The 47,606-nt window shown below is 39.4% G+C and carries 45 protein-coding genes and 1 other RNA gene (1 of these 46 only partly in view); 22 read left to right on the top strand and 24 right to left on the bottom strand.

All coding sequences use genetic code 11. The annotated features are described in order from the left end of the window. Positions 1–520: 520 nt before the first annotated feature. On the top strand, positions 521–1,864 hold the full coding sequence (locus tag PSF28_RS16450; protein ID WP_196563494.1) for a DarT ssDNA thymidine ADP-ribosyltransferase family protein: 1,344 nt from the start codon (positions 521–523) through the stop codon (positions 1,862–1,864). Further along, complete coding sequence (locus PSF28_RS16445; protein ID WP_196563495.1) at positions 1,858–2,988, top strand: macro domain-containing protein; 1,131 nt, start codon at positions 1,858–1,860, stop codon at positions 2,986–2,988. The genes PSF28_RS16450 and PSF28_RS16445 overlap by 7 nt, the downstream gene beginning before the upstream one ends. Before the next feature lie 125 nt (positions 2,989–3,113). Here the strand turns inward: PSF28_RS16445 and PSF28_RS16440 are convergent, their stop codons facing one another. The 8 genes from PSF28_RS16440 to PSF28_RS16405 all read right to left on the bottom strand — a co-directional run bounded on the left by PSF28_RS16440 (position 3,114) and on the right by PSF28_RS16405 (position 8,085). Further along, complete coding sequence (locus PSF28_RS16440) at positions 3,114–3,572, bottom strand: IrmA family protein (protein ID WP_272685368.1); 459 nt, start codon at positions 3,570–3,572, stop codon at positions 3,114–3,116. Between the two features lie 64 nt (positions 3,573–3,636). Continuing rightward, the gene (locus tag PSF28_RS16435; protein WP_088495000.1) at positions 3,637–4,125 is read right to left on the bottom strand and encodes a hypothetical protein; all 489 of its coding nucleotides are present in this window, start codon (positions 4,123–4,125) and stop codon (positions 3,637–3,639) included. 156 nt (positions 4,126–4,281) lie between these two features. Continuing rightward, positions 4,282–4,749 (bottom strand): hypothetical protein, encoded by a 468-nt coding sequence (locus PSF28_RS16430; protein ID WP_272685367.1) that lies wholly within the window; start codon positions 4,747–4,749, stop codon positions 4,282–4,284. Between the two features lie 4 nt (positions 4,750–4,753). Beyond that, positions 4,754–4,930 (bottom strand): hypothetical protein, encoded by a 177-nt coding sequence (locus tag PSF28_RS16425; protein ID WP_272685366.1) that lies wholly within the window; start codon positions 4,928–4,930, stop codon positions 4,754–4,756. Next, entirely contained in the window at positions 4,927–5,634 is a 708-nt protein-coding gene (locus PSF28_RS16420; protein ID WP_272685365.1) for a helix-turn-helix transcriptional regulator, read from the bottom strand. The genes PSF28_RS16425 and PSF28_RS16420 overlap by 4 nt, the downstream gene beginning before the upstream one ends. Positions 5,635–5,845: 211 nt before the next feature. Continuing rightward, on the bottom strand, positions 5,846–6,682 hold the full coding sequence (locus PSF28_RS16415) for a DUF932 domain-containing protein (RefSeq protein ID WP_272685364.1): 837 nt from the start codon (positions 6,680–6,682) through the stop codon (positions 5,846–5,848). A 13-nt stretch (positions 6,683–6,695) separates the two neighbouring features. After that, a complete protein-coding gene (locus PSF28_RS16410; RefSeq protein WP_272685363.1) occupies positions 6,696–7,121 on the bottom strand; it encodes an antirestriction protein in 426 nt (141 codons plus the stop codon). A gap of 91 nt (positions 7,122–7,212) precedes the next feature. Continuing rightward, entirely contained in the window at positions 7,213–8,085 is an 873-nt protein-coding gene (locus tag PSF28_RS16405) for a GTPase family protein (protein WP_272685362.1), read from the bottom strand. 188 nt (positions 8,086–8,273) lie between these two features. Between PSF28_RS16405 and PSF28_RS16400 the strand changes: the two genes are divergently transcribed. The 3 genes from PSF28_RS16400 to PSF28_RS16390 all read left to right on the top strand — a co-directional run bounded on the left by PSF28_RS16400 (position 8,274) and on the right by PSF28_RS16390 (position 10,741). After that, on the top strand, positions 8,274–8,924 hold the full coding sequence (locus tag PSF28_RS16400) for a hypothetical protein (protein ID WP_272685361.1): 651 nt from the start codon (positions 8,274–8,276) through the stop codon (positions 8,922–8,924). Between the two features lie 185 nt (positions 8,925–9,109). Beyond that, the gene (locus tag PSF28_RS16395; RefSeq protein ID WP_272685360.1) at positions 9,110–9,625 is read left to right on the top strand and encodes a hypothetical protein; all 516 of its coding nucleotides are present in this window, start codon (positions 9,110–9,112) and stop codon (positions 9,623–9,625) included. 114 nt (positions 9,626–9,739) lie between these two features. Then, positions 9,740–10,741 (top strand): hypothetical protein, encoded by a 1,002-nt coding sequence (locus PSF28_RS16390; protein WP_272685359.1) that lies wholly within the window; start codon positions 9,740–9,742, stop codon positions 10,739–10,741. Between the two features lie 322 nt (positions 10,742–11,063). Here the strand turns inward: PSF28_RS16390 and PSF28_RS16385 are convergent, their stop codons facing one another. The 4 genes from PSF28_RS16385 to PSF28_RS16370 all read right to left on the bottom strand — a co-directional run bounded on the left by PSF28_RS16385 (position 11,064) and on the right by PSF28_RS16370 (position 13,710). Further along, positions 11,064–11,681, bottom strand: coding sequence for an inovirus Gp2 family protein (locus tag PSF28_RS16385; RefSeq protein WP_272685358.1), 618 nt, complete (start codon positions 11,679–11,681; stop codon positions 11,064–11,066). A 297-nt stretch (positions 11,682–11,978) separates the two neighbouring features. Continuing rightward, positions 11,979–12,563, bottom strand: coding sequence for a resolvase (locus PSF28_RS16380; protein WP_272685357.1), 585 nt, complete (start codon positions 12,561–12,563; stop codon positions 11,979–11,981). 39 nt (positions 12,564–12,602) lie between these two features. Further along, positions 12,603–13,340 carry a hypothetical protein gene (locus tag PSF28_RS16375; RefSeq protein ID WP_272685356.1) on the bottom strand — a complete coding sequence of 246 codons (738 nt, stop codon included), beginning with the start codon at positions 13,338–13,340 and terminating at the stop codon, positions 12,603–12,605. Positions 13,341–13,503: 163 nt separating this feature from the next. After that, a complete protein-coding gene (locus tag PSF28_RS16370; protein ID WP_049221172.1) occupies positions 13,504–13,710 on the bottom strand; it encodes a helix-turn-helix transcriptional regulator in 207 nt (68 codons plus the stop codon). 112 nt (positions 13,711–13,822) lie between these two features. Here PSF28_RS16370 and PSF28_RS16365 point away from each other — a divergent pair, with 112 nt between their 5' ends. From PSF28_RS16365 to PSF28_RS16350, 4 genes are all read left to right on the top strand, one after another. Next, positions 13,823–14,629 (top strand): hypothetical protein, encoded by an 807-nt coding sequence (locus PSF28_RS16365; protein ID WP_272685355.1) that lies wholly within the window; start codon positions 13,823–13,825, stop codon positions 14,627–14,629. 231 nt (positions 14,630–14,860) lie between these two features. Next, positions 14,861–18,718 (top strand): hypothetical protein, encoded by a 3,858-nt coding sequence (locus PSF28_RS16360; RefSeq protein ID WP_272685354.1) that lies wholly within the window; start codon positions 14,861–14,863, stop codon positions 18,716–18,718. Between the two features lie 350 nt (positions 18,719–19,068). After that, complete coding sequence (locus tag PSF28_RS16355; RefSeq protein ID WP_272685353.1) at positions 19,069–21,108, top strand: ATP-dependent nuclease; 2,040 nt, start codon at positions 19,069–19,071, stop codon at positions 21,106–21,108. Beyond that, a complete protein-coding gene (locus PSF28_RS16350; RefSeq protein WP_272685352.1) occupies positions 21,098–23,140 on the top strand; it encodes a UvrD-helicase domain-containing protein in 2,043 nt (680 codons plus the stop codon). The genes PSF28_RS16355 and PSF28_RS16350 overlap by 11 nt, the downstream gene beginning before the upstream one ends. 95 nt (positions 23,141–23,235) lie before the next feature. Here PSF28_RS16350 and PSF28_RS16345 read toward each other — a convergent pair whose 3' ends face one another. The 3 genes from PSF28_RS16345 to smpB form a co-directional block, all read right to left on the bottom strand. Further along, positions 23,236–24,477: an integrase gene (locus PSF28_RS16345; protein ID WP_272685351.1), complete on the bottom strand. Its 1,242-nt coding sequence runs from the start codon at positions 24,475–24,477 to the stop codon at positions 23,236–23,238. A 181-nt stretch (positions 24,478–24,658) separates the two neighbouring features. After that, positions 24,659–25,022: a transfer-messenger RNA gene (gene ssrA / locus PSF28_RS16340) on the bottom strand. A gap of 48 nt (positions 25,023–25,070) precedes the next feature. After that, the gene (gene smpB, locus PSF28_RS16335) at positions 25,071–25,553 is read right to left on the bottom strand and encodes an SsrA-binding protein SmpB (RefSeq protein WP_004265004.1); all 483 of its coding nucleotides are present in this window, start codon (positions 25,551–25,553) and stop codon (positions 25,071–25,073) included. A gap of 153 nt (positions 25,554–25,706) precedes the next feature. Between smpB and PSF28_RS16330 the strand changes: the two genes are divergently transcribed. Both PSF28_RS16330 and PSF28_RS16325 read left to right on the top strand, forming a co-directional pair. Further along, positions 25,707–26,141: a type II toxin-antitoxin system RatA family toxin gene (locus tag PSF28_RS16330; RefSeq protein WP_198641498.1), complete on the top strand. Its 435-nt coding sequence runs from the start codon at positions 25,707–25,709 to the stop codon at positions 26,139–26,141. Further along, the gene (locus PSF28_RS16325; protein WP_272685350.1) at positions 26,125–26,430 is read left to right on the top strand and encodes an RnfH family protein; all 306 of its coding nucleotides are present in this window, start codon (positions 26,125–26,127) and stop codon (positions 26,428–26,430) included. The genes PSF28_RS16330 and PSF28_RS16325 overlap by 17 nt, the downstream gene beginning before the upstream one ends. A gap of 173 nt (positions 26,431–26,603) precedes the next feature. Here PSF28_RS16325 and bamE read toward each other — a convergent pair whose 3' ends face one another. The 3 genes from bamE to nadK form a co-directional block, all read right to left on the bottom strand. After that, positions 26,604–26,996 (bottom strand): outer membrane protein assembly factor BamE, encoded by a 393-nt coding sequence (gene bamE, locus PSF28_RS16320; protein WP_004265001.1) that lies wholly within the window; start codon positions 26,994–26,996, stop codon positions 26,604–26,606. Between the two features lie 112 nt (positions 26,997–27,108). After that, positions 27,109–28,770, bottom strand: a complete 1,662-nt coding sequence (gene recN, locus PSF28_RS16315) for a DNA repair protein RecN (protein ID WP_272685349.1) — start codon at positions 28,768–28,770, stop codon at positions 27,109–27,111. Positions 28,771–28,856: 86 nt separating this feature from the next. Beyond that, a complete protein-coding gene (nadK, locus tag PSF28_RS16310) occupies positions 28,857–29,756 on the bottom strand; it encodes an NAD(+) kinase (protein WP_210837108.1) in 900 nt (299 codons plus the stop codon). 101 nt (positions 29,757–29,857) lie between these two features. Here nadK and grpE point away from each other — a divergent pair, with 101 nt between their 5' ends. After that, the gene (gene grpE, locus PSF28_RS16305) at positions 29,858–30,451 is read left to right on the top strand and encodes a nucleotide exchange factor GrpE (RefSeq protein WP_210837110.1); all 594 of its coding nucleotides are present in this window, start codon (positions 29,858–29,860) and stop codon (positions 30,449–30,451) included. Between the two features lie 106 nt (positions 30,452–30,557). Here the strand turns inward: grpE and ung are convergent, their stop codons facing one another. Beyond that, positions 30,558–31,253, bottom strand: coding sequence for a uracil-DNA glycosylase (gene ung / locus PSF28_RS16300; protein WP_210837112.1), 696 nt, complete (start codon positions 31,251–31,253; stop codon positions 30,558–30,560). 378 nt (positions 31,254–31,631) lie between these two features. Here ung and grcA point away from each other — a divergent pair, with 378 nt between their 5' ends. Both grcA and PSF28_RS16290 read left to right on the top strand, forming a co-directional pair. Further along, positions 31,632–32,015, top strand: coding sequence for an autonomous glycyl radical cofactor GrcA (grcA, locus tag PSF28_RS16295; RefSeq protein ID WP_004912835.1), 384 nt, complete (start codon positions 31,632–31,634; stop codon positions 32,013–32,015). A gap of 158 nt (positions 32,016–32,173) precedes the next feature. After that, on the top strand, positions 32,174–33,619 hold the full coding sequence (locus tag PSF28_RS16290; protein WP_210837114.1) for an ankyrin repeat domain-containing protein: 1,446 nt from the start codon (positions 32,174–32,176) through the stop codon (positions 33,617–33,619). 32 nt (positions 33,620–33,651) lie between these two features. On the opposite strand, the gene srmB is transcribed toward PSF28_RS16290, so the two are convergent. The 4 genes from srmB to PSF28_RS16270 all read right to left on the bottom strand — a co-directional run bounded on the left by srmB (position 33,652) and on the right by PSF28_RS16270 (position 38,426). Beyond that, positions 33,652–34,989: an ATP-dependent RNA helicase SrmB gene (srmB, locus tag PSF28_RS16285; protein ID WP_210837116.1), complete on the bottom strand. Its 1,338-nt coding sequence runs from the start codon at positions 34,987–34,989 to the stop codon at positions 33,652–33,654. A gap of 182 nt (positions 34,990–35,171) precedes the next feature. Further along, the gene (gene gltS / locus PSF28_RS16280) at positions 35,172–36,377 is read right to left on the bottom strand and encodes a sodium/glutamate symporter (protein WP_272685348.1); all 1,206 of its coding nucleotides are present in this window, start codon (positions 36,375–36,377) and stop codon (positions 35,172–35,174) included. Between the two features lie 397 nt (positions 36,378–36,774). Continuing rightward, positions 36,775–37,692, bottom strand: coding sequence for a formimidoylglutamase (hutG, locus tag PSF28_RS16275; protein WP_210837119.1), 918 nt, complete (start codon positions 37,690–37,692; stop codon positions 36,775–36,777). A gap of 2 nt (positions 37,693–37,694) precedes the next feature. Beyond that, on the bottom strand, positions 37,695–38,426 hold the full coding sequence (locus tag PSF28_RS16270; RefSeq protein ID WP_272685347.1) for an IclR family transcriptional regulator: 732 nt from the start codon (positions 38,424–38,426) through the stop codon (positions 37,695–37,697). A 158-nt stretch (positions 38,427–38,584) separates the two neighbouring features. Here PSF28_RS16270 and trmN point away from each other — a divergent pair, with 158 nt between their 5' ends. Further along, complete coding sequence (gene trmN, locus PSF28_RS16265) at positions 38,585–39,319, top strand: tRNA(1)(Val) (adenine(37)-N(6))-methyltransferase TrmN (RefSeq protein ID WP_210837122.1); 735 nt, start codon at positions 38,585–38,587, stop codon at positions 39,317–39,319. Positions 39,320–39,350: 31 nt separating this feature from the next. Here trmN and nadB read toward each other — a convergent pair whose 3' ends face one another. Next, positions 39,351–40,946, bottom strand: coding sequence for an L-aspartate oxidase (gene nadB, locus PSF28_RS16260; RefSeq protein ID WP_272685346.1), 1,596 nt, complete (start codon positions 40,944–40,946; stop codon positions 39,351–39,353). A 384-nt stretch (positions 40,947–41,330) separates the two neighbouring features. On the opposite strand from nadB, the gene rpoE reads away from it, so the two are divergent. The 7 genes from rpoE to rnc all read left to right on the top strand — a co-directional run. Further along, on the top strand, positions 41,331–41,909 hold the full coding sequence (gene rpoE, locus PSF28_RS16255) for an RNA polymerase sigma factor RpoE (protein WP_004912810.1): 579 nt from the start codon (positions 41,331–41,333) through the stop codon (positions 41,907–41,909). 58 nt (positions 41,910–41,967) lie between these two features. Beyond that, positions 41,968–42,591: an anti-sigma-E factor RseA gene (gene rseA / locus PSF28_RS16250; protein WP_004912807.1), complete on the top strand. Its 624-nt coding sequence runs from the start codon at positions 41,968–41,970 to the stop codon at positions 42,589–42,591. Further along, positions 42,591–43,541, top strand: a complete 951-nt coding sequence (gene rseB, locus PSF28_RS16245) for a sigma-E factor regulatory protein RseB (protein ID WP_004912804.1) — start codon at positions 42,591–42,593, stop codon at positions 43,539–43,541. The genes rseA and rseB overlap by 1 nt, the downstream gene beginning before the upstream one ends. A gap of 3 nt (positions 43,542–43,544) precedes the next feature. Continuing rightward, complete coding sequence (gene rseC / locus PSF28_RS16240) at positions 43,545–44,009, top strand: SoxR-reducing system protein RseC (RefSeq protein ID WP_210837125.1); 465 nt, start codon at positions 43,545–43,547, stop codon at positions 44,007–44,009. Positions 44,010–44,413: 404 nt separating this feature from the next. Next, entirely contained in the window at positions 44,414–46,207 is a 1,794-nt protein-coding gene (lepA, locus tag PSF28_RS16235) for a translation elongation factor 4 (RefSeq protein WP_210837135.1), read from the top strand. A gap of 17 nt (positions 46,208–46,224) precedes the next feature. Next, positions 46,225–47,190 carry a signal peptidase I gene (gene lepB, locus PSF28_RS16230; protein ID WP_004912796.1) on the top strand — a complete coding sequence of 322 codons (966 nt, stop codon included), beginning with the start codon at positions 46,225–46,227 and terminating at the stop codon, positions 47,188–47,190. Between the two features lie 306 nt (positions 47,191–47,496). Next, positions 47,497–47,606: the 5' end (the start) of a ribonuclease III gene (gene rnc, locus PSF28_RS16225; protein ID WP_210837126.1), read on the top strand. It continues 571 nt past the right edge of the window; the window shows 110 of its 681 coding nt (coding positions 1–110); the start codon lies at positions 47,497–47,499; its stop codon lies beyond the right edge, outside the window.

The following is a 47,606-nucleotide window of genomic DNA, read 5'->3' as shown; positions in this document are numbered from 1 at the left end:
AAGCCCACTTAAGTGGGCTTTTAGTGAACTTAATAATCCGCGTACGATTTGCGTATCATTTGTAGTCCTATTTGAGTCAGTGCGTAGTCCAACTGATTTTGCTAACTTCCTGTTTTTAAACCTGTTGTCTTATCACTGACCCACCAAATTTGGTGGGCTGGCGGAGTCTGAAATCGTCGCGTAACTAAATGATTTTATAGTGCTAATGTTCAATTCAACTTTTAATTTGGGCCTATTGTTGGGCCTAAAGTTTATTTTGCTTTTTTTGTGATGTGGGCTAAAAAAGTAGATTGCTATTCTAACATGGGGGATTTGCTAGTAAGCAATAAGATATGATGGTCTGTTTTGCGCCAGAAGTGGACGCTCGCTTTTGACAGAGGAACAACCAAATGCCAGCAGCAAGTATACTTGTTATGGGCAACTATTTGGGTTATAACAATATTTTCGCTTTCCTGTGTTAGAGGCTATTGCATTAACTTGCAGAACTGTGAGTTATTATGAATAAATTAAGGATTGACTTATGACATTTCCAGTGAACTTAAAAGGAAGATATGCATATCATTTTACTTTAATTGACAACCTTGAATCAATAATTGAAAAAGGATTGTTGTGTACAAACCTAAAAAATGAACAGGGAATATCTCATCATAATATTGCCGAGCGTGGGATACAAGGAAGAAGAAGCACTATGCTGGTACCGTGTTCTGATGGGAAATATGTTCACGATTATGTCCCTTTTTACTTCTCGAAAAAAAACTCCATGCAACTTGGAGTGATTAATAAAAAAAATGTAGATCAGCCTCTGCTTATATATTTTGCAATTCCCATCTCAATTATTGAGAAAAAAGCTGGTGTTGTATTTTCAGATGCTTCAGCAAACACAGATGTCCCGCCAAACTTCTATAATTCGGCATCATCAAACATGCTTAACTCTTTAAACTGGGATGCTATTGATAGCAAAAAATGGGCGTGCCCGTCAGATGAGTATCGTCATCAGAAGATGGCCGAGTTACTTGTTCCAGGAAGTATTCAGATTTCAGAGGTGGCTTACATAGTTGTTTGGAATGAGTGGTTTAAAGATAAAGTAAAGGAAATATTTCAAACCAAAGGATTACAACCGCCACCAATCCTATTTGATGAGGATCATTATTATATAAATTTTTACGATGGTGGTAGAGAGTCAATTGTAACTGGGCCAAGATTTTTAAAAGGCAAAATGGAATCAACAATTTCAAATATATCTGAAAGTGTTAATGGTACTAGGAAGTATGGAAGTATTCGTGCCGCACTAGATGCAATAGAAGATAACTTTTCATCCATAACAGAGCTTGATGATATAGATGGATTAAGGGCCAGCTATGGGCCACATACTGATGATGTTGGTACGCATAGTAGAAAAGTTGCAGCTACTCTCACTCAATTTTATGAATATAATGAACTATCTGATGAGGATAAAGACATTGTACTCTTGTCCGCATATCTTCACGACATAGGGAAAGGGCCAAAGTCTCGCTGGGGACAAAATGGAATGACCAAAGCTGACAATGACCATGCTGTGAAATCCTTGCCTATGTTAGAGCGAATCCTTACTGAAGATATTGGCGGGCTAAATGAAGAATCCATAAGGAAGATAGTAACATTAGTCACTTATGACGATTTGATTGGTGATATAGTTGCCAAGGGCCGTGATGAGACGCAATTAATTGATATAATTAGAAATGAAAATGATCTGAAAATGCTTATTGCTCTAGCAAAAGCAGACATGAGTGCAATTAATCCGATATGGGTAATAAACCACGTTCAATCAATAGAGGATTTGAAATCGAGAACACTTCAGGTGATTGGGAGTAATAACATATGTTAGAGTTTGTTAAAGGCAACTTCTTTGATTTTGATGCCGATATTCGAGTGAACACGGTTAATTGTGTGGGCATCATGGGGGCGGGTGTCGCACTAGCCTTCAAGAATAAATATCCTGAGATGTTCAAAGAATATGTTCGTCAATGCAAGCGTAATGAAATAGCTCCCGGAAAACCTAGTGTATGGAAACAAGGAGATATGTTTTCAAAAGGAATAGAAATTATAAATTTTCCAACTAAGGATCATTGGCGAAATCCTTCTGAGTACGAATACATTGAAAATGGCCTCATCTGGCTTTCTGACTACTTAAAGAATAAAGAAGGTTTGACGATAACATTGCCAGCTCTTGGCTGTGGGCATGGTGGATTGGATTGGAAAAAAGTTAAAAAGCTAATTATTCATTACCTTGCAGAAACGAAAAGTAATATCTTGGTCTTTGAACCAGAATCTTCAAAAAATGCAGGGAGAGAGTCATCCATTACATCTAACAAACTTGCAGACCTTGAAAATTTAGGTGTAAATGTAATAAGGAAAAATGAAAAATCTTACCCGCCAGGGTTGATTCGATACACAGAAAAAGACCTCTGGTTTTTCGGTAAAGTAATTAGAGAGTTCGATATTTCTTTGATTTCAAGTACCAACCCTAATGAGCAAGAAAGAAAGGTTATTCTAAAATTAATAGAACACTGTAAAATAAACCGCCTTAGTATATTGTTTGGCGGATCTTTTTTTGATAAGAAAATGGCCTTGCACTCTATTAAACAAGGAGTTGAAACTGGAATTTTTTTGCCGAGCGGAATTTCATACTCAGCAGAAAAAAATCGGGAAAAAGGTGCTACGGATAATATATCTATTCTTTCAATAGGTGATCCTTTTAAATCATTTGATAAAAAAGATTACATACCGTCTGTTATGAGTCGTATGTTTATCTGCAAGTCAGTTATTTTCACCACGGATAGGCTTAAATGGCTTGAAAAACACAGAGATACTATTATGAGCAACGGAGCTAATTTGTATTTTATGAAATACGAAACACTTCATGAGGACGATTATTTTGCTGCTATCGATATAAATGCAAAACCAATAAAACCGTTTGATGATGAACAAATATCTGAGATTACGTTCTAATAATGTGTTACCGCGAACTGAGAGTTAATATTCGCACCTCGCTTAAAGCCGACAAATCAAAAACACAAAAATGGCAGATCATTCAATCTGCCACTCGTTACTTTGATAGATAGCAAAAAAAACTATTATTTTTCCTCAGTCACCGACATCTTCGCCAACTCTGGATTATTGGCCTCAAAGATCGATAGTGGTAACTCAACCTTACGTCCATTCTGATCTTCCACCGCTTTAACCACTTCAAACTCAGCAACATCCTCACACGGAATTTCCAATCCTGCAAAGGTGGCACGCGTTGCGCTAGAATCGCCGAAAGGTTCAACTTCCAGTATCGTATCCCCTAATACTTTACCTTTTCCATCTTTCATTCGCAGCGTGAGTTCAAGTGCGCCAAATTCGGCGTGGTCTAGAACCATATGGTTACCTCCATTATCGAGGGTAAATGAATAACCACAGTAGCCTTGGTTAATAAAGTTTGAGCTGGTATGTGTGATGCTTGCATAACGCTGTCGCTGTTGTTCTTCAGCCAAGCTAAATGTACTGACTGCCAATAAACTCATCGCAAATAGGCTTTTTATCTTATTCATTACGTTACCTTTTGTTATCTTGTATCGTCTTCGCTACCGCAAGTAACGGTAGCGAGAATGTCATTTATTGTTGGTTGGTTTGCAATCCACCTTTAGTACGGTCTTTTTCTTTCCAGCGCGGTCGGTTCTTACCTGAGAACTCTTTTTGCATACTCCAATATCCAATGGGGTAACGGGCTACAATCGTCCCGCCAACACCAATATCGACCGAAGAGTACTGACCATTATTAATCGTCCCTTTTTGGACATAGGCGTTAGGGCTACAAGTGCCCGTATCGCGTTGTTGCCAGTTTCCGTCAGTTCTTGCCACGATATAAAAATCACCAAATGCACAACCTGACGCGGATTTATGATTCAGTACAGCAACATAATGCTTGGTTGAGCCTACAATCCTACAGCTACTATTTTGGCTCCCACACACTTGCCATAAGGTTTTACCGCCATCGCCTTTATATTCCCAAATGGTATTTTTAGGTGGCTGGCTGGTGGCAGAGGCGGGTGATGTCATCAACCACAGTGAGGCCAATACAGTTACAACTACATATCTTTTCATTATAAATTCCTATCAACATAAATAGAAACGTCAGATTGACGCTTGATGAACACCGTCTAATGGGTGCTTGGTTTTCCCTGATATGGCGTATTCGGTAGTTATCTGGTGAATGGTGAATAAGGTATCCACAACAAAAATTGCTGATCATGTTTAATGTTATGGCAGACGGTTTAGTCGCACTGAAACCCAGTGACGAATTCGTCGATGAAGATAAAAGGCAATACCAGTGGCGATAAGTAAATCAACCAGCAATATCGTGGTGGCGATTCCTTCAGTAAAACCGTATAGCCAACCGGATGACATGATAATCAGTAGGCTAGAGAGGGCTAATCCGATAATGATGGACGAGATAATGGCAACTAATTTGGGGTTGAAATGGATTTTATAATCAATCCCCTTAAAGGCACTTAAAACCCACAAGCCTAATTGCGCCAAGAGTTGTGGAATAACCAACGCCAAGAGATATAAAACGAAGTACATCAATGTGATCCCATACGGGTTCATGATGAGAGCGATAAGCTGGAAGTGTGTTAACAATACGCCAGTGATCCAAAGGCATAACAAAATACTGATAACGATAGCTATTCTCTCTAAACCTAGTTGTAAGTGTGGAACGGTGTTCATATTTTTAAGCTTCCTTATGTGATGATGAATTCACGGTGTGAGGGTGATTTTGAATAGGTATGATCCATTCGTGACCGCAATCGCGGCACATCCAGCCCGAGCCCCATGGAATGATGTCTTGCTCAGAAGAACAGTGAGGGCAATGTGTGGGATGCGATGCTGGTGGGGGTAATAGCGTCATGGTCGGCTCCTTTCTTTGTGTGATGGAAGAGCGGTAAGTACTTGTGATATCAATCTAAAATGCGGTAATGCTGCGATAAAACTGTTTTGTTGTGATAATTGCATCACAGCGTGTTTCGGTGTGAAGGGGGTATTTAGCGGCTGAACTTGTTGGATATCCTCTAACAGCAAAACATGCACTTGCTGGTGGTATTCCGCCAATAAATACCACTGGCCTTCGCGGTAAATCAGTTGATAAGGTTGTAGTGGATTAAAACGACGCTCAGGCGTGAGTAAGCTAATAGATTGCTTACTAGTAATGGCATACACCAATTGATAGAAATGGTCGGCATGCAAAGCCGAAATCTTATGGGCGTGATGCCAGATCAAACAGGGGGCATGAGGCTGCTGGGTTAAAAGTAACCCGAGCAAGCGGCTGTCTAGCCCCGGAAACAACCGAGTCATTCCAATCTGTTTCACAAAGGTCAGAATATCTTTGTCTCGATAAGCTTTTAGCGTATTGATGGGTAAACGATAACAACCTTGCCGACCTTCTACACCCAGATAAGCCAAGCGTTCACGTAAATCCCGTTGTAACGTGCGTTCAGAAACATTGAACTCTTGGGCTAAACATGAGAGCACAAGGCTTTCTCCTGCCATTAAGCGGGCAATCAGCGCAGAGAGTCGCACAGCCATGCGGTCATATTTTCGGTTGATCTGAAACATAACGTATTGCTCTCAATAACAGACGTTAGGAAATTAAGAAGTGAGGGAGTTTAACTTAGGGAATTGACAGGTTATGTCTGTTGGGAAAAATTCTCATTAGGCATTTTAATGAAAAATCACTATAAGTAATTCATTGATAAATAACGTTATGCTTTTTATTTGAACGATAAGAAAGTAAGGCATAACGACACAACCTGTCAGGGCGGGAAAATTAGTTGGGCTGGCGAGGAGCGAGTTGGTTAAATAAGGTATCCGCCATCACCCACAAGGCTTTATTGAGTTTGATATCGCCATCAATCCCATTCACCGAACGAGTTCGGGCACGTTTACCTTTTGCAGTGCGGCCAGATAATCCTCCTTTAATCAGGTTTTCTTGTAGACGTTGGTACACCGTCCAAAGGTCTTCTTTCTTATCTTCAAAGCGTCGAGGCTGTAGAATTTGCTCTCGCGTGACGGGCTGGAACTCTTCACCAAAGCGGTAGGTCAAAGCCGCTTCAGCAAAGGCTTGCTGGGCTGGTAGGGGTAACAATAACGACTGCATACTTTCGCGTTTTTCAGCCACTTGCTCAAACGTATCGAGTACCTCATATGCCCCTTCAATCACTTTCCCCACCACATCCCCTTTATGGGGGACACGCACTTCCCCTAATACATCACCACATACCAAACCATTGGAACACACGGCTCTAAAGAGTCCCGGCAACATCTGATAGCTGCTTGAACCATCATGGCTATTGAGCAAAATAATTTCAGGGACTTGTACGCCTGTAATTTGGTCATGGCGACGTAACCGCAACATGTGCTTGGTGTGTTCTCGACGGCTCGCATCGCGTACACGAGTTTGGCAAGCAAAGAATGGATAAAAGCCTTCTTTTTGCAGGCTGTCTAACAAGCTGATGGTAGGAATATAAGTATAGCGTTCACTGCGTGAATCGTGTTTTTCTTCAGAAAATACGCTCGGTACAGTACGGAATAATTCTTCAATGGTCAGTGGACGGTCACGGCGAATACTGTTGGCAGAGCCAAAACGCGAAGCTAATAAACTCATGATAGATTCCTGATTAATCAATTAAGTGGAAAATGGCAGTGGATTCGGGATGTTGTGAAGCGTAGTCACGCAACTGATAAAAGCGGTCGCACATGACTTCGCTTTCTGTTTGGAATGACCAGATGCTGTACAAGATCAGACACACAGCAATGCCTGCCGCCTCTTGGCTCACGGTGGCTTCATTGCCGTTGTGCATGTTGAATAAGGTTAAGGTGTCTGCGTTGATATCGGGGAAGATAAAGGCACCGCCATTACTTAACATCCCGTACTCCCAGTAACCGCCATGATACTCGTCGCAGAATTGACCCATCGTGGTGAAGATCACTACTTCAAAGGTGTCCCAACCTTTTACTGCACCAAAATGGTTGAACCAAAAATCAAGGCGTTGTTCATCAGGGACTAATTCCATTGTGATAGTAGATTCAATTGTGTTGCTCATAAGTTGATACTCCAATAAAAAGAAATAAAAAAGCGCCAATCCCGTTAAGGACTGGCGCTAGATGTCATCAATGTTGCGTTAATTTAATAAGCTAAAAGAACAGGCTCCACAGGGATTTAGCGACGGAGACGATGCTGTTTTTGACAGTGCTGATCGTATGTTTTATCAATGTGGGTAATGGAATAATATCGATTATGGTATCGACGATATCACTGACACATTGCCCAAAATCGTTACGTGCTGAAGTTTCTACGAATTGCGTTCGGTAAGTACTGCTCAGTTGCCTAGCTACCCCGCTACTGGCTTGCGCCGGTAACGCCTGTATTAATTGCTCTGCTAATTCAGTGAGTTGATAATTTTCGACTGCAGAAACCGCCATCACAGGGTGATGCGGCTTAAATGCTGTTATCACGGCATGTTGCTTCAATTCTAAGTTAGCAGCTTGCTCATGGGATGGTTGGTGGTACAGTTCATCCCACTGGCGGCAGGGCTCTATTTTGTCAGCTTGGTTTAGCACAAATAAAAAGCGGTTTGGTTGATAACCACATTGCTCAGTGAGAAAGTGATAACACTGTTCATCGGAAGACCATGCTCTGTCATCGGCTTTAAGCACCCAAATGATTAAATCCAGTTCTGGTAATAAGTTACGATAGAGCTGGTGGTACTCTTTATCTCGCTCAAGGCTTTCCCCCACACCGGGTAAATCTATAAAGGTAAGCGTGTGATTGTTCATCGTCATACTGAAGCGCTGAGCATGCCGTGTACAGCCGGATACATCACTCACAGGTGATAGTGAAGATTGGAACAGCGCATTGATAAGACTGGATTTTCCAACCCCTGTTTTACCCATCAGGCCGATGGTGGGGGAGTAGTTAATTAGGTGATTGAGTTGGTTGAAAAAAGAGGTCTGGAATGAATGAGGTAGAGCTGACAGGAGCGGTTTAAAGTGAGAGTGCTGAGACATATTATTCCTTGAAAGAAAAGAAAATGATAGTTATTCAAAGAGATAATATATATCTGAGATTTTTTGAAATAACCTGTTTAAAGGTGAGGTATCTCATCTTAACTATTTGTGTGATAATTTTTGTGTGATAATTTCACTGTTAAAACTTCATTGAATTTATACGTAGTCCTAATCAGGAGAGATTTAATTTGAAGAGCCATGATTTATTCTTGACTGAATGGAAAAATAATTTCGGGGGTAATTTTAATCTTGATGGGCCACTAACACCGAGCTACTTTTCATCATCGCTGAGACTTCTTTTTTTACTGAAAGAAACAAATGGAACAAAAGAAAACATCGATATCAGAGAAAGCATCTTAAACTCGTTGGATAATAAAAAGTCGAAATGGTCCCATGGGCGTTCTTCAGTTCTTCGTCGTGTTGGGTTGTGGTCACAAGGCATATTAAATTATGGTGATAACATAACCTATGAAAATGCAAAAAAGAAAAGACTTGAAAGGTTGGTGTTTGAAAAAATAGCGTACATTAACATTATGAAGTCGTCAGGGAAAAATAGAACATCTGATAAAAAGCTTAGTGAGTTTGTTAAGAGTCATAAAACTGAAATTAAACAACAAATAGAGTTACTGAAACCCAATATTGTTATATGTGGTGGGACATTTAGTGTGGTTAAAAATCACATTTTTTGCTCGATGGAGAAAATTAGTGACGAACTGTTTTGGTCGGAAGGAATATATTTTATCAAGTCTTGCCATCCCGCATACTTTGGAGAAAAAGAGCGTGTTGTTTACCAACGAATTATAAAAAATTTTGAGATATATAAGCAGTGTGTGATTTAACAAATTAAAATTAAATATTTTTTTAAATATTGAGTCCACTCAGCAGCAGTATCGTGATAGATATAATTAGTTTGATTTAAATACATAATGAATCAGTGTTTCGATGAAGGCGCATTTTTTAGCGATGCAAGGTTTACATGGAATACCAATTAAAATCATACAGTCGGGGCAACAAGAGCAAAGTAATGTCGATTTACTGGATTGCTGTTTCTGTTGTCATCTGGATAGCATTCATGTATTGGTCACTAATATTAGGCCATAGAACTGTTATGTTTGAATGGTTTCCAAAATGGACTATTGCTATTACGTTTGCTGCTATTGTAAGTGTAATCGGTGGAGTTTGGAGCATTTTACGCCGTCCGTTAAAAAGCGCATTTAAAAATTTTCTATGGTCTGGGTTCGCTGGTTTTATGTTAATCGTTCCTGTGTTTGATGTGCTGACGTATTTACTCACAAACAAAACCATTCGCTACCAAACAGAGTATGAAATCACATCACCGGGACCTAGCACTAGCCGATTTAGTCGATGTGACCACGGCATATGGATAAAAGAAACCTATGCAGAGCAGTGGAAATTACTGTGTATTAGCGATCCAAAATCAAAAACCAAGGAAAAGACTGGAACTGTATGGGTTACAACAAAAACGGGACCTATTGGTGCATACATTGTTGATTACCAGTTCTCTCCTTTGAATCTTTAACTATGATTTATCTTTATGCTAATGCGGTTCTGAACAACTGTGACTAGATGGTTTTAGCGTATATTTACCTTGCATGGAAGTGAATATTATCAACTATGGATAGCGAGAGGGATTATGCATCAACAAGATAGCCTTAAACAAGATGTTATTGCATCTGTAAAAAAATCATTAAATGTTGAACATTTTTACCACAAGATTAGACCTGATATTTCTCCATTCATTAGTGCGACCTCGAAGTTATTACTCAAAAACCTTGATGAATGGGAACGTCTAATTCGTTGGCAGATTGACGCATCTCTCCCGCAAAATAACGTCCAAGAGTCTAAAACGAATAACCCGCTAATTGGTTCTCTTCGATGGCTGGATTTATGCAATGCAGATGGTTACAAGCGAGAGCGAGCACTAAAGATACTAACGGGTGGTGCGCCAAACAGTTTTCTACTTGCTGTGGTGTTTCGAAAACTGAATGACTGGGTGCCTGAAGTCAGAATTGCTGCACGTCATGCATTGCCATTAATTGCTGAACAAACAGACCCAGAAATTATCGTTGATGTCTTATTTATCATGCTTCCCTATTGGAGCTCATGGGGAAGAATCGGGGATGATGAAAAACAAATTCTATTGAGTATTATTGCTATGAATAAAGTTGCAGAATCCCTTAAGAATCGCCTGATATTATCTACTGCTGGACCTGCTGCGACCATATTTACACAGTCTGGGCGCGTTGATGTATTAGATAACTTTTTGACTGAAATTGCTGAATTATCGGTGCAGCCTGCTTTGCGAGCTAAAGCATATCGTTGCTTATTAGAAAGCAAATTTGTTTGGGCTGAAGGATGTGAATTTAAATGGATAGACAAAAGGTATGGCATACGGCAACGAATTCCTGTTTTAAAAGAAAGAAGCATAGAGACTAAAATCCCTTTTATTGAGTTTTTAAAAATGGCGGCAATTGATCGTTCTCCTATGGTTCGCCGTATTGCTGGAGAAATGCTAATCAAGCAGTTAGAAAATATAGGAGATGATGCGTTTAAACTAGCGCAATTGCTGGCATCCGATAAAACAGCAGCAGTAGCAGAACGAGGCCTGTTTGCATTAAAAGATTTAGCTAAGTAGACATAAATATATAACCATGTTCCAGTGGCGATTTAAATCACTACCAAACCTATTCATAATTATTTCTGGCTATAGCTAATACTCCGTGAATTGCATTGTAGTGTTTTTAGCGTTCTGTTGTTAAGCAACTTAGCCTATTCATTAATGCAGTTCGGTCTAGTTCAAACGTTAATGAATTCTGATTTAAGCAATACCTACTGTTAGCTGGGAAGTGGGCTAATGAGACAGTGGCTATTTAGTATTAGCTCCACCACTTGAGTAGTCATTAATGTAGTCATTAGTATCGATATGTTGCTAGGTGCCCCTAAGGCCACCACAAATATCAATACTGACTACGCCCTAAACTACGACGCACAGGACTGTACTGCTTTGAGTATTCTTTTGCTAAATAACTTAATCGTTTCATGACTAATTGGTAATCGTCAGAAAATGATGCTGAAAGTGTATTTAAGCAATATCGACAGTTTTCTGGGTAGTGTACTAATGTGCCTGTATCAAAAGAAGGATCAAACTCGAGCTGTAATGCATTGTACCAAGCTGTGGTGATCATGGTCCGTAAACTAGGCTCGAACAAATTGTAGTCCCCTAAGTGGTAGTATGCGTCTTTATTGAAGATTAAAAATACATGGTAGTGAGGCTGTATTGCGGTTGCAATTTCTTTTACCCACATATAACGCATATTGTTTTCAAAAGTACGTTTACCTTGAAGCTTTTTACGGTGTTGATCGTGCTTAAGTTTAGCCTTTAAGGAATCAGTAAATCGGGATATAGGACTTCCTTCTAAATAAGGGAAACATGTCGGCATATCTCCATTATCGATAATAGGCGGAAAGTGAAGGTCAACTCGTATTACAGTGATACGAGAGTATTCCTTTAAAGCATAATTCAATGTATCAGCAATGCATTCTAGATAAAATTTATTATATTCATTTTTAGACATGAGTATTCCCTAGGGTAATATTAACTTACCCTTTAATATGATTAAAGTAATATAGGGATAGGGCAAAGGAGCTGTGTTATCCCTTTTTTATAATTTAGCTAGTAAGGTTTAAAATGGTTTTTTATTAAATTAGATATCTTCTCCTTGGTGGTTTTTTTATGTAATGCATTCCTGCTATATTTTTATCATTTGCTAGTTATGATAGATGGTATATATAATACCTATCCAACACGAAAACTATATTTAGAGTCGTACTGTAACTGCATTTTCTATTAATTAATTACTCTGGAGTTAGTCCTATTCGAAAATGTCTTTATTCCAGTGGCGTTTTATAGTTGAAAGACTAATGTTAAGCTTATTTGCTATCTCGCGTTGTTTATATCCCTTGTATTTCAGATCGTAAATATAATCTTTATACTTACTTCCTGCTGGTCGACCTAATGACTTATTTTGGGATAACGAAATGTAATGTCGCCTGCTTAGTTTTAGCACTTCATAGCTTTCTTCTAAATCATTTAATAGATTCAGCACGTCTAGCAAGAAAAACTTCTGTTCAAATATATTCGTGATAGACTGATTAAGGATGATAACAGCCATACCAAGTTCGTGGCATCGAGATAAAATCTGTACAGCCTGCTGAGTATTATTTCCTATATCATAGAGACTCCTTGTTATTAAAGTGTCTTCTGGTGTTAAAATATGGTCAATATGCTCCATAAGTTGTGGGGGAGGAAGTTTCACATCAAGCAATGGTTGACGCTCAATGATGATATTATTCTTAACCTCAGGGCAAAACGTGACAATTTCCTGTGTGTATTGATCAAGATTTGCTAAGGCATCACTGTCATCATGTCTCACTCGGATGTATGCATAATGGCTCATTTTATTCCCTTAGGTATCAATAAACGCATTAATGACCTGTTATAGTGGGTTTATGATTATGGTGTTTGAGCTTTTGTCTATTCTTCTGCTGGCATTGTTCCTATCAATAACCCCAATTAGAATGCACTGATGGTTTGTGTGATAAATGGGTATAAAAGCCTCATAGGTATGTTTTAACTGTACCTTACTTTTCTTTATCGCTTCTTCAATGCCAAAAAAAACAATATCATTCATCGGTATGTTAATGATCCCATTAAAGTCAAAAACGTAATTTTTATACTCAGTATTTTTAATTAAAATTGTATTTGATAATCCACCTGCTTTATGTAGCTTATAGTGAACATGCCTATCAGTGTAAATAAAGATAGCTTTCTTAATATTGGGTTCGCTAATATAGTGCTCTAGTTCTTCTTGAATGCTTATTTTTTCTTTGAGACCAACTTTAGGACTTTTAAATACATGAGGATAAGCATGTTGATCAATAATGACACCTTTTTCTATTATGTGCGTTTGCCATATATCTAAAAGATGTTCAGCTAAAGAAAATGTAGATGCTTTCCCTTGATAATTCATTGAAGATTTATCTGGGGAAAATAATTTACTTTCAAGCTCGTTAGTTAATTGAGTGTATTGGTTTATCTCTGAAAGTAATGGGCAAGCACTCTTTAATATACTAGATATTAAAGATGAACGTGAAGTTTTATGCTTACAGCAGTACTCATCTATCTGTTTTAAACTGTTTTCATTTTTTACAGTAATAGTTATCCGTTGAGACATGATAATTATCCTCTCTTAAGTTTTGTATAAATAAATTTTAACGTTATTGAATAGTCAATATTCGATAATTTAGGCCAGTTTTGGTTTTACTTCTTTAACTTCTTCACAATAATAAACATTCTCAATAAAACATTAATATCGTTAATGATAAAATGATGACTAGCTAAGTTGACTCTCGTTGAAGTAACCAATCGTTGATTTCGGATTCGATCCAACCAACAGATTGCTTCCCTAATTTTTTTTGTTTAGGAAACGTTGGGTCATACCTTGGTGATGTTGGGTTGATCCAGTCATAGATGGTGGAACGACCGATACCAATACGTTCGATTACAGTGGGTAGTCGAAGAATTATGATATTGGATTGATTCATAGTGTGATTTCCTCTACTTATTAAGTTATGTCTAAGTTTGTAATAGCTATTTTATTGCGGCTTAGGGATGAAAAATATGGTGGAAGCAAAAATAATATTGAGGGTGTTTTAAGTGGATGATTTAATTGATTTAATACGTGTCGTTTGTAAGGCCACTGAAAGTAAACAAGCACAATTTCATGATGAAATAAAAAAAAGAGGGTGGAGGGGTTTACGAGCTGATTCAACGTTAAAAGTTTTAGGTATGTTGAATGGGGAAGATGATGAAGTTAAAAAGTATGCAGCGGAGTTATATGCCAAAATATCAAATAATAAAGACCCAGTAGGTAGTTATCGCAGACGAGTTAGGAGTCTGCATCTTAAATTTAATGATAAAGATAAAGGCGTTAATGTTTATCTTTTAAACAGTGTATTTTGGTCAAGTGTTAACTTTCAATTAGCGATGAATTTTTATGAAAGAAATACCTCATTCCAGCATAAAGTTGTCGTTGTTGAGTGTTTAATGCAAAGTCTAGAGGTGCTAAGCGAGAGCTTTGGATTAGGCGTTTATAGTTATTTTAGTGAAGATTTAAATCGATTGAATAGACAACGATCTGAGGCGGCTAAAAAGGGAATCCGAACTAGGAGTGATGGCTACGCTAAAATAAGACAAAAAGCATGTGAGTTGTTGCTTGAATCGAACCCTAAGTCTTTAAAATGGAAAAACAAAACTGTTGCAGCAAAAATAATTACAGAAGATTTATGGGGGTATATTGAATTAGTAAAAAATAAATATCCACAAATAGAGATCAAATATGATGATTTAACTAACAAAATTGTCAATTGGTCTAGAGATTACGATGATGTCAGAGCTGCCATGGAGGAAGTAGCTATAACCAGAAAGTATAAAAAGAAAAATGCCAAGAAAAGATCTAAGTGAGTATGATTAAATAAATCAGTTTTGATAGTTATGTTGATATGCTATTGGTTTAGTTCTGGTTTTTCTGAACCAATAGTGTTACGACAGTTAGGCTGATCATAAATTTATTAGTCTTTACTGTGATTGTTCTACTCATTCTATACCTTATACATGCACTATTAGCTCAATTCGATATAATAGTTTCACTTTCGGCAATTTAAGTGCCAATATTTTCGTTAAAAAGTCTAAGCCATGGCAATTTTTGATATTGAAAAAGATGAATTACTTGGGCTATCTGATGTTCAGTTAGAAGAACTAATCGCTCGTCTTTCAGAGGCAGAAGTAGCAGTACATGGTCATAGCCCTGCTAGGGTAAATTGGTCTGGATCAATCAATGCTCCAGATGATGGTATTGATGTTCATGTTAATGTTCCTGTAGAGCAATTAACTACAGGATTTATTGAAAGACCGAATACAATCCTTCAATCAAAAAAACATTCAATGCCGAAGACTGCTATTACAAAAGAAATGGTTATTGATGGTGAATTATCATCAACGATTTCTTTGTTAGCCGCACAAGGGGGAAGTTACATTATTGTCAGCTTAGCTGATGATTGCTCACCTCCAATGTTAAAAGACCGTATTGAAGCCATGCAGGATGCAGCGAGCAGAGATCCTAATGGCAGTAATTTGCATTTATGCTTCTTTGACCGTTCTAAATTAACTCAGTGGGTGCGCCAACATCCGTCAGTGATGTTATGGGTAAAAAGGAAGTTGGGTCGAGGATACTCTGGCTGGCAGCCGTATGGGGCATGGAGCAATCCACCGCAAGGAGCTGAAGATACTATAATTTTCGCACAAGGTGTGAAGATCTCATTGCCATCAGGAAAAGGCCAGAATCTTAGTATTGAAGATGCAATCGGACCGATGAGAGACCTTGTACGAACGACTAATAAAGCAATTCGTATTACTGGGTTATCTGGGGTAGGAAAAACGCGTATCGTACAGGCGCTTTTTGATGAAACTGTAGATACAGTTGGAACAGATGCTCTTGATAGAACAATTGCTGTTTATGTCGATACTGGTGCTGAACCAGAGCCGTCGGCTACAGTCATGTTGGAGAGGCTTATTTCTGAAAACCGACATTCAATTATGATCCTTGATAATTGTCCATCAGACCTCCATGCAGATTTGGCTAAAAGGGTTTCTACTGCATGTGACAATGTAAAACTCATTACTATTGAGTACGATATTAGGGATGATAAGCCACAGACCACAGAGGTAATTCACATAGAGACAGTTGGACCCGAAGTCGCTGAAAAATTACTGCTCCGTCGTTTTCCTAATATAGGCCAGAATAATGCCCGTAGGATTGCAGAGTTTGCAGATGGTAATGCAAGAGTCTCTTTGGCAATAGCGGAGAGGGTGGAAGAGGGGGAAAGTTTGGCTCAACTATCCGACGCTCAATTGTTTAACCGTTTATTCGATCAGCGTAATCACCAAAACGATGATTTAAGGGAGCAAGCTGAAATATTATCTTTAGTATATTCATTTTCGATTTCTGATCCCGATGTAGGGGGAAGTGAATTAGAAGTATTGGGCTCTCTTTCTGGGTATTCTAAAAACCAATTATTCCGCACAGTCAAAAAATTAATAGATAGGCATATTGTACAAAAAAGAGCTCATTGGCGAGCTATTTTACCTCATGCTATTGCGAACAGATTAGCATCGTCAGCACTTGATAGTATCCCCATCGAACAGCTTAGGGCAACCTTTGAAGCATCGAACAATCAACGTTTATTAATGTCATTTGCTCATCGATTAGGGTTGTTACATGACCATCCTGTCGCCATCGAGATTGTTGAAGGTTGGTTACAACCTGAAGGACTGTTAGGGAAAATTCTAGAACTAGATGATTCACAAATAAGGATGTTGGAATATATCGCTCCAGTGGCACCTGATACGTTATTGAACCGAATTCAGGTAGAACTCACTAACTCTAATTTCAACGAGTTAAAACGCTATGACTCTCGTCGAATAACGACTATCAAACTACTGCAAGCATTAGCTTATGAGCCTAGAAACTTTGTGCAATGTGCTAAATTGTTAATTCGAATTGCAGATAATGAAAAAGAAAGTAATAACCACGATGATGCGGGGCAAAAGCTCACTAAATTCTTTCAGGCATATTTATCAGGCACTCATGCTTCTATAGAGCAGCGTATTGAGATTATGAATGAATGCCTTACTTCAGATATCGTTGCTCGTAGATCTTTAGGGCTTAAAATGCTTTCAACTGCTCTTGATAGTGGTTTATGGTCTGGTATTGGGTTGTATGAATTTGGAGCTAAGCCTAGAGATTTTGGATTCGAACCTGACTACGATGAACTGGTTGAGTGGCGTCATACTTTTATTAATTTTGCATTACAAATAGGGATTTCAAGTGATCTTGAGTTGAAAAACTGTGCTCGACAAATTCTGGCGAATCAGTTTAGAGGAATGTGGTTTCAAGAAGCGATGAGAGAAATACTTATCGATGTAGCTCGTAAATTGCATAATGACTCTCCTTGGGGAGAAGGTTGGATAGCCATTCGTACAGTGATCTATTTTGATTATACGGAACATCAAAATAATCAAGAAGTTGAATCATTACCAGATAATCTGGCCGCTTTAGAAAAAGAGTTAGAACCAAATGAATTAATTTCAATGATATTGATGTATGTATTCAGTAGTGGTGGTGATAATTGGGCGCTGGACGATGATTATAGACAGGATACAACTGATAAATATAGTAAATCAGAAAAACGTCTTGCTGATAAAGCACAATTATTAGGCCAAGAATTCGCTCGCTCAAGTTATATGATTGATGAGTTAGGCTCTAATTTATTTTCTGCTGACAGGATGCCATACCGGATAGCTTTTGGTACAGGATTAGCGAAAGGAGCATTCGATCAGAAAATCTATTGGCAGAATCTTGTTGATGAGTTGAAGAAACATCCCGAAATTAATAAAGATTTCTCAGTTTTTAAGGGATTTATTGACGAAGTTGATTCTGTAAATAGAGAGCTAGCGCAGGAATTTCTTGAACAGTGTGCAAAACATAATGAACTTAGAAACGTTTTAGTTGCTCTACATCCACAACGAGAATTTACAGTTAATGATCTGAATCGCTGTATGACAATTTTGGATGATCCAGATATCAGGCCAATCATGTATGGACCGATTTTGTGGAGGAAGGAATATGGAGATTTACCAAAAGAGTGCATTCTTGACCTTACTTCAAGGCTTTTAAGAAAAACAAATGGTGATGATGTAGTTTTAGATGGCCTTAGCATGAGGTTACATGACGAAGATGAAGCAATCGATACTCTTGGTGCTGAATTTAGATTACTTGGTCTGAAAGCTGGAATATCGCGACTTAAGAGGAATGATAATGACTCTGGCGGTATGAGCGATTATAACATGGAGCGTGTGATTAATGCTGCTTTACGTTTTGATGGCAACGAATCGGAAAAACTAGAGTGGTTAAATACTATTTTTGATGTAATTGACAATAGCTACGGTTGTATTTACTCATTTGCAAATGTTATTGGAAAGACCGCGTCATTGATGCCAGACGAATTTCTTTGTCGTGTTTTTGAAGGGGCTGGTAGGCAAAAACAGTCACGATTATATTTTATCCGTAGTGATGATAGGAATGGTTCTGCTCTTGAAAAAATAGATATGGATTTCCTGCTTGAGTGGTGCTGTACCAAAAATGATAGCAGCATATTTGCGGCTGTAGCGACAGGCATAAACCTTTGGGAAAAAGATGAGACTACATCAGCAACGATCTTGTCTGAGGTGGCAATCAAATTATTAGAACTAGCACCTGAGCCAAAGGTTGTTTTAGAAGCTTTTGCAGCACGTACAGCTCCATCTAGTTGGTCTGGTAGTCTGGCAAATATAATGCAATCTAGAGCAGATGCAATTAGCCAGCTGATTACCCATGAGCGTACCGACATTTCTATAGCTACAAAGTCGGTGAATGAAAACCTGATTCGCTGGATAGAGAATGAAAGAGGCCGTGAACGTAAGGATGCTGAAGGACGTGAACAGCGATTTGAATAAACAGGATATAGAAAAGTTGCTTAAGACATTTCATATACGGTTCATTGCTCAATTCAATTACTTAATTCACAGGGTATAACTGGCCCTGCTTGAGGTAAATATATTACTCAATTAATCAGGTGGATAAATATTGGCATGAGGTAATGCTAAGTAAGAGCCGTAGTCAAGAATTGGGTAAGTGATTGACTGCAATTGTATTAGCTTATATTCGAGCAGCGTAGTACATATTAAAAACTGACGGTCAATATAGAGCAAAAAGGATATAATTTTAAATTGTTTGATAGCCTGAGAAAAAATCAGCAGTCGACCCAAAGCGAACCCCTAGTAATTAACAACGAAGGACAATAATCGTGTATTTAGCTGAGTTAACCATTACCAATTTTAGATCATTTGGCCCTGACGGCATTACAGTTAAATTTCGCGAAGGGTTAACAGCGCTTGTCGGTGAAAATGATTCTGGCAAGACAACAGTAATTGATGCTCTGAGATTCCTTCTCGGAACAACTGATCAAGAATGGCTTCGATTTAGCGATGATGACTTTCACAAGTCAAGTGAAGGTAGTTCTGAATCAAGTGAAATTAAAATATCAGGCACATTTAAAAAATTAACCTCCGGCGATAAATCAGGATTCGCAGAATATTTAACCTATGGAGTTAATCAGGGAGATGAACCTATCCTACACCTTACGCTCACTGCAAAGCGCATGGGAATTAGGGCTGGTAGGCCATATATCTCCACAGACTTTCGCTCGGGTAAAAATGGTGAAGGTCCAAATCTGGATAACAACTGCCGTTTATTACTTGCAGCTACATATCTAAGGCCTCTTCGTGATGCTGAACGAGAGCTTTCCTCTGGTCGTAACTCTAGGCTTTCGATGGTGTTAAATTCGCTCGATGGAGCAGAAGTAGGCCAGTTGTTTGATGCGGCAAGTACTGACCTATCTTCATTTAGTTACGATGACATTAAAAAGCTGGGGTTACTAGGACTGGGTGACTTATTCAATAAGCTGATTGAACATCACCCGCATATTGAGAATGGGAAATCCAAAGTTAATAGTCATTTAGACGAACTGCAACTTCATGGCGACTCAATAAAAAGTTCGATATCAGTTAGTCAGAATGGCTCTGATTCTCAGAGGCTTAGGCAACTATTAGAAAAGCTAACTCTAAATGTGGATAATACACTTGGGAGAATGGGGCTAGGGTCAAATAACATCCTCTTCATTGCATGCGAATTAATACTTTTAGCCGATAATCAAGATAATTTTCCATTACTGTTAATAGAGGAGCCAGAGGCTCATGTACATGCACAGCGTCAACTTAGGTTAATACAGTATCTTCAGAAAATAGTTAATTCAAAAGAAGATAAAGAAAACAAACCACAAATAATAATCACTACACATAGCCCCAATCTAGCATCAGAGGTTGATCTTAATAATTTAGTTATTATTCGAGCTGGCAAGGCTTTTTCTACCGCTGACGGTGAAACTGAGCTTGATTCAAGTGATTATAAATTCCTTTCACGTTTTCTAGATGTAACTAAAGCAAATCTATTTTTCGCCCGTGGTGTCATAATTGTAGAGGGCGATGCGGAAAACATTTTGATGCCTACATTGGCCAAGTGCATTGGGAAAGATTTTACGGAACATGGAGTTTCTATAATCAATGTCGGAGGAGTTGGACTGCGGCGATACGCTAAAATATTTATGAGAAAAAATCCTGATCAAGATGGAATACAACCTACGCCTGTTGCTTGTGTCACCGACTTGGACGTTATGCCAAACTGTGGTCCCTATATTATTAAGATCATCAAAGACGATAGTGATTGGCCAACATTAGGGAGTGGAGAAGAGAGAAAGTGGCGTGCTAAGAGGGATTTTGAATTAACGGGATTAAATGAACATAAGGAAAAGATTAAATGCAAGGCCCATGGGCAGAATGTTAAGTCCTTTGTAGCAGATGAGTGGACACTAGAATATGACTTAGCATTTTCAAACAATAACGCTTTGGCTGAAGAGGTCTACATTGCAGCTCAACTAGCGATATGGGATGAGGGGGGGAATTACTCTGAAATTACTGATAAGGAAAAATTTGAGAAGGCTCAAACCAAATACGCAGCCTTAAAGGAAGACGCAGAGCAACTTGCTGTAGAGAAGAGTTGGGACATGAATGAAGTTTTAGCCAGTAAAGTCTATGCAATGTATGTCACAGGCTCTAAAGCTTCAAAGTCCATCGCGGCACAGTATTTGTGTGGAATTATCTTGGACAAGATAACTCGTGAAAAAACATATGATTTAAGGACTAAGCTTCCGAGCTATGTTGTTGATGCAATAGACTATGTTACATCGAATCTTCATATTGCTTCATGGGGTGAGATTCATGAAAGTTGAACTACCAAAGATTACGGATGATGATATTACTTGGGTGGTGAAAGTATTAGGCTTACCCGATGATGCCTTTTCACCAGAAAAAGATGGCGGTGCAAGAGAGCGAATACTTAAATCCCTTGGCGAAACATTGGATGTATCGGCTTGCCCCGGTAGTGGAAAAACAACTTTACTTGTTGCAAAGCTGGCGATACTTGCACGTAACTGGCCTTATCGACGTCAAGGTATGTGTATTCTATCGCATACGAATGTGGCTAAAGAAGAAATTGAAAAGCGCCTAGGAGGAACGGAAGTCGGCCGGGCGCTTTTGTCATATCCACATTACATTGGAACTATACATGGGTTTGTTAATGAATTTATGGCTCTCCCTTGGTTGAGATCAAAAGGATTTCCCATAAAAGTTATTGATTCAGAATTTGCATATAGTTGGCGTTGGAATAAATTAAAACCTTGGACTAGGGAAAACGCTGAAAAAGTTCTTGTACCTAAAGATGTGATAACGGCTACTAACAGTCAATTTTCTATTGGTCAAGTGCGTTGGGGAAAAGGCGTACTGGGTGTAGATACGAAATCATATAAGGACATGTCAGACTCTTGTCGAGAATCTATCCGAAAATTCGGTATTCATACACATGATGAAATGTTTATGTGGGCAAATGATCTTATGGATTATTCACCTTCCATGAAACAACATATCCGAGGCCGCTTCCCCCTTGTATTCCTTGATGAAGTTCAAGATAACAGTGAGGCTCAATCATCCATTCTTCACAGAGCATTTATAGAAGGTGATGGCGCGGTTTGCCGTGTACGATTCGGGGATAGTGATCAAGAAATATTCGATCATGCTGGTGAGGTTAACAGTGCAAAAACTGATAAATTTCCATCAAATGAAGTTAAGTATGACCTCCCAAATAGCCATCGCTTTGATCAATCAATAGCAAATTTAGCTTCTCCTTTATCGGTAGGCAAAATGAGTTTGACCGGTCAAGGGCCAAAGGTCGGTTCATCAAAAGATGTAGCACACGCTATATTTTTAATTGACGAAAATAGTACTGGGGCTGTTTTAAAAGCCTATGGGCTTTACCTGCTTTCAGTATTTGATGAAGAACAAGAATTGTTGGATCGATTAACCTTTACCGCTGTTGGAGCTGTTCACCGAGATAAAGATGGGTCTGAAAAAAACAAACCCCACAATTTATCTCATTACTGTATTAAATATGATCCAGATATCGCGAGTAAAGACCCAAAGCCTAAAAATTTTTTGCAATATGTCAACGCTGGCCATAGGTTGGGAGAGAGGTTAGCTACAGATGGAACTGGAGGTGAATCATTCACTACAGTTGAACGTATTTCTATGGGGATAATTAACTTTGCTAAAGAGGTATCAACCCTATTCGATCCAAAACCAAGACAAAGAAATCATCGATTCATTTTGGAGTTGCTAAAGGATGACCGTGCGAATTACGATAAATACCTCAACCTTATTGGCTATCTCGCTGTTGGCCGAAATTTCCCTTCTGAAGCTGATTGGGGTACCACATGGAAGGATATTGTAATCGATGTCGTGACTTCTATATCTGGAGTAGCTCCGCAGAGCGACCACCCTTTTCTAGGTTATCAACTATCTGAAGATTTTTCTTCAAATCATATTGGCGCTAGGAACAATATATATACTGTAGAAAATGACGGACGGAAAGTGAATATTAAGTTAGGTTCAATTCATTCTGTAAAAGGCGAAACGCATACCGCAACTTTGGTATTAGATACATTCAATAAATCGCATCATTTAAAAATGATTTTTCCATGGATAAAATGCAAACCCAAAAATAAAATTTCCGACTCTGATGCAAAGAGATTAAAGCTCCATTACGTGGCTATGACACGCCCTTCACATCTATTATGTTTGGCAATGAAAAGGAGTTATATCGAAAATAAGAGTGGAGAAATAAACCAAAAGGAAGTAGACGCGTTGAAGAAGCAAGGATGGAGTAAAATAGCTATTGTCGATCACACTGGTAGGTGTGATTGGTTGTGATGTAATAATGTGTACCTCTAGCTGTGAATTCAACTATATATGAATATAGCTCTGCACTGTAATAGTGCCAACTAAATTTAGCTGGCACACACAAATTACCCAACTAGTGATATCCCTCTTATCCCGCCTTCAATAATACTTCCCCTATCAGCCGATTCAATAAAATCAGCCCACCATTGCATCATAGGGCGTCTTTGCTCTAAGTAATCACTGCGGTTATAGGCACGTCTCACTTCATTTTTATCAACGTGGGCGAGGGCGGCTTCGATAACATCAGGTGGGAAACCTTGTTCATTGAGAGCGGTGCTAGCAATTGAGCGAAGCCCGTGTGAAACAAGTACACCACCGAATCCAGCACGTTTTAATGCAGCATTGACGGTTTGGCTGTTCATCGGTTGAGTAGGCTTGATACGGCTAGGAAAGATAAACTCACGGTTACCACTGAGTGGTTTCATTAGCTCTAAAATAGCCAAAGCAGCATCAGATAACGGAACCGTGTGCTCACGGTTCATTTTCATTCTAGCAGCCGGTATCTTCCATTCCTTGGTTTCAAAGTTGATTTCGTCCCAACGGGCTTCAGCGGCTTCGGCAGGGCGCGAGATGGTGAGTAGCTGCCACATAAACAAGCATCGAGTGGATAGGCTAATACTAGCCGTACGCATTGTCTGCATGAGCTTTGGTAGCTGATCTGGGGGAATACTTGGCATATTCTTTTTCTTGGGCTTTTCAAACGCTTTACCAATATTGATACTTGGTACAGCATCAATTAATCCAGTATTTTGAGCATAGATCATGACTTCGTTGATTCGCTGACAAAGGCGACGAACGGTTTCTAACGCACCTCTGGCCTGAACGGGCTGTATTGCTTGAACCAATATATGGGCTTTGATATCGGTAACGCTGATATCACCAATAGCGGAAAATACATCTCGTTCAAGCGAACGCCAAATATCGTTACCGTAGTCTTCTGTTACAGTGGACTTCTTCACTTCCCACCAACGTTCAGCGACAAGTTGAAAGGTATTGGTTTTGGCCTCTTGAGAGTTTCTTATTTGATCTTTCTGATATTCTTGAGGGTCAATATCTTTTGCCAGTAATGAGCGAGACTCTGCTCTAAGTTTTCTAGCATCTGAAAGTGTGACAGCAGGGTAGGCCCCAAAACTTTGTTTGGTCCTTTGTTTTGTATAAGGGCGGTAGTAACGGAATTGCCATAACTTGCTTCCGCTAGATTTGATTAGCAGTGTGAGTCCATCACCATCATACAGCTGATAGTCCTTGTCCTGCGGTTTAGCTGCTTTGATTTCGGTATCGGTTAATGGCTTAGTTTTTCTTGCCATGAAAAATCTCCATGCGTTTAGGCCCAACAAAGATGTTAGTTCTTTTCGTTGGGCCTATCAATGGGCCTAAAGGAATTAGCTTGGGTGGGATAAAATAGGACAGTGTAGGACATAAAAAAGCCCGCAACTCATTGAGTTAGCGGGCTTTTCTGTCTTCTTTGGACGTCCTTAGAAGATAATTTGGTGGAGCTGGCGGGAGTTGAACCCGCGTCCGAAATTTCTACATCCTCGGTACTACATGCTTAGTCTAGTCTTTAAATTCATTTGCCAGCTGCGGACAGACACGCCACTAACAAACTATCCTGATTAAATTTAACGCTTCAACCCCAGGCAAGGCATCCACGCGATCTCTTTTGGGTTTGACCTCTCTTGATCCCCGTCCTAAGAGCGGAGGCTAGGGAGAGAGGGCTCTAAGCAGGTTATTAAGCTGCTAAAGCGTAGTTTTCGTCGTTTGCGACTATTTTTTTGCGGCTTTTTACGAGGCCAACCGCCCCTCGGCATGCACCTTGGGTTTCGCAAATCCCGTCGAATCCAGAATCAGCCCCAAGTTGTTGAACGCAGTATAACAGAAAAATACTCTATAAAGCTAGAGGTTAGCGGTTAGAATGTTTCATTATACGTGCTTTATCGAGTTGCCATTCACGTTCTTTAATATCAGAACGCTTGTCGTGAGATTTTTTACCTCTGGCAACACCGATTTTAACTTTACACCATGCATTTTTCCAGTAGAGAGAAAGTGCAATAACGGTATAACCTTCACGATTAACTTTACCGTAGAGTGTATCTAATTCGCGTTGATTTAAAAGTAATTTACGACTACGCGTTGGGTCACATACAACATGCGATGATGCAACAGTCAGTGGTGTGAAGTTTGCACCGAATAAATAAGCTTCACCGTCCCGCAAAAGAACGTAGCTGTCTCCAATATTGGCTTTGCCTGCACGGAGTGATTTTACTTCCCAACCTTGTAGGGATAGACCCGCCTCGAACTCCTCTTCGATAGAATATTCGTGGCGAGCACGCTTGTTCATAGCAATTGTTGCTGAACCGGGTTTATATGGTTTTTTCTTTGTCATAGTGCAATCATTATACTGTAAGCTGAGTTGAAAGAAATCTTTCTAAGCTGATATTTTTTTGATTGTGCAAATCTTGCCCTATGTGGGTTTTGTTTTTTGTTTAACCAATCAAAGATGGTATTATACGATCAGTTTTTGGGGATAGGAATTGATATGCCACAGATTAGTCGCTCTGCGTTGGTCCCTTTTAGCGCAGAACAAATGTATAAACTCGTTAATGACGTTATTTCATATCCAAGCTTTTTGCCGGGATGTGTAGGTAGCCGAATTATTAGTCATAGCTCTGAAGAAATGACCGCTTCTGTTGAAGTTTCAAAAGCAGGTATTAGCAAAACTTTTGTCACAAAAAATGTGCTAGAGGATAATAAATGCATACACATGCAACTCGTTGAAGGACCATTTAGCAAATTAGCTGGTGGTTGGAAATTTATTCCTTTAAGTGCAGACGCTTGTAAAATCGAGTTTCATCTTGATTTTGAATTTACAAATAAATTGATAGAGCTTGCGTTTGGCAAAATTTTTAAGGAACTAGCAAATAATATGGTTCAAGCTTTCACTTTAAGAGCAAAGGATGTATACAGTGTCTGAGGTGAATATTGAAGTGACATATGCGTTGCCTGAAAAACAAGTTTTGCTATCAGTCAAAGTGAAAGAGGGGGCGACAATAGAAGAAGCGATACTTGCTTCTGGTATCCTTGCCCTTAGGGATGATATTGATCTTAAAAAAAATAAGATTGGTATTTATAGTCGCCCTGCTAAATTGACAGATTTAGTGCAAGATGGGGATCGAGTTGAGATTTATCGACCTTTAATTGCAGACCCAAAAGAGTTACGGCGTAAAAGAGCTGAAAAATCTAAAGAAGTTAAAAATAAGTAAGTTGATTTTATGTAGCGAACCGAGCAAAAGCTCGGTTTTTGTCTTTAAATTTATTTGTGCAAAATGCGTTTAAATAAATTTTTAATAAAGATACTCATAATAACAACCTGCCAGAATAAGTCCTTCAAAAAACAGGTTGCTATTGTCACACTAGGTGGTTCTAGTGTTTATGGTTAGTCAGCTGTTTTAGTTTCTGATGCTTTTGTTTCAGCAGCTTCCATTGATTCCTGCGCGGCAAGATTTTTCTCATTTTTGATGTCAGTAAGAATACCATTACGATCAAAGATAAGAGTCAAAGTTTCTTGCTGAACTGGGTCATGCCCAAGTTCTTGGCGGAAAACATAATACCAAGTCTGAGTACCAAACGGGTCAGATAACATTGGGGTGCCCAAAGTATAAGCAACTTGTTGCTGTGTCATTCCTTTTTGGATCTTAGCAACATCTTTCGCTGTGAGGTAATTACCTTGGTTAATGTCTGGGTGATAGACAAGACGTTCCATCATTGAACAGCCCGTAGACATTAATGCGAGTGATAGCGCGGCAGCAGTTAACAATTTATAACGCATGGATATCTCATTCCTTTTGGAGTCAGAACATCAATGATAATCGACATTGATACAATTTAAAACCTTCCTTATCGACTCTAAGACCACATGAGCGTAAAAAAGTTGTCAAAAATTATGCTGCAAGCAACTCTTTTGCGTTGGCTAGCGTATTTTTTGTTACCGCAGATCCAGCAAGAAGACGCGCAAGCTCTTGTAATCTAGATTTTTTATCCAATAATTGCATACGAGTTTCTGTTTCTACACCATTTGTCTCTTTACTGACATAAAAGTGGTGATGACCGCACCCTGCCACTTGGGGTAAATGTGTAACGCACATAACTTGCGTTGATTCACCTAATTCACGTAGTAACTTTCCTACAATTGTGGCTGTTGGTCCGCTAATACCGACATCGACTTCATCAAATATTAATGCGGGCGTATCCATTTTTTTAGCTGTAATCACTTGGATAGCTAGTGCTATACGTGATAACTCACCGCCCGATGCTACTTTAGCAAGTGCTTGGTGTGGCTGCCCTGGGTTAGTTGTCACATTGAATTCTACTTTACAGGCGCCATCAATTTGTAGTTGATCTGGTGTAAATTTTACATCAATAGTAAACAGGCCATGAGGCATTGAAAGTTGGTGCATGCTATTGGTAATTAATGTACTTAATTCTTGAGCATAATGTAAACGTACATGGTGTAAACGTTCTGCACATTCGAGAGCAATATGATGATTTACTTGTACTTGCGCATTTAAGGCTTCAGAGTTTTCATGCTGGTTGGTTATTAGTTCTTGTTCGCTCAGTAATTGCTGAAATAATTCGGGTAAAGCTTCTGGAGTGACATGATGCTTACGCGCTAAGTTAATTTGTTTAGAAATGCGTTTTTCAAGTTCAAACAAGCGATTAGGGTCAAGCTCATATTGGTCACAATAATGCTTTATTTCATCGCTGACTTCGCTGACTTGTATCGATGCTTCTTCAAGCATATCAAGTAGCTCTGAAAATTTAGGGTTGAGAGCGACTAGATCAGTCAATTCATTTTTTGCCATATTTAATAAGCTAATAACATTCGCATCATCATTTTCAGATAGTATTTGCGTTGTTGTTTGGCCAATAGCTAAAAACTGCCCATGATTAGCGAGCTGTTTATATTCTTGGTCTATCTCTTCAAATTCCCCTTGAACAGGGAGGAATTCGTTCAGTTCTTTTAGATGATATTCTAGCAACAGTTGTCGAGATTCACGCTCTTGCATTTGTTTTTGAAATACGGCTAATTGTTGGCAGGAATCGTGCCATGTTTGCCATGCTTTTTTCATTTGAGCAATTAGCTCTTGCTGGTTTGAATAGGCATCAAGCAGGGATTTTTGATGAGCGCTATCTAGCAAGAGCTGGTGTGCGTGCTGGCCATGGATTTGGATCAGTAATGTTCCTAGTTCTCTAAGTTGCGATAAAGGAACTGAAACGCCATTAATGAAACCACGTGAACGGCCATCAGGAGAGATAGTACGGCGTAATAGGCATTCATTTTGGTTATCGAGTTGGTGCTCAGTAAGCCAATTGGCAGCCAGTTGAGCATCCATTAAGGAAAAGCGAGCACAAAGGTCGGCACGTTGTGCGCCGGGGCGCACCATATTGGCTTCACCCCGATTGCCTAAACACAGGCCAAGTGCATCAATAGCAATGGACTTACCCGCACCTGTTTCACCGGTTATGGTTGTCATACCATTACGGAAATCAATTTCTAATTCACGTACGATTGCAAAATTATTGATTGTTAGTTGGGTAAGCATCGGCGCTCTCCTGTGAAAATAAACACCTGTGTTTTAATACAGTGTATGACTGTTTTTTTATACAGTAAAGAGGCAGATTGAAAAAATTAAAAAGTTTTTTTAGCCCAACCTAATTTTGAACTTAACGTATTGAAATAATTATAATCTTGTGGATGAACCAAATTGAGATTTTTATTACTACGTTTGACAATGACTTCTTCACCGTCCTGAATAGGGAGCATGATTTGGCTATCACAGCTGACTTCATAATCAATATTTGTTCGTAAAAATTTCAGCCGAATACTGCTGTCGCTGCTAATTACTAGAGGTCTAGAGGATAAGGTATGTGGAAACATTGGAACCAATACAATAGCATCCAAATTCGGGGTTAAAATAGGGCCACCAGCGGAAAGTGAATAAGCTGTAGAACCTGTTGGTGTAGCAATAATTAAACCATCAGAACGTTGAGAAAAGGCAAATTTTTCATCAATATAGACCTCGAACTCAATCATATGAGCAACTTTGCCTGGGTGTAGAACAATTTCATTAATTGCGGTGCTTTTACGTGCTTTTTGGTTAGCTTTAATGACTTGTGCTTCTAGCAAAAAACGTCTTTCTTCACGGTATTCACCTTCAAGAACACGTGAAAGTTGTTGTAGTGCGTTATCAGGGTCTAAATCGGTAAGAAAACCGAGGTTACCACGATTTACACCAATAACTTTATTATTATACCGAGATAATATACGAGCAGCGCCGAGCATATTGCCATCTCCCCCAACAACCACAACTAAATCAGCCTGTTGGCCTATTTCAGTTAATGTCCCAGTGTTGGCATTGACTAATTTTAAATCTTTAGCAACTTGTTTATCGATAATGGCATGATAGTTTTTTGAAATTAACCAATGGTATATTAATTCATGAGTTGCCAATGCTTCAGGGTGCCTAGGGTGCCCGACAATGCCTATCGTTTTAAAATGTGGTAGTGGTGTATTATTGTCCTTTCGCATACTTTTTTGGCCTCTGATTGTATGACTTCCCTTGAATCCCTGTATTAGATCCCCATAATACTCTCATATATGGGATTAATGCTAAATACGCGGAGATATTCATGAGTAGTAAAGACCAAAACATGCATGATGAGCAAGCTTTTGAACAAAATGAATCACAAAAAGTGCAAGCTGAGCAAGAAGCCAGCGTTCAACAAGCTGATGAATTACAAGCAGACGAACAAGCGTTAGCCGCGCGTATTGCTGAGCTTGAGCAACAGTTAGAAGCCTCACAAAAAACTGAACGTGAAGCGATGTTACGTGCACACGCAGAAATTGAAAATATTCGCCGTAGAACTGAGCAAGATATCGAAAAAGCACATAAGTTCGCACTGGAAAAATTCTCAAATGAATTACTGCCAGTGATTGATAACTTAGAACGTGCGATAGATGCAGCAGATCACGAAAGTGAAGAGTCTAAAGCGATGTTAGAAGGGCTAAATTTAACGCTAAAAACTTTTTTAGATGCAGTGGCTAAGTTTGGTATTGAGCCTGTCAGTGATGTCAATGTGCCATTTAATCCTGACGTTCATCAAGCGATAACGATGATTGAATCACCTGACCACCAAGCTGGCCATGTCATTAATGTAATGCAAAAAGGTTATACTTTGAATAGCCGTTTATTAAGACCTGCTATGGTGATTGTCTCTAAATAAAGAGTATCGCTATTTAAATGGAGGCAAATGCCCCCAAGAGAATATTACCAAAGGGAAATCTATCAATTGATTTCCCTTGTTTTATGACTTAATGCCAAAAAATCATCTATTGTTGTAGATTTGGCTCATCGATTACAGGGTTCCAATCAATAGGTGTTTTACCCTGTTGTTCTAAAATAGTGTTAGTTTGTGAGAAATGGCCACAACCTAAAAATCCTCGATGAGCAGAAAGCGGGGAAGGGTGAGGAGCCTTGAGTACATGATGGCGCTTTGTATCAATTATCTTACCTTTTTTTTGTGCATGGGAACCCCACAGCAGAAAAATAACACCTTGTGTATTTTCATTGATTGCTTCAATAACTTTGTCCGTGAAGGTTTCCCAACCTAAATGAGCATGGGAGTGAGCATTGCCTTGTTCTACGGTGAGGACGGTGTTAAGGAGTAAAACACCCTGTTGAGCCCAACTGAGCAAATACCCATGATTAGGTCTTTGAAAGCCAGCAATATCCTTTTCTAATTCTTTATACATATTTACTAATGACGGTGGTGGCTTAATTCCAGGAAGAACGGAAAAAGAGAGGCCGTGGGCTTGTCCTGGGCCATGATAAGGGTCTTGTCCTAGGATAACGACTTTAATATCGGCAAGTTCGGTATACCTAAATGCATTAAAAACGTCGTCTTGAGCAGGGTAGATAATTTTACCATTTTTGCGCTGTTCTGCTACATAAGCCAGCGTCTCTTTGAAATAGGGTTTTGATTTTTCAGGGCCAATAACATCGTGCCACGTAATGGAGTTTGACATGAAATATTCCATAACAATGAATTTAGGAAGGAACAATTATATGAACCAGTTGATAGCTATAAGCTTACTGGTTCATGAGAGAGAGATAAAGCCCTGATATTGACTATTAATTTTAAAAAAAATTGAAAATTTATACAAATAGTTAAAAAAATGAATTGTGAATTTTGATTTAAATCATAAAGTTGAGTTGGTTAAATTGGTTGCTAAGTGGAATAATTGATAAATATCAAAGAAAATGGGAGATCTAGCTGGTATAAAATACCTATATAGATTGGTTAGACCAAATATCCAATTACAAGTTTTCATAGATTGATGGTTAATGCAGCTTCGATTTATTAAGCAAATCGAATGCAATCTAGCTCGAACGTGGAGGTCGACATGATTACAGGTATTCAAATTACTAAAACTGATAACGCAGCGTTGTTGAATTCTTTTTGGTTACTCGATGACGAAAAAAATGAAGCTCGTTGTGTTTGTGCGAAAGCCGATTATAACGAAGGGCAAATCGTTGCTAAAGACGAATTAGGTGCTTTTGAGTACCGTGAAGTACCTTTAGAAATGAAGCCAACTGTGCGTGTTGAAGGTGGTCAGCACTTAAATGTTAACGTATTGAGCCGTGAAACATTAGAAGATGCTGTTAAGAATCCAGAAAAATATCCACAATTAACAATCCGTGTTTCTGGTTATGCTGTACGTTTTAATTCATTAACACCTGAACAACAACGTGATGTTATTACTCGTACTTTCACTGAAAGCTTATAATAAATATTAAATGTAATTACATCTAATAATACATAATAAATTCTAAAGCCATTGTTATCAATGGCTTTTTATTTGTGCCTAATAAAGTTGATTATTTCCCCTCTTGGTTATTTGTATTTCAATATTCTTCCAACAAATACACTTGTTAGGGAGAATTCATGTCATTATCAACACTACAAACAATATCAAAAAAGAATGAATATATTTTTGTTAGAGAGAATTTAAATATTTATTTACAGGCTCAATATCAAGAAATTAAACCTTGCATACCAGATATTTGGCCTAAATCTGTATTAAGAGAAGATTTTTTAGGGAGAGGGTCACAACAAAAAGATTATATTTTAGCGCTACTTGCTCAAGGTGCTTATCATAAAGATTGGTGGAATATACAGGGAATTGAAAGGTTAAGTAATAAAGAGATTAATGAGCTCGGAATTAATGCGGAATTATTAAATGATGAGCAGACGGGGCTTCAAGCTAATATTTGTAAATTTAATGATTTATATATTCTTTGTTTTGCGGGTACTAATGATATTATCGATTTTTATAGTAATATCCGTCAAGGACTTGGCTTTTATGACTCTCAATATTTTCAAGCTGTTGGTTTAATGAATATTTTATTCAATGCAGTAAATGGAAATACGATTTGTACGGGACATTCATTAGGTGGGGGATTGGCTTCAATTGCGGCGTTAGCGAGTCAGTCGCCTTGTATTGCATTCAGTCCTGCAGGATTGGCAGAAAACACGATTAATAATATTGGGATTGACTATCACATTGCTAAAAAAATTGCACAAGAAGGGTTGATACGTTATTACACGGTGCAATATGACTGGCTCGATAGATTACAAAATTCTTTACCGATCCCTTCTGCGTTGGGAAATTGTATTAAAATGGCTTATAGCGAACATAGTTCTTGGAAAGATTGGTTACCGACCCGCTTACTTACACGAAGTTTTATCGCTCATTCAATGCTTAAAATTATTAGGGTTATGTGCAAACATAAACCATGGAATAATTGGAATGCAATCACGGGTGAATACAATAAGGTACAAGAAATACCATTAGAAATTTTCCCAACTAAAGAAGAAAAACAGGAAATGAGTTGGCAAGAATGTTGTGAAAGTGCAATCAAAAAAGGCAATATAGCTGAATTTTCAACGCTGTTATCATTAGAACATAAGTCTTGTGACATTAATATATTGGCCCAGCAATCAGTCAGAACAGTCAATGGGCAATTTATTAAAGTTTTAATGGAATCTCGATATGGGCAAACAGTTAAGATGCTTCAATCAAAAGGGCAAAGAAGTATTTTACATTTAGCTGCACAGAATGGTCGTCTTATACAATCGCAGCTTTTATTAAAAAATGGATTAACAGTAAATATTAAGGATAGTTTAGGAAATACGCCTTTACATGATGCTTTAAATAGCCATGCACTCGATGTTGCTACATTATTATTGGAAAATGGAGCGAATTGGCGTATTAAGAATAATAAAGGTCTAGATTGTAAGGATATACTTGGTAACCATATTATTAAGCCTGATTTGCTGACACATGAAGGAAAACAAATGCGAGAGAAAGTTTTGCAAATGATGGGCTAAATAAAAAACGGGCCTAAACCCGTTTTTAGTCATTAGCTTTTATCGTTATCGGTTGATATAGAAGGGCTAACAGGAGTACGACGTTTCCCAATATTTTTCTTGTCGCGATGGCGTACTTTTTCTTTTTTCTTAGTTTGTTCTTCTTTTTTCTTTTCTTTACGCTTAGCAAGTACTTTCTTCGATGGTTTTGGCTTATTTAACATCGCTTCTGAAGGGGCTTTAGTTGTTGGACGTAAAGAATCAACAACGCGGATCTTGATAGGTTCTTCAATATAACGAGTAATTTTACCAAATAATGGGAAGTCATGCGCTTCGACTAAAGAAATTGCCGTGCCTTTACGGCCAGCTCGGCCAGTACGGCCAATACGGTGTAAGTAGACATCTGCAGTTCTCGGCAAGTCAAAGTTAAAAACATGGCTAACGTTTTCGATATCTAAGCCACGAGAAGCCACATCTGTTGCAACGAGTACTTTAACTTGGCCATCAACTAGGCGGCGTACAGCTTCATTACGCTTGGCTTGTGGCATTTCACCTTCAAGATAACAAGGTTCGATACCCGCTTCACGTAACCATTGAACTAATTCACGTAAACGCTCACGTTTACGTACGAAGACGATGGCTTTGGTGACTTCATCTTGTTTTAACAAATGGCACAGTAAGGCTGTTTTATGCTCTAGTGTGTCAGCACGGTAATGAAATTGCTGAATTTTTTTACGTTCACGACGTGAAGGGTCGGCATCAATTTCAATTGGGTCTTCTAATAAACGCTCAGCAAAGTCACGAATAGCTTCGCCTTCAAGAGTGGCAGAAAACAGCATGGTTTGCTTGCGCCAGCGTGTTTCGCCTGCAATTGTTTCTATGTCATTGGCAAAACCCATGTCGAGCATACGGTCAGCTTCATCAAGGATCAAAATCTCAACGGCGCGGCAGTCAAAGTTTTCTTCCTTAATATACTGGAGTAGTCGGCCTGTTGTTGCGACGACAATATCTTGATTTTCGCTGAAAACTTCAGCGTGGTTCATATAAGCAACACCACCAGTGATGGTGGCTATATCTAGGTGATTATGGGCGCATAATTCTTTTGCTTGGTCAGCAACCTGCATGGCTAGTTCACGAGTTGGCGTGACAACTAGAACGCGAGGGGGCCCTGATTTCTTTCTCGGGAAATCAAGTAAATGTTGGATCGCAGGCAGTAAAAACGCGGCGGTTTTACCTGTTCCTGTCGGGGCTGAACCTAATACATCGCGGCCATCCATTGCAGCAGGAATTGCTGCCGCTTGAATCGCGGTCGGACGTTGATAGCCTTTGTCTGAAAGCGCATCAATTAGGCTTTCATCAAGTTCAAGTTCAGTAAAAGTGGATGCAGTCATGATATACCTCTATTTGGGGCGCTGATTATAAACAGGTTAGCAAAATTGTTCACCTGAAAAAATCAGCTTTGCTCAAGTGTAACTGTTTTCACTACGGACAGGGAGCGATATATCTATGGATATGAGTGAAATATAGAGAAGGTAAATAGTTGAAGGAGGAGGGTACTCCTCCTTCAGTATGCTTAGCTAAGCATATTAATTAACCATGTATGATAAGGAATACCCACTAAGTCAATGAGTACTGCACCACTGAGTGGCACAATCATGAAAGCTTTCATCGAAACTTGTTTGTAACGTTCACAAACCGAGGACATATTTGCCATTGCGTTTGGCGTCGCACCTAAACCGTGGCCCATTAAGCCAGCACACATTACCGCAGCATCGTAGTTTTTGCCTAATAAGCGGAAAATAACAAAGACAACTAATAAAATTAAAATAATAACTTGTGCCAATAGGATGGTGAATAATGGCAAAGCAACGGATTTTAACTCCCATATTTTCAATGACATCATAGCCATAGTCAAAAATAGGCCAAGTGAAACTTCAGAAATAAGGTCAACCGATTTTTGGTTAATACGGAATAATTCGACTTGGTCATTAATATTACGGATAACTATCGCAATAATCATCGCTCCAACATAGCTAGGTAATGAAAACCCAGTGGCTTTGGTAAATTGCGCTGAAGCGAATTGACCGATAACCATAATCCCTAGAACGAGCGCTAGCATTTTTAAAAAAGCGTGCGCATCGATAGATTCAATTTTCCCCGCGATAGTTTCAGGAACCTGAACTCGCTCAACGTTTTCATCAGCTTTAATCTGAACGTCAAATTTCTTAATTAAGAATGTTGCAATTGGGCCACCGAGTAAGCTGCCTGTAATTAGACCAAAAGTTGCCGCAGCAATGGCTGCAACTGTTGCGGATTGCACGCCAAGGCCTTCAGCCATGCCACCGAAGGCAGCCGCACCGCCATGGCCCCCAGTAAGAGACACGCCACCGGCCATGATACCGATAACGGGATCAATACCGAGTAAATGTGCGAGGCCTGCACCAAAGGTGTCTTGGAAGATAACTACAAACCAGCAAATAAACAGGTAGATAAAGAGTAACCGGCCACCGCTTTTTAAGATGCGGAAGCTGCCATCAATACCAATGGTAGTAAAGAAAGCAACCATTAAAAAGGTTTGTAAACTGGTATCAAAATTGATCTCAGCAAGGTTAAATGATTTGAGCCCCCAAATAATCAAACTAACCAGAAAACCGCCAATGACGGGAGAAGGGATACAAAAGCGCTGTAGCCATTCGATGCGTTTTTTTAAGTGGATCCCCATGAGTAGGCAGATCACCGTTAGGAAGAGGGTTGAGAGTGTGTCGAGGTGTAGAATCATATTTTTCCCTTTTTAACTGTTGTCTTTCACGCTACAGCGTTGTTGGCCGCGCTCTGTTACCCTAGTCACATACTTTTGTATGCTCCTAGGGATAACGTCACTTGCCGCCTAGCTGTAACGCTAAATTCAATAGTTAAAAACCATTAAGATATTGCGCTACAGCGTTGTTGGCCGCGCTCCGTTACCCTAGTCACATACTTTTGTATGCTCCTAGGGATAACATCACTTGCCGCCTAGCTGTAACGCGAAATTCAATAGTTAAAAACCATTAAGTTATTGCGCTACGGCTAGTTTGATAATCAACTTCAAAGCTATTTTTATTGTGGTGTTTGAAAATTAATTATCTTAACAGCGTGAGAAACAGTGTATTTATCAGTCGAATTGTTGTGTTGTTTTATTAGAATAAATATTGGTAAATCAAATAAGCCGCGAGTTTGGCGGTATGGTTGTCAATATCAAATTCAGGGTTGCATTCTGCGATATCAAAAACAGCTATTTTTTGGCTACCCTTGATAATGGCAAACAATTCATCAAAAACTTCAGTGGAAATACCTTTTGGTGCTGGTGCACTAACGCCCGGTGCAATGGCAGCGGAAAATACATCTAAATCTACGGTGACATATAAGTAGTCTACGTTGCCAATAAACTTTTTAATTTTTTCAATTGCTTGTGGAAGTTTAGAATAAGCGAGTTCTTTATCACGGATATATTGGCAACCTAATGAATCAGCCGTATCGAACAATATTTTAGTATTGCCGTGGTCTGCGATGCCTAAACATAAATATTGAAAAGGGCGTTGGTGCTGCTGACATAACATGGCAGATTGTAAAAATGGAGTGCCAGAAGTTGCTATAGAGGCTTCGCGTAAGTCAAAATGTGCATCAAAGTTAATAATACCGATCGTTTTACCTGCTTGATATTGTTCAACGTAGTCAAACAGGCCTTGGAAGCTTGCAAATGCCACTTCATGGCCACCGCCAAGTACAATCGGCTTTTGGTTCTCAGCGAGCAGTGCGATAAGCTGGTCAGATAAACGACGTTGTGCCGCTTCTAGATTGCCATCATCACAGCTAATTGTACCGGCATCTTTGATTGCAAGCGGTTGATGAATAGGTAACCCTGCCAGTTGATGGCGAATCGCATCTGGGCCTGCTTTAGCGCCTTGTCGACCTTTATTGCGTCGGACGCCCTCATCAGAAGCAAAACCAATTAATGCAAATTTGGCAGGTACGTGTTTATTAATGACTTGATGGATGCGCAAATGCTCTTGTGTTTCACCATCTGTGCGCCCTTGCCATTGGAAAGGTTGTGTCATAGTTACTCCAAGTTAATTAATTTAGTGATGTTATGCGCTGTTTGGCAGGTGTGCGTGATAAATTCATCTACGCGATGTGTAGAGCGGAATTCAGGAGCCATAACTGAAACGACAGCTAACACATCATTCCCTTTGAAAATAGGTGCAGATACCCCCAGTACGCCTTCATCGATTTCACTCACAGACATGCCGTAACCTTGATTGCGTATCTGTTGTAAATCTTGTTGTAGCTTTATTTTTTGTTGTTTAGTGGTTAACTGTTTTGTATGAGCTTCAAGTACTTGGTTTTGATAGAGTTCATGACGAAAAGCCAACAACGTTTTCGCACTTGCTCCCTTAACTAAAGTATTGCCTCGGCCAATAATAAAAGAACAGCGTAGCGCTTGTTCACTCTCAATCATGTCGACACAAATGGTCTCTCGTAAATTTGAGGTAATAATCGCCACCGTTTCTTGGGTTTTTTTCGCTAAAGTTTGCAGTTCTTGTTTAGATGCGCTCATCAATAAACTGTGGTGATAGTATTTTTCTTGATTTTTGATACTCTGCGAGCCAACACAGTATGTGCCATATTGTTTTGCGTGAGATACAAATTCCCAATCTATGAGAATTGTCAGTAAACGATAGACGGTTGATAATGGGATCTCTAACGCTGATGAGATAGACTGTGGCGTCACTGGAGATGCGCAAGTTGTGATGTAAGATAAGATGTCTAAGGTTCTATTTATACTGTTCATGGCATCTCCTTTTTTTCGAACTTATCAGTAAATTTTTTTCGTCTCAAATATAATTCCCATAATATGAGAATTATATTGTAGCAAATAGGTTAAATTATGACTTTTATTTGCTTAGAATGAGAATATTCGAACAAGTATTAGCCAATTAGAGTGTTTGTATGTGTAAGCAAAAAAAGAATTACCGTAAAGGCGGTTTTACATTTAAACAGTTTTTTGTGGCTCATGACCGATGTGCGATGAAAGTGGGGACGGATGGTGTGCTATTGGGGACTTGGGCTCCTGTGGACGGTGTTCAGTCTGTATTAGACATTGGAAGCGGTAGTGGGTTAATCGCCTTGATGTTAGCGCAAAGAAATACAAAGTTACGTGTTGATGCGGTCGAATTAGATAGCGATGCGGCAGTGCAAGCACAGGAAAACTTTACTGAGTCGCCATGGGCTGAGCGTTTGCATGTTATCAACCAAGATATTGTCAGCTACAGCGAGTTGCATTCAGTTCAATATGATTTGATTGTGAGCAACCCACCGTATTTCGAACCTGCGGTTGCGTGTCGGAATGAAAAACGAGACCAAGCGCGATACACTGCGACATTAACTCATGATGTATTACTAGAAAGTGCAAAATCCTGTCTTACATCTCATGGGCTATTTTGTTTAGTGCTGCCCTACGAGGTTGGTGAAAAAATGCAGAAGATGGCTGAGAATTCAGGCTGGTTTACCGCTTTTCGCGTCAATGTTAGTGATAAACCTACAACGGCCTACCATCGCATGCTATTGGGCATTCAACTGCACGAGACACAAACACAAGTGACATCGCTGGCACTCAAAGATGAAAAGGGTGAGTATACTGATGAATTTCGTAAACTAATTCAGCCATTTTATGTGAAATACTAAAGCCGGCACTTAAGGCCGGCCAAAGTCTTGGTTATTCAGGCTGTAAAATAGTGGGGCCTGAATTAGGAAGTGGTTCTGGGTAATCTAAGGTGTAATGCAATCCTCGGCTTTCCTTACGCTCTAATGCGCAGCGAACCATTAATTCAGCGACTTGTACGAGGTTTCGTAGTTCCAATAAATTATTTGAGATACGAAAGTTAGCGTAATAATCGTGAATCTCTTGTTGAAGTAAATGGATGCGGCGTAATGCACGTTCAAGGCGTTTAGTCGTTCTGACGATCCCCATGTAGTCCCACATAAATAGACGTAATTCATGCCAATTATGTTGAATAACTACCTGTTCATCTGAGTTATGCACTCGGCTTTCATCCCACTCAGATAAATAGGGAATATCATCGATCTGTTTGATCGTTTTATTAATGTTTTCAGCCGCCGCCCAACCATATACCAAGCATTCTAATAGCGAATTGGATGCCATACGGTTTGCACCATGTAAGCCAGTGTAGCTCACCTCACCAATTGCATAGAGATTCGCGATATCAGTCATACCTGTTTCATCGACAATTACACCACCGCATGTGTAATGGGCCGCTGGGACGATAGGGATGGGCTCTTGAGTGAGGTCTAACCCTAAAGTCATCAATTTCGCATAAATAGTCGGGAAATGGTTTTTAACGAAATCGCTAGGTTTATGGCTGATATCCAAATACATGCAATCAGCACCAAGGCGTTTCATTTCATGGTCAATAGCACGTGCAACGACATCGCGAGGGGCAAGTTCACCGCGATCGTCGTGATCTGGCATAAACCGGCTACCATCAGGGCGCTTGAGGTAAGCCCCCTCGCCACGTAATGCCTCAGTTAATAAAAAATTACGGGCTTGTGGGTGAAATAAACAAGTTGGGTGAAATTGATTAAACTCAAGGTTAGCAACACGGCAGCCAGCTCGCCAGGCCATTGCAATGCCATCACCAGAAGAAATATCTGGGTTAGTCGTATATTGATAAACTTTAGCTGCTCCACCCGTGGCGAGAACAATCGTTTTCGCTCGAATGGTTTCAACTTGCTCTTTTTGGCGGTTCCAAACGTAAGCACCTAAAATTCGTGGTGATTCAGTTGTGCTAGAAAGGATCAAGTCGACGGCATTATAGCGTTCTTTAATATGAATGTTTGGGTGAGCAAAAGTGAGATCGACTAACGTGGTTTCAACTTCTTTTCCTGTCGCATCAGCATGATGGAGAATTCGTCGATGGCTATGGCCGCCTTCACGGGTCAAATGATACTGTGTTTCGCCGTTCTCGGTAATTTCAGTATCGAATAACACACCTTGGTCGATAAGCCATTGCACACAATGTTTTGCATTGGAGGCAATAAACTCAACGGCTTCTTTCTGGCAAATACCTGCGCCAGCAATTAGTGTATCTTCTACATGAGATTCGATGCTGTCAGTGTCATCAAAAACTGCAGCAATACCGCCTTGTGCGTAGTAAGATGCTCCTTCGCTAAGGCTGCTTTTACTAAGAATGGTCACTTGATGAAAGGGGGCGAGCCGTAAGGCAGCTGAAAGTCCTGCGACACCACTCCCAATGATTAAAATATCAGTGTAATGCTGTGTGGATTCGTTCATAAGTGTTTGCATGTATATAATAGTATGTATTGAGTTTTTTATGTTAGCCTATCGAGTGTCCTATTGCTATGAGTGGATGGCTGTTAAGGTACAGTATATTGACCTAGCGCTACTTACGTATTCAAATGGTTTTAGTGTGATAGCTATCGCATTCGTACCTAAAATCTGTATGCTGTCTTATGGGTCTTGTAGTTAGTTGTTTTAATAAGGATCTTTAAGATCACCCAAGTAATTTTTTCATCAGTTTTGTAAATTTTTGACTATTTTTTTAGATTAAATTGAACTTCAACGAGTTCTACTACTCAAAGTAGTGCTTGCTTTAGGAAGGGAGAACATGATCAAGTTAACATATTATCGGCCTGAATTCGGGAGATACTTCCTGGAATGAGCGAGCAACTGACCGACCAGATTTTGGTTGAAAAGGTACAAAAAGGCGATCAACAAGCTTTCAACTTATTGGTGATAAAATATCAGCATAAAGTCGCGAGCTTAGTATCCCGCTATGTACCGCAAGCGGATGTGCCTGACGTCGCGCAGGAGTCTTTTATAAAAGCTTATCGTGCCATTGGTTCGTTTCGTGGTGACAGCGCATTTTATACTTGGCTTTATCGGATTGCGGTAAATACAGCTAAAAATTATTTAGTTGCCCAAGATAGACGCCCACCTGCGTCGGACTTGGAAGCGAGTGATGCAGAAAACTTTGAAACCGCGAGTGCCTTAAAAGAAATTTCGAACCCAGAGAACTTAATGTTGTCTGATGAATTAAAGAAAGTTGTTTTCCGGACCATCGAATCGCTGCCTGAAGATCTTAGAATGGCAATTACGCTCCGCGAGTTAGATGGTTTGAGCTATGAAGAAATCGCAGAAATAATGGATTGCCCAGTTGGCACCGTACGTTCTCGTATTTTTAGGGCAAGGGAAGCGATTGATAATAAAGTTCAGCCACTGATTCAACAGTATTAGTATGTTAAATCAGTCAATTAAACATAATTGTGATGCAATTAACTGAAGGTAATTGGGCATGCAAAGAGAGAAACTTTCCGCAATGATGGATGGCGAAGTACTAGACTTAGAACTAGTCAGCGCTATTTCACGTGATTCAACGTTAAAACAACGTTGGGAGAGCTATCATCTTATTCGTGATACTCTACGTAACGATACTAGTGAAGTCATGCATTTTGATATTGCAAGTAAAGTTGCGGCAGCATTAGAGAATGAAGCTGTGCGTATTAATCCTCAGGTAGTTGTCGAATCGCAGCCAGAGCCTGCGACTTGGGGAGCTTTCCCATTCTGGGGTAAAATTCGTCCTTGGGCGAGCCAGTTGACTCAAATTGGTGTTGCAGCCTGTGTGTCTTTGGCTGTAATTGTTGGTGTTCAACAATACAACCAAAGTAATGCGGTTGACTCACCGGTTGATGAGCCAATGTTCAATACCATTCCTGTTGGCAGCGGGGCGCCAGTTAGTTTAAATATCTCAGATAACCAATTATTTGGTAATGAGCAGCAACTTCAACAAGTTGAACAACAAAATCAACGCATTAATGCGATGCTGCAACAGTATGAAATTGAAAGGCGCTCGATGCTCAACCAGCAATATCAAGAGTCTGCACAACCTGCGTCTTCAGCAGGAGTTAAATTGCAATAATGAATAAATGGTTATCCGTCATCTGCCTGACGGGCAGCCTGATTATTTCTAATCAAGCTTCGGCATCTGAAATAGATGCCGATGTTCTTTTTAAAGAAATGGGAAATGCTGCCCAGAACCTCTCTTACGAAATGTCTTATATGACATTTAGCCCGCAATCAATAACACCAGTGCGTTATCGTCATGCCATCATTAATGGTGAACCAGTTTCACAAATGATCCAAATGGACTCATCGCGTCGTGAAATTGTTCAAAAAGGTAATAGTATTAGTTATTTTGAGCCTGGTTTTGATGCATTCAGCTTGAATGGCAAATATATAGTTGATAATTTACCATCAGTAGTTTTTGCCAATTATCAACAAATTAAACCTTATTATAATTTTATTGATGCGGGACGTACCCATATTGGTGATAGGCCTGCGTTAGTGATTCGCATAATATCGAAAGACAATTCTCGGTTTAACTATGTAGTATTAATCGATGAAGAAACGAAATTGCCATTACGTATCGACCTTCTCGATAATAATAGCCAAACATTAGAACAATTTCGTGTGATCTCGACGGTGCTAGATAGCCAAACAGTGAAAGACTCATTGCTCGCATTAAGTAAGGTAAATATGCCTCCATTATTGATTTCCCCTAAAAATGGAAATCCTTCTTTTAAATGGCAAGTTGGCATGTTACCTCCTGGTTTTGAAGAAATATCCCGTTCTTCGCGAAAATTAGCTGAAGACGACGTAGTAGAAACCGCAATGTTTAGTGATGGTTTATTTACCTTTTCTGTAAACGTGACAAAATCGACTAAAGGCCCGTTACTTGATCAACCGCTTCAAAATGGGCGTCGTACTATTTATACGATGACGCAAAAGCAAAATGTTATCACTATCATTGGTGAATTACCGTTGGCAACAGCGCAAGTGGTAGCAGGTAGTATTCAGTTTCGGGAGTAAATTATGGTAAAAGAGTGGGCAACAGTAGTCCGTTGGCAAAACGGTAGGGCTTTATTGCGCTACGGTTCTTCGTCCGGCTGTGGTAGTTGTGGTGCTCGTAAAACCTGTGGTTCTTATGCTTTAAGCAAAATAGGGCCAAATACGGAACATGAATTAGAAATTGCGATTGAACAACCGTTAGTTGAAGGGCAAAAAATTGAAGTGGGCATCCCGGAGGGAAGCTTGATCCGTTCAGCGCTATTAGTTTACTTAACGCCTATTTTGGGGTTGTTTATTTTTGCAGGCTTAGCGCAGGCATTTGATTTTGAGCAGTTCTGGATAGCGATTTCAGGTGTAATTGGTGGTACTATTGGCTTTTATATCGCGCGTAGGCTAGCCTCAAATTGGCGTGATGATGAAGCTTTTCAACCTGTTGTTTTACAGATAGGGCTACCTCCGAATGAGCTTTCAGTACAAGTTAATTACTAAATTTCAATATGCTGAGTTAGAAGGTTAATTTGATATTGTCAATAGAAAGGGGAAACTTAAGTTTCCCTTTTTTGTGGATTAGAGTTAATTAACAAACAAATAGTATTATGGCGAACAAAGTTATTAACCAATTTTGTCTGTTTTGAGTTAGAAATTACAATAGATTGACTATGGCTATAGAAGTGGTTGGTGTGAGTTGTATTAATGATGAATCACGGCAACTAATCTATTAACCTGATGCAGGTTTACAGTTGTTTTACATTGAATCTTTGTGTTAGCGGGTTCTTATATGTAAAATGCAGCTAATTAACAATCTTGTGATAATCATAGCATTTTAGTTTTGTTGCAATATTTGCACAAAGCTGATTTTGTAAGGCAATTTAAAAGAAGATATTACCTTGAAAATCAATAATATAAGAAATTTTTCCATCATTGCACATATCGACCACGGCAAGTCGACCTTGTCAGATCGCATCATTCAAATTTGTGGTGGCTTAACCGACCGCGAAATGGCGGCACAAGTTTTAGACTCGATGGACTTAGAGCGTGAGCGTGGGATCACTATTAAAGCACAGAGCGTAACGCTTGATTATAAAGCTTCAGATGGTGAAACTTACCAATTAAACTTCATTGACACACCGGGTCATGTTGACTTCTCTTATGAAGTGTCTCGTTCATTAGCTGCCTGTGAGGGTGCTTTGCTGGTGGTTGATGCAGGGCAAGGTGTTGAAGCTCAAACTTTGGCAAACTGTTATACCGCTATCGAGATGGACTTAGAAGTTGTTCCGGTCTTAAATAAAATTGACTTACCTGCTGCCGATCCTGAACGTGTTGCCGATGAAATCGAAGATATTGTCGGCCTTGACGCACATGATGCGGTTCGCTGCTCTGCAAAAACCGGTGTTGGTGTTCAAGATGTGATTGAACGTCTTGTTAAAGAAATTCCACCACCTGTTGGTGATGCAGATGCTCCGTTACAAGCACTGATTATTGACTCGTGGTTTGATAACTATTTAGGCGTTGTTTCCTTGATCCGTATTAAAAGCGGAACATTGAGAAAGGGCGATAAAATTAAAGTTATGAGTACAGGGCAAGTGTATAACGCGGACCGCCTTGGAATTTTTACACCGAAGCAAATTGACCGTGATGTATTAAGTTGCGGTGAAGTGGGCTGGTTAGTCTGTGCGATTAAAGATATCACTGGCGCCCCAGTTGGGGATACATTAACTGGCGCTCGCAACCCAGCAGATAAAGCGTTACCCGGGTTTAAAAAAGTTAAACCCCAGGTATATGCAGGCTTATTCCCTGTCAGTTCTGATGACTATGAATCATTCCGTGATGCATTAGGTAAATTGAGTCTAAATGACGCATCTTTATTTTATGAACCAGAAACTTCTACTGCGTTAGGCTTCGGCTTCCGTTGTGGTTTCCTTGGTTTACTGCACATGGAAATCATTCAAGAACGTTTAGAACGTGAATATGACCTTGATTTGATTACCACTGCACCGACTGTTGTGTATGAAGTGCAGCAAACTAACGGTGATATAGTGTATGTCGATAGCCCATCTAAGCTACCGGCATTGAACAATATTGAAGAATTACGCGAACCAATCGCAGAGTGTCACATGCTGATGCCTAAAGAATATTTAGGTAACGTTATTACACTTTGTATTGAGAAACGTGGCGTTCAGACCAATATGGTCTATCATGGTAATCAAGTATCGTTGACTTATGAAATCCCAATGGCAGAAGTGGTATTGGATTTCTTCGATCGCTTAAAATCAACGTCTCGTGGGTATGCATCTTTAGATTATGCATTTAAGCGCTTCCAAGCATCAGATATGGTGCGTGTTGATGTTCTTATTAATAATGAGCGTGTTGATGCTTTAGCCTTGATCACACACCGTGCGAATTCTCAATATCGCGGTCGTGAACTGGTCGAAAAAATGAAAGAGCTAATTCCGCGTCAGCAGTTCGATATTGCGATTCAAGCAGCGATTGGTAACCATATTATTGCTCGTTCTACAGTTAAACAATTGCGTAAAAACGTACTTGCCAAGTGTTATGGTGGTGACGTTAGCCGTAAGAAAAAACTGTTGCAGAAGCAAAAGGATGGTAAGAAACGTATGAAGCAAGTTGGTAACGTTGAGCTACCACAAGAAGCGTTCCTTGCTATATTGCATGTTGGTAAAGACTAAGTTTACAAGGAGCCTCAATGGCTAACACCTTTGCCTTGATCCTAACACTGGCAACATTAATCACAGGGATTATATGGTGTTTAGACAAGTTTAAATTTGCACCTGCGCGTAAAGCAAAACTCAAGCAGTTACAGGATGCAACGAATGGCGCCGTGAGTGAAGCGGATGTGGCAAATGCTGTCCGCCGCCCATCATGGCTTGAAACAGGGTCGTCTATTTTCCCTGTGTTGGCGATTGTACTGATTGTGCGTTCATTTATTTATGAGCCATTTCAAATACCTTCAGGGTCAATGATGCCAACGTTGTTAGTTGGCGATTTTATGTTGGTTGAGAAATTTGCTTATGGCTTAAAGGACCCAATTACACAAACGACATTAATCGAAACGGGTAAGCCGAAACGTGGCGATATCGCAGTTTTTAAATACCCAAGAGATCCTAATGTTGATTTTGTCAAACGAGTTATTGGAATGCCGGGTGATAAAATTATTTATAACCCAGATGCAAAGGAATTAACAATTTACCCGAATTGTGCAGATAACAAATGTACAGAGACCTTACCTATTGTTTATGGTCCTCTGGCGCCGAGTGAATGGACAATGTTCCTTGATATCGGTTCTGTTGTTGACAACCAAAAGGGAAATTATGAAATTCCATTAGACCAACCTTTACCAAGGAATGCACTGCGTCAGTATGAGCGTAGTGAAAAGCTGGATACGGTTGAGCATCAAATTTTAATTATTCGTCAAGCAATTACTGAAGCTAAATACCTGCAACCAGGTATGCCAAAGAATGAATGGATTGTTCCTGAAAAGCACTATTTTATGATGGGTGACAACAGGGATAATAGCTCTGATAGCCGTATGTGGGGCTTTGTACCAGAAGAAAATTTAGTCGGTCGCGCAGTATTTATTTGGTTAAGTCTTGATAAACAAGAAAACGAATGGCCGACAGGTATTCGCTTTAGCCGAATTGGCCCACTATAATTTGATTAGTGGCTCTACTAGCCAAACGTTGAAAATGCGGGTTTTCGTTTGAAAATCCGCATTATCCGAAGCATTATTGTTTTACCCGGTGTACAATATAGATTAATTAATATTATTGGCTCCCCAATTATTAACTCTCCCATTTTAACTTATTGTAACTAATGAATTTTTATAATTAGTTCCACTGAGCTGTAAAATATATGGAAGGATAAGGAGTCAGTGCAAACGCAACAGTTTTGTAAAATAATGTATTTTACAGGTCTGTTGCGTGTGCTTTTTTATCAAATAAAAAATGGTTGGGCGCACATGAACCCCTCTTTATTAGAAAGATTACAGCGTAAGCTTGGTTATCAATTCAAACAGAATGAGTTATTAATTCAAGCATTGACGCATAGAAGTGCAAGTAGCAAACATAA

Origin of the sequence: Providencia sp. PROV130, from assembly GCF_028482225.1 — a bacterium.
Lineage (GTDB): Bacteria > Pseudomonadota > Gammaproteobacteria > Enterobacterales > Enterobacteriaceae > Providencia > Providencia rettgeri.
The sequence above is the reverse complement of the archived record's forward strand: the minus strand, read 5'-3'. Positions and strand labels throughout refer to the sequence as shown.

Coding starts and splice junctions, on each gene's coding strand:
- rseA (WP_004912807.1), top strand. CDS start 41,968: ATGCAAAGAGAGAAACTTTCCGCAATGATGGATGGCGAAGTACTAGAC.
- PSF28_RS16415 (WP_272685364.1), bottom strand. CDS start 6,682: ATGAGTTTATTAGCTTCGCGTTTTGGCTCTGCCAACAGTATTCGCCGT.
- PSF28_RS16345 (WP_272685351.1), bottom strand. CDS start 24,477: ATGGCAAGAAAAACTAAGCCATTAACCGATACCGAAATCAAAGCAGCT.
- PSF28_RS16440 (WP_272685368.1), bottom strand. CDS start 3,572: ATGAATAAGATAAAAAGCCTATTTGCGATGAGTTTATTGGCAGTCAGT.
- PSF28_RS16330 (WP_198641498.1), top strand. CDS start 25,707: ATGCCACAGATTAGTCGCTCTGCGTTGGTCCCTTTTAGCGCAGAACAA.
- bamE (WP_004265001.1), bottom strand. CDS start 26,996: ATGCGTTATAAATTGTTAACTGCTGCCGCGCTATCACTCGCATTAATG.
- PSF28_RS16385 (WP_272685358.1), bottom strand. CDS start 11,681: ATGTCTAAAAATGAATATAATAAATTTTATCTAGAATGCATTGCTGAT.
- nadB (WP_272685346.1), bottom strand. CDS start 40,946: ATGAACGAATCCACACAGCATTACACTGATATTTTAATCATTGGGAGT.
- smpB (WP_004265004.1), bottom strand. CDS start 25,553: ATGACAAAGAAAAAACCATATAAACCCGGTTCAGCAACAATTGCTATG.
- PSF28_RS16325 (WP_272685350.1), top strand. CDS start 26,125: ATGTATACAGTGTCTGAGGTGAATATTGAAGTGACATATGCGTTGCCT.
- PSF28_RS16420 (WP_272685365.1), bottom strand. CDS start 5,634: ATGTTTCAGATCAACCGAAAATATGACCGCATGGCTGTGCGACTCTCT.
- trmN (WP_210837122.1), top strand. CDS start 38,585: ATGTGTAAGCAAAAAAAGAATTACCGTAAAGGCGGTTTTACATTTAAA.
- srmB (WP_210837116.1), bottom strand. CDS start 34,989: ATGACTGCATCCACTTTTACTGAACTTGAACTTGATGAAAGCCTAATT.
- PSF28_RS16405 (WP_272685362.1), bottom strand. CDS start 8,085: ATGTCTCAGCACTCTCACTTTAAACCGCTCCTGTCAGCTCTACCTCAT.
- rseB (WP_004912804.1), top strand. CDS start 42,591: ATGAATAAATGGTTATCCGTCATCTGCCTGACGGGCAGCCTGATTATT.
- PSF28_RS16380 (WP_272685357.1), bottom strand. CDS start 12,563: ATGAGCCATTATGCATACATCCGAGTGAGACATGATGACAGTGATGCC.
- recN (WP_272685349.1), bottom strand. CDS start 28,770: ATGCTTACCCAACTAACAATCAATAATTTTGCAATCGTACGTGAATTA.
- PSF28_RS16370 (WP_049221172.1), bottom strand. CDS start 13,710: ATGAATCAATCCAATATCATAATTCTTCGACTACCCACTGTAATCGAA.
- PSF28_RS16430 (WP_272685367.1), bottom strand. CDS start 4,749: ATGAACACCGTTCCACACTTACAACTAGGTTTAGAGAGAATAGCTATC.
- PSF28_RS16425 (WP_272685366.1), bottom strand. CDS start 4,930: ATGACGCTATTACCCCCACCAGCATCGCATCCCACACATTGCCCTCAC.
- rseC (WP_210837125.1), top strand. CDS start 43,545: ATGGTAAAAGAGTGGGCAACAGTAGTCCGTTGGCAAAACGGTAGGGCT.
- hutG (WP_210837119.1), bottom strand. CDS start 37,692: ATGACACAACCTTTCCAATGGCAAGGGCGCACAGATGGTGAAACACAA.
- PSF28_RS16450 (WP_196563494.1), top strand. CDS start 521: ATGACATTTCCAGTGAACTTAAAAGGAAGATATGCATATCATTTTACT.
- ung (WP_210837112.1), bottom strand. CDS start 31,253: ATGTCAAACTCCATTACGTGGCACGATGTTATTGGCCCTGAAAAATCA.
- PSF28_RS16270 (WP_272685347.1), bottom strand. CDS start 38,426: ATGAACAGTATAAATAGAACCTTAGACATCTTATCTTACATCACAACT.
- PSF28_RS16410 (WP_272685363.1), bottom strand. CDS start 7,121: ATGAGCAACACAATTGAATCTACTATCACAATGGAATTAGTCCCTGAT.
- PSF28_RS16445 (WP_196563495.1), top strand. CDS start 1,858: ATGTTAGAGTTTGTTAAAGGCAACTTCTTTGATTTTGATGCCGATATT.
- PSF28_RS16435 (WP_088495000.1), bottom strand. CDS start 4,125: ATGAAAAGATATGTAGTTGTAACTGTATTGGCCTCACTGTGGTTGATG.
- PSF28_RS16360 (WP_272685354.1), top strand. CDS start 14,861: ATGGCAATTTTTGATATTGAAAAAGATGAATTACTTGGGCTATCTGAT.
- rpoE (WP_004912810.1), top strand. CDS start 41,331: ATGAGCGAGCAACTGACCGACCAGATTTTGGTTGAAAAGGTACAAAAA.
- gltS (WP_272685348.1), bottom strand. CDS start 36,377: ATGATTCTACACCTCGACACACTCTCAACCCTCTTCCTAACGGTGATC.
- PSF28_RS16395 (WP_272685360.1), top strand. CDS start 9,110: ATGTCGATTTACTGGATTGCTGTTTCTGTTGTCATCTGGATAGCATTC.
- PSF28_RS16290 (WP_210837114.1), top strand. CDS start 32,174: ATGTCATTATCAACACTACAAACAATATCAAAAAAGAATGAATATATT.
- PSF28_RS16375 (WP_272685356.1), bottom strand. CDS start 13,340: ATGTCTCAACGGATAACTATTACTGTAAAAAATGAAAACAGTTTAAAA.
- nadK (WP_210837108.1), bottom strand. CDS start 29,756: ATGCGAAAGGACAATAATACACCACTACCACATTTTAAAACGATAGGC.
- grcA (WP_004912835.1), top strand. CDS start 31,632: ATGATTACAGGTATTCAAATTACTAAAACTGATAACGCAGCGTTGTTG.
- PSF28_RS16350 (WP_272685352.1), top strand. CDS start 21,098: ATGAAAGTTGAACTACCAAAGATTACGGATGATGATATTACTTGGGTG.
- lepB (WP_004912796.1), top strand. CDS start 46,225: ATGGCTAACACCTTTGCCTTGATCCTAACACTGGCAACATTAATCACA.
- PSF28_RS16390 (WP_272685359.1), top strand. CDS start 9,740: ATGCATCAACAAGATAGCCTTAAACAAGATGTTATTGCATCTGTAAAA.
- grpE (WP_210837110.1), top strand. CDS start 29,858: ATGAGTAGTAAAGACCAAAACATGCATGATGAGCAAGCTTTTGAACAA.